Source organism: Streptomyces smyrnaeus (assembly GCF_017676345.1).
Taxonomy (GTDB): domain Bacteria; phylum Actinomycetota; class Actinomycetes; order Streptomycetales; family Streptomycetaceae; genus Streptomyces; species Streptomyces smyrnaeus.
On sequence record NZ_JAFFZM010000007.1, the window covers coordinates 1 to 56,211 of the forward strand.

Genomic DNA, 56,211 nt, shown 5'->3' on the forward strand with positions numbered 1-56,211 from the left:
AACCGTCTGCCCCGCCAGGTCTGACCGCCTGACCGCACCGGGAACCCACGGCACCGTACGACCAGAACATCACCGGCTCACAGCCCAGCAAGCCGTCGTTCCTTTCGACACCCAACCCGCTGTCACCACCACACCCCCAGCCCGCATCACAGGGAAGATGCTCCAGCGGCTGGTCCCCAACGCGGGCGGGACGGTCGCGTGATGGACCGCGAGCCCGGGGTCAAGCGCCCCGGGCCGGATGCTCGGGCGGATCTTTGCGAGGCAGCCCTTAGCAGCGCGGAGTGTCAGGGTAGGGCTTTGGGTATTTGTCCTGTGCGATCGACCGCATCACCTGCCCGGCGATCAGGTATCTTCCTTTTTCAGCGTCCCACCCCGTCACTGATGCCCCGGGCCGGAGGGGGGGCAGCCGCCGTTGCAGGGGAATCCTGGGTGTATGACGACGAACGTGCCCCTGATCGGCAGGCCGTTGAACGGACGGCAGGTTGCTCTCGATCCTGCCCAGGAGCAGAACGGCAGTTGGGGCGGTTTGCACAGCCCACACGCACCGCCCCGCGATCGGCCCGCCTACCTCCGGGACAGCGCGGGCCGGTGGATCTGGCAGGGCGAGCCCTGGCCCGAGGACACGAACGACACCTGAGAATCGGCCGATGGCGGCCGGCCTCCAGCTGATCAGCCGGTTGGGCCCCGCACCGCCGCATGGAAAGATGCCCGCCCCTCCCTTCGGAAAAGGGGGGGTGCGGGGCAGTTTTGTGCAGTCAGGCGAGGAGGCCGACTTCGCGCGCTTCGCGGGCCTGGTCCGGGGGGTAAGCTTCTGTTTCTTGTGATGGGTCCTGGTGTTGCTGCGGAACACGCTCAAGCGAATACGGTATTCGCGTCCTCCAGCGTCGGAAACAATCTTGGTGTGGTCCCGTGGCACTCGTAGATGTCCCTCTCGGGTTGTGAATTGGCGGGCGGCTGCGAGATTTCCCACCGTGTCGCCCCGACGGGCACCAACGGACCGGCAGGCAGCGCCGCTGTGTCAGCGGGCCGCACACCCAGCGCTGCGAGACGCTGCTGCTGGTCTTCGGTGAGGCTGTGCCAGGCGGCGGGCTGTCGGTCTGGGACCGCGCCGGAGAAGACCGGGCCCTCGCGGAATACCTGACTGGCGGGAGAACTTCAGGGGGTGTCACGAACGGGACCGATGTCCGCCCTGCCGACCCGCATGCCACATGCCTGACCGAAGGACGAGGACGATGACGAACACAGCGCACGCGACGACGACGCCCGAGTGGGTCCTGAAGTTCATGGACGCCATCGACACCCTGGACTTCGATGAGGGTTTCGCGCCGCTCACCGAGGACACCGACATGTTCTTCGGTACCGCTCACGTTCACGGCGTCGAGGCCATCAAGGAGTTCTTCGTCAGGATCGACGAACCGCTGGACATCTCCCACGAGGTCCTGGAGTTCTGGACAGCGGACGGCGGTGTCCGCCTGCTGCGGGGAGAGGCCACCATGGCGAAGAAGACCGCGCCCGACCATGTGGTGCGCGCCCCGTTCATGCACATCTTCCACCTCGCCGACGAGGAGCCGGTCCGCGTCCGGGAACTGCGCATCACCGCAGGGCCGTTGGAGACCGACGCGGTGCTGTGACGTCCTCGTCCAGACCGGCCCTGATGCCCGGCGCCAAGGCGGACGAACCTCCATGTGGTCAGGCGGGGAAGCCGACGCAGGTGGCGTACTCGTACTGGCCCCACTGCGAGCCCAGGTCCGACAGTTCGTTGGGCCACGCGTCCGCGAGAGCTTCGTCGTCCTGGGCGGCCCACGCCCGGACGATCCGGTCCCGCCTGCGGATCCGCAGTCTGCGGAAGCCCACCACATCGGTGGCGACGACACGCTTGCGGCAATCGGCGACCGCGCTTTGGTCCAGCGGCTGGATCTCCACCCGGGTACCGCCCGGGCGGTACCTCCGCGTGCGTTCGGCCGCTGTAGCAGGTGCCGGGTGATGTTGCGGCGCCGGTGGGCCCGGTACGCCGTATCGAGGCGGGCCAGGTTCTGCCGGGTGAGGGCCTGCTTGTTCCGCAGCCGGTGGCGCAGCGTGCCCCGCGCCATCGTGACGACGCCCGCCTCCCGCATCGCCTCGAAGCCGGGGGGCGAGTTCGTCTGCCCCGCAGGGGGGCCGGAGGGGTGGTGCTCGGTGTTCCACCGTGTTTTAGGGGGTGTCGACTTCTCAGTGCCATTTCTGGGGATTGGTGGAGCGGGGACTGCAGGGAGGTCGGCCGCCGGGTCCGAACTGGCCGATTTCGGTGATCAGTGCCGCACCGTCGGCTAGCTCGTCGTCACTGCATCCGGTGATGTCGAGCAGCATCTGAGTTCTGTTCCTGCTCGCGATGGCCTTCGCCGGATACGCCGTCGTCCGCCTCTTCCGCCGTCTCGTCGCCCCCGGCGGGCGGGCCATCGCCTTCGCCGGCGCGACCCGCAACTCCCTCGTCGTCCTCCCTCTCGCCCTGGCCCTGCCCGACGCCCTGGCCGTCGCCGCGGTCATCGTGGTCACCGGATCCTCGTCGAAGTGAGCGGCATGGTCGTCTACGTCCGCACGATGCTGCGTCTGCCCGCGTCCCCCCGCAACTCTGCGCCCGGGGGGGTGAGACGCATCTGGGCTGGTGACAGGCTCCCCGCCAGCAGCAGTGGCCGGCGGAGCGGCCACGCTACCTGGTCAAGAAGCGGAAACTGGATGCTTCTCGCGGACCTCGCAGTCGACGACACCCTCGTTGTTTTTGGCAACCGGGCGGTAGATGCAGGTGTCGTGCCCGTCCCCGCCGAAGACGTAGGAGCCGAGGAACGACGTGAAGGGGTTCGCCCCGGAAAACCCGGGGCCCTTGATGCGGTCGTTCCCAGGCCCGCCGTTGATGACTCCCTGCACGTTTTCGGCCGTGATGAAGTCGTTGTCGGCGTCGCCGTGGATGTGCCCCTCCGCGAGCGTCCGAACTCCGATGCGGTCGAGTCCGTCCCCGCCGCTCACGAAGCCGTGAACGCCGATGTAGTCGGCGGTGATGGTGTCCCCGCCCCCCTCACCGTAGATGTTGGCCTTGTGCTCGTACGACCCGCTGACCTCGCCATGGATGGTGACGTGGTCATAGCCTTCGCCGCCCCAGATCTCCCTCTCATGCAGATCACCGTTGATGGTGATGTCGTCGTCGCCGCCCCACCCGTTGATGTAGTGCACACGATCCAGTCGCGTGCAGCGAATCGTGTCCTTGCCGCCGGTCCCCTGGAGCGTCCCGTGGTCGAGCACGGCGGGCTCCCCGTTGAGAGTGCATTCGGGTGCGGCAGCGGCGGACGGAGCGGCGAGCGTGACAGGCGCCGCCAGGCAAGCGAGAGAAGCGCCCGCGGCAAGAGCGGCCAGGCGGGTACTGAAGCGCATGAGAACTCCAGGGTCGAGATCAACAGATCACTGAACCAACAGCTCCCCGAAATGGGAGGGAACGCCTTTCCACTCATATGGGCGGCCACCACCCGAAACTCTTCACGCTGGTGGTCGTCTGCGCGAGGACTGCATGCCGCCTGTCCGCGTCGGGCCGTTCGGCCTCTTCGCGGAGACCGACGTGGGTGAGGATCGATTCGGTGTTGCTGAGGTTCAGTTCCTCATCCCGTCGTGTTCCGGCGTCTCCGCGTCTGTCCGCGCGTCCATGACGTGCAGGTGCTTGGCAGGTGTTCCGGGGCCTTCTTGGCTGTGTCGATCTGTGCCGGCAGCGCCGGTGCGACGGCGGCCGCTTGGTTGGGGGTGCAGAGCGCGCATGCGGTGTGCAGGCCGGCTTCAGTTGCCTTCGCTGACCGTGCACTTGCGATCGGCAAGGGGATCACTTCTTCCGGGTTGTCCGGTCCGCCGTTGTCCGTCAGCAGGTCGATGCCTCCGCGAGGGTCGCCAGTCGGTCTTCGATCGCCCTGGGTATCGGTCTGGCCTGGTTGGTGCGGATCGCAGTCGTGGCGTCCTGCCCGTGCACTGCTCCCACGAGATTCCGGTGTGCAGACCACGCAGGATGTCTTCGAAGATCGGCCGGTTCGGATGCCGCTTGCGCCCCGGGGGGTTCGGGTTCGTTGCTCGACCTCGGGGGCAAGGGCCCGATCAGCGCCCACAGTTCGTCGTCGACTTTCCACGGCTTGGGCTGCGCCATCCCGCACCCCCGGTTCGTCGGACCCGGAGTGATCCAACCTCCTTGAAGGTCATTTCGTGAGGGGCTCCAAGCCTTGTCCGCCGCGGGGCTGTCAGGTTTCGTGCGCGGTGTGCCCGGCTCGGTCCGCGGGAGGCGCATCTTCTCCAGCAGGGGCTCGGGCTGTGTGCGGTCCGGCCGCTGTCCCGGGGTGACGATCCGGGACAGCGGGCGGCAGCGTCCGTCCATGCTCTGGTCGAGCTTGGTGGTCAATCCACCCCGCGAGCGGTCCAGGCCCCCTCACCTCCCGTGCCGCCTCCACCAGGCGGGTGAGGAGGCTTTGCCAGGCCGTTTCGCCTTGGTGTTGTACCGTTGCGTTCCCCCATTTTGAGGCGGGAGCCGGCGGTGGATCGGTGCGGGCACCGGCCGGGTTCTGATGTGTCCGCACGGTGGTGGAGCCGGCCGAGATGTCCCCAGTCGATCTTCCCCTGGCCACGTCGGCCTCGGCCCGGAACTGCTGGAGTGGGCGCTCCCGGGTTCCGTCGGCCGGCCACAGGCGGTGGCGTTCGTCGACCGTCCTCCCCGGGCCGAACCGTTCGGGCAGGTCACGCCACCGCACGCCGGTCCGCTCCCGGTACAGAATCCCCCGCCGATCGCCCCGCCCCATATCCCTATCAAATGGCATGACAGCGCAGTAATCACATGATCGGCGGGGCAACTCCTCGTGCCGCCCGGGGCCGCCGGTCTCAGCGGAACGCGGTGACGTTGCGGGCGGCCCAGTCGGCGAAGGGGCGCGGGGCGCGGCCGAGGACGCGCTCGATGTCCGGGCTGACGCGCAGCTCGGCCGGGCTGGGGTTGCCGAGGATGTCCAGGGTGTCGTCGGCGAGTTCCGTCGGCATGCTCTGGGTCATGGCGGCTCTGGCCTCGTCGCGGGTCAGCTCGTGGAAGGCCACGGGCGAGCCCAGTGCTGCCGCGAGGGCCTCCGTCTGCCCGCGCGGAGTGATCACCTCGGGGCCGGTCAGCTCGTACGCGCCGCCGGTGTAGCGGTCCTCCAGCAGGCAGGCCGCCGCCACCGCGGCGATGTCCGCCGGGTCGACGACCGGCACTCCGACGTCGCCGAAGGGCGCTGCGACGACCCGTCGTGCGCGGACGGACTCGGCCCACCACAGGGCGTTGGAGGCGAAGCCGCCCGGCCGCAGCACGGCCCACTCCAAGCCGGACTCGCGCACCGTGTCCTCCAGCGCGCGCATCGCGATCCGCGTCGCTCCGAAGGGCCTGGTCACCACGCCGAGCGTGGAGAGCAGGACGATACGGCGGACTCCGCTGCCCGCGGCCTCGCCGATGATGTCGGCGGGGTTGCCACCGACGGCGTGCAGATCACCGGAGAGCAGCAGAAACAGCGATTTCGCCCCGGCCAGTGCGGGCCGCAGACCGACCGGCTCGGCGAGGTCGGCCACCTGGTGACGGACACCGTCCGGCACCGCCGCCGGGCGCCGGGACACCGCTGTCACCTGCTCGCCCGCCTCCGCCAACGCCCGCGTCAGCGGCCGGCCGATATTCCCGGTCGCCCCGGTCACCACGATCATGATCAGCTCCTTGTCGGATGTGCTTCGAGGGCGTTCACGCTAGGAGCGGAAGCTGACTTCTGGTAAGGGCATACCTGAAGGTAAGCTCATGACATGGCGGAAGGTGTGCAGCGCAGACGGGTCGAGACCGGCGAGCGGTATGACGTGTTTCACACCGACTGCCTGGCGCGCGACATGGTCGACCACGTGACCAGCAGGTGGGGCGTGTGGGTGCTGATCTCCCTGCAGCGCAACGACCTCCGCTTCTACGAGCTGCGCGAGAGCATCCAGGGCATCAGCGAGAAGATGCTGGCCCAGACCCTGCGCGTACTGGTCGAGGACGGCCTGGTCTGGCGGAAGGTCGAGCCGACGACACCGCCGCAGGTCACGTACGGGCTGACCGAGTTCGGCCGGGACGTCGGCGAGCCGCTGACGGAGCTGTTCGACCGGATCACCCGACGGCTGTCGGCGCTCGGCACCGCCTAGTGCCCTGAGCCGGGGATTCGTCGGCAGTATGCGGCGACCTTGTCGAGAATCTGATCGGCTGTCTTCGTCCAGACGAACAGCCCGGGGTGCTTGTTCCAGCCGGCGAGCCGGGAGCGGATGTCGCGTTCGAGGGCCCGGACGGAGCGGTGGGTGCCGCGCTTGAGCTTCGCGGCGAAGACGGTGGCGCGGGGTGGCGCGGATGCAGTCGTGGCTGCGGCGTTCGGGGACGCCGGGCACCATCGGCACAACGGGCTGGGCCGGCCTGGGGCCTGGGTCTGCGGTTTCTCGACCACGCACAGCACCAAGGCCTTCATTGGCGGATCGAGATGGAGGCCGACGACGCCGCGGACCTTGTCGATCAACCGCGGGCCGGTGGACAGCAGAGACGTCTGCGACCGGTGTGGCGCCGGTGCGAACGCCTGCCAGATCCGCGAGACCGTCGGGGGCCACATGCCCGTGGCGCCGCCATCGACCTGGCCGACCAGCGGGTGGCGTTCTTCGGCCTCTCCTCGAGCGTCTTGACGACGACCCGCTCGACGTCAGCATCGGTGATCTTGCGTGGGACACCCGGACGCGGGTCGTCGCACAGCCCGTCCAGGCCGCGTTCGAGGAAGCGGCGCCGCCAGGTGCCGACCATGTCCGGGGCGATCCGCAGCCGGCGGGACACTTCCACGACCGAGTGCCCGTACGCGCACTCCAACACGATCCGCGACCGCGGAGCCAGAGCCCGAGCCTGAGCCGTCGTACGGCGAGGCACCCAGCCCTCCCACACGGCCGCTGGACAATCAGTCACCGACAACGGCGGAAGCTTCGAACCCGGACCACTCACACCCGACCACCAGCCAATCTCCGACTCAGAACACCGGAGACGTCGTCCACCCGCTGCTGCAGGTGTGGGCGTCGGTGGCACTGCTCGCCGGCACAGCCGGTGCGCGAGCAGTACCGGGGATCACGGTCAGCCGGCTCTCCCCGCGGCTGGGGCCGCTGATGACGCGCGAAGCCGAGCAGTTGCTGCTCGGCGGCTGCACCGAGGTGGAGCTGTCCGCCTGCCACGAGCCGGACTCCAACCGCGACCGGGAGGCTGCCGGCCGCGGCACACAGGTCTCCGGCGACCTGATCAACGAGGGCCAGGACCTGATCGCCTCCGCCGGCTTCCTGGCCGGTGCCGTCATCCTCACCGGCGTCGCTGATGACGGCTCACTCATCGAGCATCCCGCCGAGGACGGCGGTTTCAAGCCGCAGCACGGACACTGCCCGGAGCAGCACCAGCCCTGCGTGCGCGTCACTCAGGACGGCTACGGCCACTGACTCCACCCGCCAGCTGCGCACAGCATGCATCATGTGCAAGGCGCGGTAGCGGCCTATGCGGTAGTTGTGCGGAATCGCGCCCGATACGCCGACGGAGGCGCCCCGAGCAGGCGCAGGAACACCCGGCGCATCGACTCGTCGCTGCCGAAACCGCACATGCGCGCGATGGTGTCCACGCCCGCGTCGCTGGACTCGAGCATGGCCTGCGCCGCCTCTAGGCGGACACGTTCCACGTACTGCCCGGGGGTGCTGCCGACCTCACGGCGGAAGAGGCGGGTGAGGTGGCGCTCGCTGACGGCGAGACGCTCCGCCATGGCGGCCAGGGTGTGACTTCCGCCGGGGTCGGCCACCACGGCGTCCAGCACTTGCCGCAGCCCGGCACTGCGGGGCGGGGGCACCGTGCTGCGCACACTGAACTGCGACTGGCCGCCGGGGCGTTGCAGGAACACGACGAGGTATTTGGCCGCGGTACGCGCCACCTGGGGGCCGTGGTCCTCCTCGACCAGCGCAAGCGCCAGGTCGATGCCCGCCGTCACTCCGGCGGAGGTGATGACGGGGCCGTCGCGTACGTAAATGGCGTCGGGCTGCACCCGCACCCGCGGGAAGCTCCTCGCCAGCTTCGCACATTCGGCCCAGTGCGTCGTGGCCCGCCGGCCGTCGAGCAGCCCGGCCTCGGCCAGCAGATACGCGCCGGTGCAGGCCGACGTCGTACGCCGCGCGCCCGTACCGAGGCGGCGCACGTGGGCGATCAGCTCCGGCGGATGCCGGTGGCCGTTGACCGTCGGGTAGCCAGGCACCAGCACCGTGTCGACAGCGGTCTCGGGAACATCCTCCACCGCCAGTTCGGCCCCCAGGGGGATCCCGGTGTCGCTCACCACCGCACGCCCGCCGGGCGAGGCGAGCCGGACCCGGTAGCCGGCTGCGTGCAGCACCTGTACCGGACCGGCCACGTCGAGCAGCACCACACCGTCGCCTACGACCACGATCACATCGCCCTCGGTCTTCACGCTCCTGAGTCTCTACCTCCGGGTGACAGGTCCTCAAGGACCGGCAGCCCACACATCCGGACATCCCCTTCCCTCCGCCTGCGGCCCGAAGGGACAGTCATCCGGTGCGCGTTCCGGGTCCCGGAGCCGGCGCACCCGTGACGACGACCAGCTCGGTGCGTCACGCCACAGCCCCCGACCGGCCAACAGGAGCACACACCATGCAACGCCGACACGTTCTTCGTACGGGCGCCGCGGCTACGGCCGCGACCGCGCTGAGCCTGGGCACCTCCTCCCCCACCGCTTCTGCCACCGCCCCCGCCGCCGAACGCAAGCGCGACCGCATCCGCGAACTGCGCGTCCACACCGTCTTGTTCGACGCCGTCGAGGAGCAGGACTTCGCAGGCCCCATCGAGGTGCTGGGCATCCTCGCGGACGCCGGCAAGCGCCCGATCACGCAGCGCTTCGTCACCGCCGATGGCCCCCGGACCATACGGACGTCATCCGGCATGCACATCGACGTACGCGACCCCTGGGCCCCCCAGGACGCGGACGTCCTGCTCGTACCGGGCGGAGGCTACGGCAAGGGATCCGGAGTCGATGACGAGATCAAGCGCGGCGTCCTGCCACGCGCGCTGGCCAAAGCCGAACGGCCCGGACTGATCATGGGCGGGGTATGCACCGGCGTCATGGTCTTGTCGGCAGCGAAGATCACCCGCGGCCGGCCGTGCACGACCCACTTCGCCGCCCGCGACGACCTCGCTGAGCAAGGCGGAAAGCTCACCTACGCACGCGTGGTCGACGACGGCGACCTGATCACCTGTGGCGGTGTCACCTCGGGCCTGGATCTGGCCCTCTGGCTCGCCGAGCGTCTCTACGGACCGCAGGACGCGCTGCGCGCCGAGATGATCCTGGAGTACGAACGACGAGGCACCGTCTGGCACACGAACAGCTGACCGCAACCACCCGGCCTTCCCAGACCGGACCCCTGCCACCAGCCCCCACCCGAGCCCCGCGCCCGGACCACCGCGAGGGGAACGAGCCACCCGACCAGCAGCCCCACAGACCACGCCCACAGCCACGACCTGGAAAGCAAACCACTGCCCGGCGGTGGCCCGTCCGGCCCGTCCTGCGGCACATCCAGTACCCCAGCCACCTCATGGACGGCTGCCTCGCCCAGACCGGCCTGACGATCGGCTCCGCCTGAGTTTCGGTTCTGCCCGAAACACGGTGCGTGGCTGCCGGGCAGAGCCGTGCCAGGAAGGTGTCAGAAGCTGATTGCGAATCTCATCTGCGCACGTCGGCAGCGCGCGGTGCAAGGCGTCAAAACGGGGACGCCGTTCGCGAAGCCGTTGCCCGTTCCGCCTGAGCCGAGACGGGCCGCAAGCCGATAGCCGACCACCGAGGCCGAATCGTGCGCCGTCAGTGGGCTGAAGACCTCCGCTGCCGCTCCGTCAGGCTCGAACCCCGCCCCTGCCCTCCTTGCCCGGCTCAAGCCCACATGACAGTGCCCGGTGCCTGATCGACCGGAGGTACCAGGAAGTGACTTTCCGACCACCTCTCGCAGTCATGCTGACGAGCCCTTGCGCCACCGTTTCCGGGGGAAAAGTATGAGAAGTGGTCGGGCTGCCCGGACAGCGAGTCCGTCAAGAGAAGTGGGCAGGAGCATGACCGGCTCATGTGGCGCATACGGGCCGGGCCACGCTGCGGCGGGTCGGCGGCGCCGGTTCGATGCCCCCCCGGGAGAACGGCACGGAGAGCGCTTCCCGGCACATCGGAACGCCTGCCAGGCTGGCGATCGCAAACCGAGCGCGCGACGCGCGCCTGTGCATGCGAGAAGAGAAACCGGAAAACACCACGCCGCCAAGCAGCCGCCCCGATACCCGCGGCGTTCGCATCGCTCCCGAGCCACGGCAGCACCGGCCCCCGTGACTCAGCGGCGGTACGTGGCTGTCGCGATCTCGATGAAGGACCGGATCAACGGGTTGGTGTCACCTTGTTCCACACCGCCACCGCTCGGCTCGGCGCCATATCGATCAGCGGCACCGCGACCAACTCCGTGGGCAGATCGTGTCCGAGCGGGGCCAGGCCGACCGTGCCGTTCCACAGCACGGCCTGCAGACATTCCTGGACGGCGCGGACCACGGGGCCCTCGCGCGGCCTGCCGCCGTTCCAGCACGACTGCCACAGGGGGTCGGCTCCCGGCGGGAACTGAAACCAGCGTCGGCCGCTCAACTCGTCCAGCCGCAGATGGTCGCGGCGGGCCAGTGGATCATCGGCGCGCAGGACGACGCCGACAGGATCGGTCCGCAGCGCGCGCACCGTCAGGGCGGTCTCGTCGAACGGTGCACGTGTCAAGGCGACGTCGACCAGGCCGGTGCGCAACCCGCACGTGGGGTCGGTCAGATCGGTCTCGCGGACGCGGATGTCGATGCCAGGGTGGCGCCGACGGTAGGCGGCGGCCAGCCTGGTCACTCCCGGGTCGGTGCCGTCCCCCAGGATGCCGACAGTGAGGGCCGCGGCGCCGGCCGCCGCGCTCACGCGTACCCGGACGCGGTCGGCATGATCCAGCAGCGCCCGTGCCTCGTCGAGCAGCACCGCACCCACCGGCGTGAGCGCGACTCCCGCAGCCGAGCGGGTGAACAGCCGGGCCCCGACCTCGGCCTCCAACTGCTTGATCGCCCGGCTCAGCGGCGGCTGACTCATATGCAGCCGGGTGGCGGCCCGCCCGAAATGGAGTTCCTCGGCGACCGCCACGAAATAGCGCAAGGTCCGTAGCTCCACGCAGCAACGATACCCACCAGGTATCAGCATCGCGGAACAGGTCTTGGACACCGGCAACACCCCCGCGGTGCACTCGTGAGCATGACCGAAGAAGCCAAGCCCAGCCGGCAGCAGGCCGAACCCGCCGTATCGGTGGTGGGTCCCGGCGACGGCGAGATGATCGTCCTGGGCACCACGCGCATGCGCGTCCTGGAAGACGGCAGCCACACCGGGCACCGCCTCGCGATCGCCGAGTCCGTCCTCGCCCCGCACGCCCAGGGACCGCCCCAACACCGCCACGCCCGCCACGACGAGGGCTTCTACATCCTCTCCGGCACCGTGCGATTCACCGTCGGGGACGAGGACCACGACGCCACCGCGGGCACGCTCGTGATGGTTCCGCCCGGTACCCCGCACACTTTCGCCAACCTGACCGACCAACCCGCCGTCATGCTCAGCACCTTCACCCCCGACCTGTACGTGCAGTACTTCCGCGACCTCCAAGCCGAACTCGCCGACGGCCGACCGCTGACGCCGCAAGCCAACATCGACGCGATGAGCCGCTACGCGACCGAGCCCGCCACCCACCCCGCCTGAAGCCGAGGGCCCGGCCCGGCACAGCCCCTTCCTTGTATCCGGCGGAGGCCAGTCCGCTCCCGCCTCCCGGGCCGGGCTTCTTGGGGGCGCCCGGCCGGGCCCCGAGTTCTTCCGGTATTCGACGCAATCGACGGGCCCCGAAACGGGTGGCCCGAGAACGGGAACCATGAACACCGCCTACTGGATCGTCGCGGGACTTCTCGCCCTCTTCTACCTCTACTCGGGCGCGATGAAGGTGAGCCGCAACCGTGACCAACTCCGGCCGATGATGGCCTGGGTCGACCGCATTGCGCTGCCCGCCGTAAGGGCGCTGGGGACGGTCGAGATACTCGGCGCGCTAGGACTGATCCTGCCGCCGCTGACAGGCATCGCTCCAGTGCTGGCCACAGCGGCCGCCATCGGCTTCGTTCTCCTGCAAGCCGGTGCGATCGCCGTCCACCTGACCGGCGAGGACCGCCAGATCACACTCAACCTCGGACTCATCGCCACCGCAGCCGCAACCACCTGGCTGGCCACCGGACTGTGACCGAGCTCGTTCGGCCAGGTCGTCGGGCAGACGGCGCACACCTCCTCACCACAACGCTGCGGCCGGACCGCGCCGCCTTGGCGCGCCGGACCTGCACCTCGGTGCCGCGACCTGCAGCTCGGCCCCTTCGGCCTCGACGTAGGCGAACACGTCGGCCATGCGGCCACGGTGAGCACAGCCGCCCTCCGCACTGGCGCCGATCACAGCGGCCACCGCCCGTGATGTCGTCCGTTCCGGGCAGGCGACGACGACCGTGGTGGGCGGCGCGTCGACCAGCGGCACGCACGCCACGTCGGGCCAGGCGCGCCGGCGCACCGACTCGGGCCAGACCGCGACCAGTTGGCCCGGTGCAACCAGTTGCATCACCTGCGAGATGTCACTGCACCTCGGGCGGACGGCCATCGGTGGCGTCCACATCTCACGGCCGTCGGGGCAACTGTTCGCCGGTCAGGTCGGCGAGCGTCAAGGCGGCCCGGTCGGCGAGACGGTGGGTCCGGGGAGCACGGCCAGCTGGTCCTGGGTCAGCAGGATTGTGCCGGTAGTGCCGCAGGATCGACTCCAGCAGCCCCGCATCCCCGTTGGGCTTCCTCGCCAGCGTGAGCTGCGGATCGGTCCGTCCCGCCCGTTGCGCGCGCCGGACCGACGCCGTGACCGCGTCCAGCGCCTTGCGGCTCTCGGCCAGGGAAGACCTGGCCGGCGCCGGTGAGGTTCGCCGATCGGCTGGTGCGTCCAGCAGTCGCACGCCCATGCGTCGCTCCAGGTGGGCGATGGCGCGAAACAGCGGTGGCTGTGCCATACCCAGGCGCTGTGCGGCGCGGGCGAGGGGCACGCCGCCTCGCTCGGCGCAGTGCGCGGAAGAGGGTGCGGATGTCCGCGACCAGCAGGTCAGGGGCCTGGAGGGAGGCGAAATGGCCTCCGGTGTCGAACTGGGACCAGTGGGTGATGTGGTTCGACAGCGATGCCGGGCCCTGGATCGCCCGGTCACCGAGAACTTGGCCACCCCGGTGGGCACGCCCGAGAGGGCCGGGCGTCCCCAGCCGTCGGCGCCGCACTGTAGAGCCGTGCGGCCGAGCCGGCGGTGGAGGTGAGCCAGAAGACGGTGACATGGGTGAGGACGGCGCCCCGGAGCAGGGCCATTTCGTCTAAGTCGGCGGGTGTCGAGGCGTTGACCAGCGCGTTGACGTGGACGCCGACGCCATGGTCGGGGGCGGTGCGCCCGAGCTCCGGGGAGATCATGGAGGCGAAGTCCCCGCCCTGAGCCCCGTAGCGTGGGTAGCCCAGACGTCGCATCAGTTCGGCCCAGGCGCGGGCGATACGCCTGGTTCCCCAGCTCCTGTCCCTGGTGGGCCGGGAGAACCCGGATCCCGGGACCGAGGGGGCGACGACGTGGAACGCGTCGGACGGGTCGCCGCCGTAGGAACGCAGTCGTACTCGTCGGCCCGATAGCCGACGAGGGCCTTGAGGTAGGGAAGAGCGACACCGTACTCCCAGCCCACGCCGGGAGCTCATCCGGCCACCGGGTCCGGCGCAACCGTTCTCGCAGGTCGTCGATGCCGCATCCGTGGAGGCGCACGTGCCTGGCCGGCTCACACCAGAAGCGGTTGAGGTCCGCCAGTGTCCGAAACGACCCTCAGGATGCGCCCTTGTGGCTCATCTGGCGCAGCTCGATGTCGGCGAAGCAGCCGGGGGTGGTGGCCGGCTGGGCGGGACCTGCCACAGTGCCTGGATTGCGCCAGCGTCCGGGCCTGGAGCCGACCGCCCGGACCACCGGCATTCCCCGACCACCGCACAAGGCCGGGGCGCCCCAGCCGACCCGGCGTACCGGACCGGCTGAGGCCACAACCGACGCCGGGAACGCTCCGTGCCCAGGGCCCGGACACGACGGCGCACGCGTCGGCCTCCGATCACAGCGCTCAGGATCGCAGGTGCGGGACTTCGCCAGCACGCTCCGAGCCGGAGCGCTCTGAGCAGCACAGGCACCGGACCGCGACCGGAGTCACCCGGCGGTGGCCCGACTCGGTTCGAAGTAGTGCCCCTGGTCGAGATCCTCGAGCAGACCGGCCTCGGCCGGAGCCCAGCCGGTCACCTCCCGGGTGATGGCACTGGAGACGGGACTGTCCGGCGTGAGGAACATCCCGAGGAAGCCGAAGTGCTCGTCGACCCGGTCCATCGGCACCGACCGTGTCGGGAGGCCGAGGTGGCGCCCGATGGCAGCGGCGATCTCACGGACCGCGATACCCTCCTCGGCCACGGCGTGCAGATACCCCGTCGGTGCGGCCTCGATCGCCAGCCGGAAGAGCCGAGCGGTGTCCCGGACGTGCACCGCGGGCCAGCGCGACGACCCGTCGCCCGGATAGCCCGAGAAGCCGGCCCGGCGGGCGGTCGCGATGAGGTGCGGGACGAAGCCGTTGTCTCCCTTGCCGTGGTTGGTCGGCGCGAGACGCAGGACAGTGGGCCGCAGCCCCCGCTCGGCGAGCGCGAGGGCGGCGTCGTCCGAGAGCTGTCGCGTGGCAACCAGCGCGTCGGGCGAGGGACGATCGTGCTCAGTGGCAGGCACCCCGTTTTGCGACAGTCCCACAGTCCCGGACGCGACAGCGATCGCCCCACCGGAGGGGAGCCCCTCGCCGAGCGCCTGGATGGTCGTGACGTCGGAGGCGACGGCCTCGGCCATTCCACCGCTCAAGGACCGCTCAACCGGAAACGCGAGGTGGACCACGGCGTCCGCGCGGGCGGCGGCGTCGCGCAGCACATCGAGGTCCTCGACGGTGCCGCGGACGCTCGCTGCGCCGGCGGCCTCGACAACGGCTGCCGACGCCTCCGAGCGGGCGAGCCCGGTGACATGGTGACCGGCTGCGAGGAGCTCGGGTACGACGGCCGAGCCGACCCAGCCGGATGCGCCGGTGACAAGAACACGCACGAGAACAACCTTCCTGTAGTGAATCGTGGCCTCCCACCACGGTCGGGACGCAGGTCGCAGATGATGCTCCAGATGACCACCGTTTCCACCCTGCCGTCCCGCCCCGGCTTGTGGCCCGATGGACGCCCTCACCCACTGGTCCATTTGGGCAAAGGCCTCTCTCGTGAGGCGGGGCGTCCGGGCAGCGCGGCGGTGGGAGACGTTTCGACATCAGCGTCGCGGGCACGTGCGGTGACAACCACGGTGCGCCGGTCGTCGGACTCACAGACCGTGGCTGGCGCGCCGTGGCCGTCCGACACTGAAGGAACCCGAGGGCCGAACCGTTCCGCCCGGATCGGCGGCGGAGCCTTTTGGTCAACGTCTCGTTCCACCTGCATCCTGGAGTAACACAGCGATGACCGACCGTGCTGAACTTGGCCGCTTCCTGCGGGCTCGCCGAGAGGCCCTGCGGCCGGCCGACGTCGGACTGGTGCCGGGCGGTCGCCGGCGTACGCCCGGCCTGCGCCGCGAAGAGGTGGCGATGCTCGCGAGCATGTCCACCGACTACTACGAGCGGCTCGAGCAGGCCCGAGGCGTCAATCCGTCGGAAACCCTGCTCGCCGCGCTCGCCAGGGCACTGCGCCTGTCGACCGACGAACGCGATCACCTCTACGCGGTCGCCGGGTATCAGCCGCCCCAGGGGCTGTCGCACGACGGCTACGCCGACCCCGGACTGATGCACATCCTCGACTCCCTCAAGGACACTCCGGCCCAGATCGTCGACGGCCTCGGCACGGTCGTCATCCAGAATCCGATGGCCATCGCGCTGCTCGGCCCGCTGGTCGACCGCCCCGGCCACGAGGACAACGGCGCCTGGCTCTGGTTCATGCGGCCCGCACTTCGCGGCGTCTACGCCGAGGAGGAGCACGAGGCGATCGGCCGCACCATCGTCGCTGACCTGCGTGCCTCCGTCTTCCGCCACGGGCACCACCCGTGCGGGCAGGCCCTCGTCGACGAACTGTGCAACGGGAGCAAGGAGTTCGCCGCGCTGTGGGATCTCGGCGAGGTCGCCACCGTCCGCTCCACCCGCAAGTCCGTCCTGCACCCCCAGGCGGGCCGGCTGGATCTGCAGTGCGACGTCGTCCTCAGTCCGGTCACCAGCAAGCGCCTCTTCCTCTACCGGCCGCAGCCCGGCACCGAAACGGCCGAACGCCTGGAGTTCCTCCGTGTCCTCGGCACCCAGTCCTTCGCGAGCTGACCGAGCCGGAGCCGGCACAGGGCCCTGACCGCTGCCCTGGTCACCCCATGCCCGTCAGCGATCCACCCGCCCTGCGAACCGCCCACGCCTTTCCCCGCGCCTCTCCCCGGGCCGGTCCCGTGGCCGAGCCGACCGGTTTCGTGACCGCTCAGCCACGGCGACGGGCCCGATGAAGGCACGGTCACGATGCTGACGACACGCAGCAGCCACACCCCAGCCCGCCGCGTCACCAACCTCCCGAACAACACACCTGAGCGTTGTCCCGTAAATGATCTACGGCATGTTAGTTGACCAGCGTCGTTGCCCGCTCATTCGGCCAGCGTGAGGTTGTGCAGGCGGGCGATGCCGAGCATGGCGTGGTGGACGCCGTCGCCCTTGAGGCGGCAGTCCCGGAGGATCTTCCAGGTCTTCATCCGAGCGAAGGCGTGCTCGACGCGAGCGCGGACCACACGGTGCGAGGTGTTGTGTTCCTCCTTCCAGGCGGGGAGTTCGGCTTGGCCGGATTCACGGCGGTGCGGGATGGCCAGGCCGGTGCCCCCCGGTAGCCGCCGTCCGCGATGACTGTGGTCTGGCCGACGGCGGACTTCGCACCGGACAGCTCCCATGCCTTGCAGTCGTTGCGGTTGCCTGCGACTGGTCGGCCGACCGCGACAACGAGCCGGGAGTCGGCGTCGATGACGACCTGGTGGCTGGTGGAGCACCGGTAGTTCTTCGCCTGCTCGGCAACGCTGTGGTCGCGGGTGGGGACCAGGGTGCCGTCCACGATCAGCACGGTGTCCTTGCGGAACCGTTTGCGCTGCTGGAGCGCAAGCGCGGGCCCGAGATGGTCAACTATGCGGTCGGCCGCCGATGCAGGTCGAGAACATCGACGTCCCAGCCGACGTCGGCCAGAGCCGCACGGGCAGGGTCGACCACCGCGCCGGTGAGTGAATCCGAACCGGGGTGGGCGACGACCAGAAGAGCGCGTCCGGACCCGGGGGCGCTTGAAGCGCTCGCTGCGAGGGGATCCGTCATGCTCATCAAGCGTCCCGGTCGACGAGGCGGACCAGCATCTTGCCGGTGTTGGCGCCCTGCAGGACCCCCAAGAACGCCTCAGTGGCTCGCTCCAGACCATCGACGACGGTCGACTCGGTGCGCAGCGAGCCGTCGGCGAGCCAGCGCGCCGCGGTTGCGACCCACTCCGGGAACAGGTCCAGGTGGTGGTTGACCAGCATCCCGCGCAGCGTCACCTGCCGGGCGGCGGACCGGAACAGGTTGTGCGGACCGGGCATCGGCGCGGTGGCGTTGTAGGTGCTGATGGCGCCGACCATGGCGATGCGGCCGTCCAACCGCATCGCGTCCAGCGCGGCCACCAGGTGGTCTCCGGCCACGGAGTCGAGGTAGACGTCGATGCCGTCGGGGGCGTGCTTCGCGAGCTGCCCGGCCAGATCGCCCTGCCGGTAGTCGATGGCGGCGTCGAAGCCGAATACCTCCACCAGCTTTCTTGTCTTGTCGGGTCCGCCGGCCGAACCGATCACCCGGGCGGCGCCGAGCTTGCGGGCCAGCTGGCCGGCCACACTGCCGACTGCTCCGGCGGCTGCCGAGATGAACACCGTCTCACCGGCCCGCACCGGGGCGGTGCGGGTCAGTGCCGCATACGCGCTCAGTCCGGTGGTGCCCAACGGCCCCAGGTAAGCCTCGGCGGGGGCCAGTTGGGTATCGACGACGGTGGCCGCACCGGCATCGAGCAGCGCGTACTCCCGCCAGCCCAGAAAGTGCGAAACGGTCGCGCCGACCGGGATGGCGGCGGAGCGAGAAGCCACCACGGTGCCGACCGCGGAACCTTCCATGGCGGCGTCCAGCTGGAACGGCGGAATGTAGGACGGAACGTCGTTCATCCGGCCGCGCATATAGGGGTCGACTGACATCCAGGTGTTGCGCACCAGGATCTGTTCCTCAGCGGGAGCGGGGACCTCCGCCAGGACCGACGCGAAGTGCTCCGGTCCGGGTTGGCCCGACGGACGGGCGACGAGGCGGATTTCGCGGGACCGTACGGAAGGGGCAGGCAAGGGCGTTCTCCTTGGCGTTCGGGTATCGGGCGTGGACGGCCCAGGTGCGGCTCGGCCGGGTCCTGGTCGGCCGGGTGTGGTCGAGTGCGCGGTCCTGGGGAATGCAGGAGGCCAGGCAGTGTCGCCCTGCCCCGGAGTTCAGGGCGCGGTGCGGAGATAGTGCTCAGCGATCTCGTCGCTGGTGGTCAGCCATACCCCCGGGTGCTCGGCGAGGTAGGACAGCGCCTGGTCGAGGTACCCGGCGCGGAAGGCCTGGCCGATGACGAAGGGGTGCAGCGCCAAAGCCATGACCCGTCCGCCGGCGGCGGAGTCGGCGTACAGTCGGTCGAACTGGTCGGTGACCACACGCACGAAGTCCGGCCCGGACATCCCCTGCATCATGAACATGCCGAGATCATTGAGCTCCACCGAGTACGGCACGCTGAGCATCCCCGGCACATTCAGGCGGAAGGGCTGGTCGTCGCACGTCCAGTCCAGGACGTAGCTCAGCCCGAGATCGGCGAGCAGCGACGGGGTGTGCAGTGTCTCGGTCAAAGCCGGGCCCAGCCAGCCGCGCGGACGGCGGCCGGTGGCCTGTTCGATGGTCTCGACGACCTCGGTCAGGTACCGGAGCTCGTCCTGCTCGGACATGTCGGCCTGGAGGGTGGAGTTGTCGCGGCCGTGCGCCAGCCACGCCCAGTCCCGGTCCCGGCCGGCCTTGATGATGTGCGGGTACTGGTGGCAGACGGCCGAGTTGAGCAGCACGCTGGGACGGATGCCGTGCCGATCGAGGATCTCGATGATCCGCCAGATGCCCACCCGCGGGCCGTAGTCGCGCCAGCCGTGGTTGAGCGGATCGGGCAGCAGACCCGCGGTCGCCTCGTTCAGACTGGTGGACGCCACACCGAGTTGGAAGTGCTCGACGTTCAGCCCGATGTAGAAGGCCACACGTGCGCCGCCGGGCCAGCGGATCGGCTCCCGCTCGGCAATGGGACTGTAGTCGTACAGCATGTTGTCCATCGGATGCATACCTTCCGTACACAGGTTGACGGTGACCGCACCGCGCCATCCGGCGCGGACGGCAGGACTGAAGCGCTCACCCAGAGCCGCGTCGGCGACACGCGCCGCGCAGCCCTTGAAGGCCGGCTGCACGCCTGCTCCTCAACATCACCTACAAGGGCTCCATCACTCTCACCCAGGCCCGGACCTGGAACAATGGCGTTCCGAGGAAGAGCGGATTAGCTGAACTAATGAACGGGGGGGCATGGAGCGGCACGAGATCGAAGTCTTCTTGACCTTGGCGGAGGAGTTGCATTTCGGCCGCACCGCCGATCGCCTCGGCCTGACCCAGGGCCGGGTGAGCCAGACCGTCAAGAAGCTGGAGCGCCGCTTCGGCGCCGACCTGTTCGAGCGCACCAGTCGCCGCGTCGCCCTGACCCGGCTCGGCAAGCAACTGCGCGACGGTATTGAACCGCCCTACCAGCGCATCCAGGAGGAGATCGCCGCGGTCGCCGCAGCCGGCCGCGGTGTCACCGGCACGTTGCGCGTCGGTTTCTCCGGCGCGTTCACCGGACACCTGCTGCAGCACATCACCGAGCAATACGCGCGGCGCCACCCCGGTGTGGAGGTCCGCCTTCAGCAGATCCAGCTGTTCGATCCGTTCGGCCCGCTGCGAGCGGGCCAGGTCGATGTCCAGGTGACGGAGCGGCCGGTGAACGAACCCGACCTGACCCTCGGTCCGGTGCTGGTCCGCGAACCGCGGGCCCTGCTCGTGGCAAACGCCCATCCGTTCGCCCTGCGTGAGTCGGTGAGCATCGAGGACTGGGCCGATTGCAGGCTGCTGTCGGTGGGAGGGGCGAGCGCCCCGCAGTACTGGCTCGAGCACCTGTTTCCGACCCGGACACCGTCCGGACGGCCCATCCCCCGGGGGCCGGCCGTTCTGTACTGGGAGGACGCCATGACTGTGATCCGCGCCAACCAGGCCGTCTGCCCGCTCTCGCTGGCCGCGTCGCGGTACTACACCCACACCGGCCTGGCCTACCTCCCGGTGCCGGATGCACCACCGCTGGAGTACGGCCTGGTGTGGCAGACGGCCCGTTCGACCAAGCTCGCACTGGCGTTCATCCAGGCTGCCGAGGCCGCGGTGAACGCCAGGGGCGGACCGGATCGAGCCCTGGCCACTCTGCACGACAGCACCCGCGAGACCACATGAGGGCAATCAGGCCCATGCCGATACGCGGATTACGAAGTGAGACCCCGACCCTGGCCATGTATCCGACGAGCGTTGGGGTTCCGGCCGTCGGCGCAGGCGGCCGAGTAACGGCTGACGGAGTGGAGGGCAACGCAGGTATGCCCGGTTGAGCTGGTCGAGGACCGGCAGCGGGAGGCCCCTGCTCGTCAGTGCCGCGTCGAGCCGAAGAAGGACAGGCTGCCCTGACGCTCCTGCGCCTGGACACGGAAACCATCCCCCTGTGTGGAGCGTACCGACGCCAACCTCGCGGCACCTCACCCGCAGGACATGGACCACTCCCCCACTGATCACACCGTTGAGGACGGACGAGCTGCCGCCGGTTGCCCAGTAATCCCACGTCGCCGCAATTGACGGCACCGAGAGGCTGCACGCGTTGACCCGTACCACGTACACCGGCGTGCTCGATGCCGCTGAAACCTGTTCTCCGGCAGACCTGTTTCCACCAGGGGCTTCACGCAGCCTGATGTCACATCAGGCCGGGCGCGAGACTGCTCTACTGATCGGTCACCTGCGAGCCGCAGCATCCTTCTGTCCTGCGGTGCGTTCTCCAGTAGTCAGGAAGATCCCGGACCTGTCGGACGGGCGGCACGAGCCAATACTCTGAGCCCCGTTCGCACTATCTGGGAGAGTCATGACAAGTAGGTTCACCGAGTTGGCCGTTGACTGCCACGATCCGGAGAGGCTCGCGGCCTTCTGGTGCGAAGTCCTGGACTTCAAAGTGATCGACCGGAGCGAGAGCAAGGTCGAGATCGGCTCCTGGGTGCCGACCGTCGAGGATGTCCGGGCCCGCCAAATGCCACCCACCCTGCTGTTCGTCCAGGTGCCCGAGGGCAAGATCGTGAAGAATCGGCTCCACCTCGACGTCAGCCCGATCGATGGCAGCACCGACGACGAGGTGGCCAGACTGATCGGCCTCGGCGCCACCAAGACGGACGTGGGCCAAGGCTCAGACCGAAACTGGGTGGTCATGGCCGACCCCGAGGGCAACGAGTTCGACGTCCTACGCACCCTGGCACCGCAGAACTAGTACTCCAGTGCTGAGCTGGTTCTTCTTCGGTAGTGGCAGCGGCGGGCGAGGGCTTGGTGTCGTCAGCGCCAGAGGGACCGGTTCAGGGCGCGGGTGACTGGTCCGTGGTGGGGTGTGGGTCGGGGCAGCAGAGCGTCCAGGAGTCTGCGGGCTTCTGCCACGGTGAAGCGGATGGTGCTGGTGGGGTCGTTTCTGCTGGCCCCCTTTCGGTGGTCCGGACTGCGATGGTGGTCAGGAACGCGTAGGCGAGCATGGCCAGGGTGATATGCCGGTGCCAGCCCGGATAGCGACGGACTTCATACTGGTCGAGGCCGCATTTGTTCTTTGCGGCCTGGCATGCTTCCTCGATCGCCCACCGCGAGCCGGCGACCCGGACCAGGTCAGCGGCCCTCGTGCCGTTGGGCGCATAGGCAAGGTAGTAGGCGATCTCGACGGGGACGGACACGCTGCGGCGGGCCAGTACCCATCCTGATGGGTGGGCCGGTCGCCGTCGAAGGCACCGATCGCCGGCAGGCGTGCGGCGGCCCAGTCGTAGAGGCGCGGGCCTTTGGCACCGTCTCCGCAGGAACGTCGTTGGCGCTTCCCCTTTGGTTGCGAACCCGCGACTGTCAGGAACTCTCGCCGCTCGGCACCGGTCCTCGTCCGCGGTCCAGGACTGGGACAGATACAGTTCCCGGTCCACCAGCGCTCTGCCCCTTGACGTGGCGTAGGCGGCGAAGACTCCGATCTGGCAGTTCTCCGTGCGACCGGCCGTGCCGGAGTACTGCCGCTGCACGCCGGCGGATGTGATGCCCTTCTTGAGGAAGCCGGTGCCGTCCACGATCAGGACCCCGCCCGGGGGGCCAAGTCCCGCTCGGCGACGTCCTGCTGCACGTCGTCCCGGACCGCGTCAGCGAGCCAGGCCGCACCGTTCAAAAGATGCTCGAAGTCGGCCGGGCCACGGTGACCTGCATACTCGGTGAGCTGCCAGCCGTTCTTCCGCTCCACCGGAGCCAGTAGACCATGACCAGCCAGCACTACGAATCCGACCAGCTCAAGCAACGATTTCTGACTGGAGTACTAGGGCGTTTCGTTTGGATCATCGGGCGGTGCGTAACATCGCTCGTCGGAGCCAGGGGAGGCGCAAGGCATGGGAATGTTCAGCAAGGACCACACTGAGCAGCGGGTACCTTCGCCCGCGTTGGTTGACGAGGCGAAGGCCAATCCAGGGGGTTGGGTGTACGAGATCGACAGAGGCATGGTCGATGATCCCTGTGGGGCTGTGCCCCCTGAGGCCATCATCGGGGCTTGGAAGGTAGATGCAAGCGGGAAGCTCTCTGGCGACTATCAGGCGAATCCGAACTACCGGCCTCGGGCGACAGGGCAGTAGTCCGTTTCGAACGAAGCGGCTCGGATGTTTCGTTTCAATCAGCGGCTCGTTGGTCCAGGCGTGCCGTTGACTGATGTGCAGTGGGCCCGGATTGAGCCGTTGCTCCCGGACCGGACGCCGAAGCGGGGTGGCCGCTGGAGGGACCACCGGGAGATGATCGATGCGATCGCCTTCAAGTTCCACAGCGGAACCCAGTGGGTGCACCTGCCGGAGAAGTACGGCAACTGGCGGGGCGTCTACAACCGGCTGCGGATGTGGGCCATCGACGGCACCTGGGAGCGGGTGTTCACCGCGCTGGTCGCGCAGGCCGATGCGGATGAAGACCTGGAATGGGCCGTCTCGGTGGACTCCACGATCGTGCGCGCCCACCAGCACGCCGCCGGGGCCCGCAAAAAGGGGCTCCGGCAGGCGAGCCAGCCAACCACGCCATCGGACGCTCCCGCGGCGGTCTGACAACGAAGATCCACCTCGCCGCCGACAGCGCCTGCCGGCCGCTGGCATTCGTCCTGACCGCAGGTCAGGCCTGTGACGCACCCGCCTTCACAGCCGTGATGGACCGCCTGCGCGTTCCCCGGCCCCGGGGACGCCCCCGCACCAGGCCGGACGTCGTCCTGGCCGACAAGGCGTATTCCTCACGCGCGATCCGCGGGCATCTGCGCACACGCGGTATCCGGGCCGTGATTCCCATCCCGGCGGACCAGCAGCGTCACCGCTTGCGCCGGGGCAGTCATGGCGGCCGACCACCCGCCTTCGACCGTGAAGTCTACAAACAGCGCAATACCGTCGAGCGATGTATCAACCGCCTCAAGCAATGGCGAGGCATCGCCACCCGCTACGAGAAGACCGCGACCATCTACCTGGCCGCACTCCACATCACAGGCATCTTCATCTGGTCCGCCCGGTGATCTAAACGAAACCGCCTAGGAGTCAGTGCAGTTCGGCGCTGGCCTTGCGGTCGGTCACCGAGACGAGGTGGTGGAGCGCGGTCTCCGAGGGTGAGCCCGGTTCGGCGACCAGGAGTTCCATTTCGCTCAGGTCGGCGTCGCCGGGCAGCAGGACCGTCTCGCCGCTGAGTTCGAGGCGGCCCACGACCGGGTGTGTGAAGGCGTAGTCGCGGCTGCTCCACAGGGCCACGCTCTGCTCGCCCCACAGCCGCTGGAAGTCGGCGCTGGTGTCCCGCATCGCTTCGACGTGGGCTGCGAGGGCGGAGTCGCCCGGGCTGCGGGCCAGGAGCACCCGCAGATACGACACGTGTGCCCGGGAGAAGCCCGGCCAGCCGTCACCGAGCATCTGCCGGAACTCCTGGTTGCAGAACACCTGGTGCGACCAGGTGCGCTGCTCGGGCGGTGAAGAGGCGAGATCGACCAGGGCGGCGGCGGGGCGGTTCCACGCGACGATGTCCGTGTGGTGGCCGAGGACGAACACCGGATGGTGGGTCATGGAGTCCAGCAACCGCTGGAGCCCGGGCCGGAGGCGGACCGGGCTCTGCCGTTTTGGTGTCTGCGGTGGGTGGGCGAGCCGGTGGAGGTAGAGCCGCTCGTCCTCGTCGAGCCGCAAGGCCCCGGCGATGGCGTCGAGGACGGTGGGGGACACATTGTCTGTCTTTCCCTGTTCGAGCCGCGTGTAGTGGGCGACGCTGACGCCGGCGTACAGGGCGAGTTCCTCGCGCCGCAGCCCGGGGACGCGCCGCTGCCCCTGGTACCGGGGCAGTCCGACGTCCTCGGGCCGCAGCCGCGCACGCCGCGATTTCAAAAACTCGCTCAACTCGCCCCGTACGTCCATGCGCAGGGACTTTAGCAACCGGACGTGGCCCGCCGGTGGAGAGCACGGTTGTCCCGTGCCATGTGGGCTCCCCCGCGCCCCGCGCACACTGCCCGCTCAGTCGGTGCTGTGCAGCTGTGCCGGGCCGCGGGCGGGCACCGGCTGGGGGCGGTTGTCGCGCGCGGTGATCCGGGGCCGAGGCCGTGGCAGCTTCAGCGCGACCGGGACGGCCAGCAGCATGACGGCGCCCAGGGTGAGGACGGCGGTGCGCATGCCCTCGGCGGAGGCGGCACGCAGGGCTGTTCCGCTCAGGCCCGTGAGGTCGTGGTTGGCGACGGCGACGAGCAGCGCGAGCCCGGCCGCCGTGCCGACCTGCAGTGCGGTGGAGGCCACCCCGGAGGCGAGGCCCTGCTCGTGCTCGGCCACCCCGGTACCGGCGGCGTTCCACATCGCTGTGTAGGTGGCGCCCATGCCCAGGCCGACGACGATGACCCCGGCCAGCGTGGTCAGTGCCGATCCGTCGACGCGCAGGCCGGGGGCGAGGAGTCCGGCGCCCGCGGCGTTGACGACGATGCCGGTCAGCAGCGTGCCACGGGTGCCCAGGCGCTGGATCAGCCGCTCGCTGAGGAAGCTGCCTGCCGTGATGGACAGGGTCGAGGCGAGGAAGGCCAGGCCGGTCTCCAAGGCGCTGAAGCCGAGCACGTCCTGGTAGTAGAGGGTCAGGAAGTACGGGACGGCGTTCATCGTCAGTCCGAAGACCAGGATGACGACGACGGCACCGCTGAGCGACCGGTTGTGGAAGAGCTGCAGTGGCATCAGCGGGTTCCGGCCGCGGGCCTGGATGCGGACGAAGACGGCCAGCAGGAGGACCGCGAGCGCGGCGGCGGCCAGCACCTCGGTCTGCGTCCAGCCGGTCTCGGAGCCGTGCGCGACCGCGTAGATGAGCAGGGTGACGCCGCCGGTGCCGGTCAGCGTGCCGGGGACGTCGATGCTGCCCCGGGTGACGCGGCCGTCGGCGGACAGCAGCGCGAAGGCACCGACGACTCCCGCCAAGGCCAGTGGGACGTTGACGTAGAAAACGGCCTGCCAGCCCAGCGTCTGGGTGAGGACTCCGCCGGCCAGTGACCCTGCGGTGAGTCCTCCGGCACCGGCCATGGCCCAGATGGTGAGCGCGCGATTGCGTTGGGGGCCCTCGGCGAAGGTGGTGTTGACCAGGGCCAGCACCGCTGGGAACAGGACCGCTCCGGCCAGGCCCTGCAGGCCGCGGGCGGCGAGCAGTACGCCCGGTGTGGTGGCGAGGCCGCCCAGCAGGGAGGCGACACCGTACAGCGCCATACCGAGTACGAACATCCGTCTGCGCCCAAAAAGATCGCAGAGCCGTCCGCCGAGGAGTAGGAAGCCGCCGTAGAGGACGGCGTACGCGGTGACCACCCACTGCAGGGTGTGCGCGGTGAAGCCGACGTCGGCGGCGATGTCGGGCAGCGCCACGTAGATGATGGTGAAGTCGAGACTGATGATCAGGTGGCCGAGCGCCAGCAGCGCCAGGCTCCACCCCGGCCGCCGACCGCCGGGGTGAGGTGAGGGCTGTGGGGAGAGCATGGGTGTGCCGTTTCCTTCGTCGGGTGGGTGCGCTCACGTGTGCGGGCGGTGTCCGCCTCACGCCGCGCTCTGCGGAGGGAGCAGTTCGAACAGGCTGGAGAAGCCCTGGTCGCCGTGGCCGTCCGCGATGCGGCGGTCCATCAGCCTTTTGACCTCCCGCATCCGGACGGCTTCCACGCCCATGGACTCGCGGTGGCCGATCAGGTCGTCCATCAGTGCCGCCTGGACGTCGAGCGAGCCGAGGTCCGGCCCGTACCTACCGGTCTCGACCGCTTGGGCCATCGAGCCCAGTAGCGCCGGAAAGACGGCCAGGGAGGCGCCGAACCGCTCGGTGAACCCGGCCAGGTCGACGCCTTCTTCGCGGAGCAGCCGCAGGGTGTGCAGGTAGCCGATGAGCAGCTCGTAGGAGGTGGCGAGACCTGGGCCATGAACTCCACGGCGGCGGCGCCGGGTTCCTCGCCGTGGTAGGTGACGGTGCCCAGCTCGCGGAGGGTCGTCTCGTGGGCGGCGAAGGCGGTGTCGGAGCCGCTGAACGGGAAGAGGATGTCCGGGGTGCCCACGTAGGGCGGGTCTCCCATGATCTTGCCGTCGAGGTATCCGGCGGCGCCGTGTTCGCGGGCCCAGCGTTCGTTGGCGCGAGCCTGGGAGGGGGAGCCGCTGGTGAGGTTGACCAGCGTGCGGCCGCTGACCGCGGTGCCGACGGAGGCCAGCACCTCCTCGACCGCCGCGCTGTCGAGGAGCGCGACCACTACGAGTGGGCTTGCCGCGACAGCCTCAGCGGCTGTCGGGGCCGCCGTGGCTCCGGCGTCAGCCAGCGGGGCGGTCTTGGCGGCGGTGCGGTTCCAGACGGTGGTGGGGTGACCGTGGTCCAGGAATGTCCTGGCGATCGCCGAGCCCATGGCGCCGAGGCCGAGCACGGTGACCGGGCCCGCTTCAGCGGCCGGGCGGGTGGTGGTGTCCGATGCGATGGTCATGGGGATCCTCCTGGATCAAGGCGAAGAAACAGACGTAGAAGTTGCCGTGGCGGGGCAGCGGAAGAACTCGGCACCCTTGCTCGGCGCGCCGATGCCGGCGAGTGCGGCCCCGTCGAAGTGACCTTCACGGGGTCGGCGGGCCGAAGAGGGGATGGCGGGGCTGTTGGCCGGTCAGGCTGTGGTGGTCAGGCCGCGGAGCAGGGCGGCGGCGGTCTCGACGGCGCGGCGGGCCTGGAATTCGACGGCGGCGAGGTTGGCCTCGGCCACGTTGTCGGGATTGTTGTCGGAGATGCTGCTGGCGCCGTAGGGGTTGCCGTTGGCCGGGTCGAGCTGGACGGGGTCGGCGAAGCCGGGCGGGACGATGATCGAGCCCCAGTGGTAGAAGGTGTTGTTGAGCGCCAGCAGCGTGCTCTCCTGACCGCCGTGGCAGGCGGAGGTGGAGGTGAACGAGGAGACGACCTTGTTCACCAGCTTGCCCTCCGCCCACAGGCCGCCGGTGGTGTCGATGAACTGCTTGAGCTGCGCAGCGGGCAGCCCGAAGCGGGTCGGGGTACCGAAGAGGATGAGGTCGGCCCACTCCACGTCGGCCACGCTCGCCTCAGGGACCTCGACAGTGGCGGAAGCGTGCCGGGCCCAGTCGGGGTTGCTCTCGACGGCCGCAGCGGGGGCCAGTTCGGCGGCCCGCCGCAGGCGCACCTCCTCGGCGCCCGCCTTCTCGGCGGCCTGTGCGGCGGCCTTGCCATGCTGTGAACGTTGCCGGTGGAGGAGTAGTAGATGACGGCCACATTGGTCATGACAAGTACTCTCCTTGTGCAGTGAAGGGCGGGAAGGGAAGAAGGGGAATGGAAGGAGGGGCTCAGACGAAGAAGCTGTCGTGGCGCACGAAGAACTCCGCGCGCTCTTCCTCGCTGAGCCCGGCCAGCTCGGTGACGCCCTCGAAGTACTCCTCACGGGGCGCGCCCGGGGCGAAGAGCATCAGCATGGAGGCGGGTTCGCCGGACTCGTTGCGGAAGGCGTGCAGCCCGCCCACGGGTACGTACAGGTAGTCGCCCGCGGTGGCGTCCACCCAGCGCCGACCGTCGAAAAGCCGCATGGTGCCGGACAGGATGAAGAACGACTCCGACATCGCCTTGTGGAAGTGCGTGCTCGGCCCGCTCGTCTCCGGTCCCATGTCCACGCGGTACAGGCCGTACTCGCCGCCGGTCGAGACGGTGGTGGACAAGTAGTGGTACGCGGTGCCGGTCGCGTTGGCCGGGGCGTGGGGACGCGGCTTGGCGACGAAGTCGGGCGCGGTGGTCGCGGGCCGGAAGGCGGCGCTGACCTCGCCGTGCTCACTGCAGTAGCGAGGGTCGGGATAGGACACGGGGACTCCTTTCGGGAGACGCTGCGCCGACCGGGCCGGCGACTGCGAACAGCTTCCGGCCGGCTGTGGTGGCCAGCCAGTCCCGAGGGCTGCGTACTCAACTCCTGAGCACCCTGAGCCGCTGCTGGCCCGCACGGCGCTCGTCGGCTGAAGACCTCGCCAGCAGCGCCAACGCCGTGACCTGGAACGACGCCGATTCGCTGAAGTAGCGTGCCGTGCGGCTAGACGATCGGAACAGACGAGGGTGTATGGAGCGGCAGGAGTTGGAGACATTGCGTTCCTAGCACTGGCCGAGGAACTGCACTGACGTACTGCCCGCCGCCTCGGGCTGTCAGCCGGGCGGGTCAGCCAGGTCATCCACACACTGGAGCGCCGGGTCGGAGTGCCACTGGTCGATGATCGTCATTTTTGTGCCACCGAAGTTTGAGGGGTGGGGGTGCTGATCGTCATGGGTGGCAGTGGGGGGACTCGCTGGTGCATCCGCGGATCCTGGCCTTGGAGCGTTTGACCTGGGGTTCTTGGAGGGGTTGCTCTCAGGCTCGTAACAGCCCGACCAATCCGAGCGGGCAGGCGGGTTCTATGATCCGCGCATGTCGAACATCTGGGGACGGGCTGTCCTACTGGCGGTGCTGACAGGAGTCACCGGCTTGGGCATCGCGCGGCTCCTGGTCGTGGAATGCGTGCGAGTGCCTGCTGGAGGGGGCAGCCGGTGCGGCGCGTTCGTCCATGCGTACGACTACCTGGCCATCGTCGCGTTTATCGGCGGTTGGGCTTGCGTCCAAGTCCTTCTTCGGAGCAAGCACTACCGGGCCGACTGGCGTCCTGCCCTGGGCGTGACCGCCGGCGCGCTCATCAGCGCGGGCGTCATCATGGCGGTCGCCCCCTCGGCCGCCGCAGGAGTGATGCTCGTTCTCGGACTCGTCGCACCGCAGTTGGCTCGTCGGTACGGGCGCGAACCACAGCCTGAGAACCATCGCCGCCGAATGGAGCCAAGCAACGAGTAGCCGGGCACCAACTGCCGCACGCGAGCCAATACCCCGGACTCCCGTCTCCTTCGTGATGCCAGCCGCCCGCCAATAGAGACACGGCCTGAAAGAGCGTTTCATCCCGGCAGGGTTGATTGGTGGCGTTTCGCGAGCCGACCCGGTACGGGACGGGACCTTTGGGGCAGACGTGTCTGGCGGGAGGTGTGGGATTCGCCATGATCGACCTCATAAGCCGCAGACTCACCCGGGACTCCACCCCAAACTGGCGCGACACATGACGCACAACCTGGCCGCGCGCCGCGTCACTTCTGCGTGTTGGTGCTTTCGTGGGCGGCAGTCGCGTCCAGTACATGTGGAACGACCACAATCTGTACGTCGTCCTCGTAGATGACCCGCCCCGGGTCTGCGGAACGCAGAGCCCGACAGTCGACGCCGTGCGCGGACAGGATCTCCAGATAACCGGAGACCCGAGCGAGGAGTTGAGTGGCTGACGGCTTGAACCATGCCGCCGCGCCAGGGTTGACCTCGTCGTCGTAGACGTGGGGGTCAACGGTCGAGGGGTCGGTGTACGCGGCGTCGTACCAACTGTTGTTGCAGCGGCGGAAGTTCTCCTGCTCGTCCGAGAGCTTTCCCTCCCTCGCCAGATTATTGACGAGCCCGAAAACGCCGGTGAAGTGGCCTCGGCTGTTCCGGTGAGGCGATTGGAACCGTACGTACTGGACGGCCTCACTGTCGCTATCGATCACGCCCATCAGCACATCTTGCCACTGTCCCTCTCATGGTCCAATAGCGTCCCGCATTGAGAGCATACGCACGAATGGGAATGAAACGCTCTTTCAAGCGATCAGGTCGGCATCGGCGGTGATCTCGGCACCGTTGAACGTGGCCCGCTGTGGCAGTCAGCAGGCTGCATGCGGGCGCGAAAGTCGTCACGGGGGCCGTATGCGGCCTTGTAGAGCTAGGCCGTGTTCTAGGTTCGGTTTTCTGTGCACGCCCTGCATGCTGATGATCAAGGTGTGGGGCGAGGGGATCTTTCTGATGAGCAGTGGTCGGTGCTGGAGTCGTTGCTGCCTGCGGTGGGCACAAGTCGCAGGTGGCCTGGCTGTCGGCGCCTGGTAGACGGTGCGGTGGCGGGTTCGGAACGGAGTTCCATGGCGGGACCTGCCGTTCGAGTACGGACCGTGGCAGACGGTGTATGGACTGTTCCGGGGATGGCAGCGTCGGGGTGTGTGGGTCCGGCTGCTGACGTTGTTGCAGGCGAGGGCTGATGCGGCCGGGCTGATCTTCTGGGAGGTCAATGTCGACTCCACCATCTGCCGGGCACACCAGCATGCTGCCGATGCCCGCCGGCGCGGTGCTGTGCAGAAGGAACCCGCCGGGCGGAGTGAGCGCCGAACCTGAAGACCATGGACTGGTCAGGTCGCGAGGCGGGTTCACCACGAAGATTCATCTGGCGTGTGAGCAGGGACAGAAGCCGTTGTCGCTGCTGATCACCGCCGGGCAGCGCGGTGACAGTCCTCAGTTCGAGCCGGTCCTGAACGCGATCGGGGTGCCCCGGCCTGGTGTCGGCCGGCCGAGAAGCGGCCCGCTGCGGTTGCGAGGCGATAAGGCGCACTCTTCACGCGCGAATCGCGCCTACCTGCGCAGTCGTGCGTCAGGTGCACGATTCCTGAGCCGGTCGATCAGGTCCGCAACCGCAGGCGCCGCGGACGTGGCGGTGGCCGTCCGCCCTTCTTCGACCGCGAGGACTACAAGGCCCGGTACGCGGTCGAATGCGGGATCAACCGTCTCAAGCAGCACCGGGCCGTGGCGACCCGGTTCGACAAACTTGCGATTCGGTTCGAGGCGACGGTTCAGGTCGCGGCGATTCATCAGTGGCTGTGAACCCTCAGCCTGCCGTCTTGCGGATGCCCCAGCAGGAAAGGACGGCCCTGCGCTCATTACGGAGGAAGGGCGCATTTCCTGGCATTGGCGCGGGGCGGTGCGGATGGGGTTGCACCTTCCGTAGCGGCATGTGGTCCGGTGGACTTACGTCCCGATCCCTTTGAGGAAAGATCCCTGCTCATGCATTCGTCCTTCATGCCACCTCGCCAGGTCAAGATCGGTGACGCGGCGGCCTTCGCCGGCACCACGCCGCGGGCGATCCGTCATTACCACGAGATCGGCCTGCTCCCCGAGCCTGAGCGGGGCGGCGATGACCGCCGCCGCTACGGCTACGAAGACATGATCCGGCTGCTGTGGATTCGCAAGATGACCGACGCCGGGATCGCCCTGGACGACATCCGTGACGCCTTTACCACCGGCACGGCTTCCGCCGGTGCGGACAGCGGAGACGGTATCGCGGGCATCCTGGAGCGGTTGGAGGAAACCCTCGCCGAGCAGGAAGCAGAAGCGCGGCGGCAGCGGACCGCCGTGCAGCGGATGCGCACCGAAGGCAGCCGGATGGGTCTGCTCTCCGACTTCGTCACCGAACGCCTCAAGAGCCTGCCCGAGGGCTCCCTGCGTCAGGCGGACCTGGACAGCCTGCTGGTCACTGAGCGGATCTTCGGCCCGCTCGGCGCGGCCGTCCAGGCCACCCGCTTCGTCGTCCTGGCCACGCACCCCGCTCTGCGGGAGGACTCCGACCGCATCGATGACGCCGAGGAGGCACTCGATGACAGCGTCGCCGTCGATGATCCGCGCGTGGCCCAGGTGGCCGCCGAACGGCACGCCTTCGAAAGCGCCCTGCACGCCGCCATCGAGAAGTCCGGTCTGGAAAAGGACGACGATGCCCTCTTCGATGCCTGGGACGCTTTGCACCCTGCTCCCGCCCAAGAGGGCGAGGACGAGGCCGACCTCAGCTCCGGCGGGCGGGAGACTGACTCCATGAGCGTGTTCGAAGCCATCGGCAAGATGCCCTACGACTTCTCCCCAGCCCGCCTGCGCTGTATGGAACTGGCCGTGGAACTCTCCGCCCAAGACTCACCCGCTACCTAAAACACACCCTAGGCGGCGACATCGGCCACCATGTACGGGTCCGGCAGGGACAGGAGGCGGTCGAGGGTGAACGCGTCGGGGTCTTCGCGGGCGGTGTCGGCCAGGGGTGTGAAGGCGAACCCAATGGGAGTGCGGGCGCATACCTGGTACCAGGCCGCGGCGATCAGGAGCCGGGCGAAATCTTCCTCTTCCTCGTGCGTGCGGTCGCAGGGCATCGAGCGGTTGTCGAGCTGACGCCGGTGGACGGTCTCGGTGAGACGGGCAGCCGGCTGGTGTGCGACGGTGCGCATCGCCGGACCGGCGGGGCCGGGCCAGTGGCCGGCCTGAGCCATGCCGATCAGCGTGGCGCTATCGAGGGCGATGCGGTGGTAAAGGCGAGGCGCAGGCGCTGGTCGACCGCCGTCCCGACGGTGCCGACCTCGGTGCCGACTCCGGGCGGCGGCAGGAGAACCTGGTCGGTGGCGTGCTGGGCGCGGAAGCTCTCGCGTAACGGCTTCGGCCCAGCGCCCAGTTCACGGTCCAGGAAGCGGCGCAGTGGAGTACGAGGACAGTGGAGTCCAGACGTCAAGCTCATCCAGGTCACCAACGTCAAGCGGGCGCCTGCGGCGCGGCGGATCGGTCACCGCAGGACGCTAGACAGCCGCAAGCATCTGGTCCCGCCGGAGACGGACTCACTCGTCGAGCTGAACGAGCGTCTGGCTGCGATCGACGCGGCCGAGGATGCCCAGCACATCCACAGCCGTGCGACCTCGATCGGCTTCGATTTCGAGCAGGAACGGCTCTTGCTGGGGCCGCTTCCCCAGGACGGGTACGATACGGGAATCGATCTGACGCTGGTGGTCCACCGCAACGGGCCGATCACGGTCATGCAGTGCTACTGCTCGGCGCCGGGCCCGGTTCAGCGGCACGAAAGTGCGGGCGAAGCTGAAATCGAACGAGGTGCTCATCAATGACGGCTGCATCGTTGTCGCCGGGCACCCGCGACTGATCCACCGCTACACCTACCACGACATCCTCGACCACTACCCCGTGGACCTGCTGCTCAAGCCCGGCACTTTCGCCGGCGCCGCGGCGCTGACCCAGGAACGGGCCGAGGGCGGCTGCACCAAGACGCAAGCGTTCTGGGCCGCGGCCAAGGCCGAAGTCGGCCCGGTGGAAGGCACCCGGATGCTGATTCGAGGTGCTGTACTGCCTGCCGCCCGCCGCCGTCATCGCAGGCGTGACCGGAGTGTTGACGGCTCGTCGACCCACCAGCGTTCTTCTTCGATGGGCTGCGGGATGTCCTCCCACAGCCAGGACTGACGCAGGAGGTTCCGCGCCCGGCGCGCCAGCAATACCCGAGGGGCGTAGTTCCAGTGGGAGGAAGCGGCGGGTGCGGTCAGAAATCGTTGGAACCGGATGATGCTCGGCCTGGTGGCCTGCTGCAGTGAGTTGACCGTCTGCTCGACATAGCGCTCACGGGTGCGGTTCAGTTCCGACGCCGCCTGGGAGACAGGGAAGAGCTGAGCGTACAGCCGCAGGGTGTTGAAGGAGCCCTCGCGCACGTCCTGCTCGTAGCTGCGGAGGTCGTCCGAGATCTCTGCGAGCACCTGCATGCCTTCTACCAGCTGCATGAAGTCCTCGCTGACCGGCCTGCCGAGCAGCTTACAGGCGACGCGGAGGACGATGCGAAGGTCGGCGGATCGGAGGCGCAGCAGTGCAGCCACCTCCGCGGGCGACGGGCGCCCCGTGGGAGTCATGACCCGGCTCTCCCTCTCGAAGAAGAGGGCAAGGTCATCCAAAGCGCCCCTGGTCTCCTGGTCGAGTACCCCGTGCAAACTCAGGACGCACTCGACGCCTTGGCGCCAGTGAGTTTCCAATTCAGAGGATGTGCGCTGCCCCTCTTCGATTGTGAGATCGCCCCGGTATGTCATTGCGAGCAGATGTTGGAGGATGGGTTGGATTGCGCCGTACTCTGCCGGTGAACAGTCCAGCAGGGCGTGCAGTCGCGGTTCCGAACGCAACACCCTGCTGACCTTGAGGCAGTGCAGGTATGTAATGGAAGTGCTGGTCAAGTCCGTTGTAACCGCTTGGGGCAACCGGCTCACCAGCTGACGGTTGAGTTCTCGATAGCTCTCTGCCTGCTGCGTTGTGCGCTTCACTGCCATACGCAGGTTCTCCCGTCACTCTGCGCGCGATTTCAGTGGCGTTCCCAGTGAATGAGCGTCCCGCCGAATGACGCACTGAATGGAATTTTAGGTGCCCTGCCCCGGGAAAGGGACACTCGATTGAGCGGTTTGCAACTGTGCGAAGGCTCCATCAGCACCGACCTGGTCGCCATCGAGCCCCGCGAAGCCCTGGAAGGTGCCCAGGACGACCAGGCCCACGACGTCCCCGAACCCGCTGGGCAGCCAGAGGAAAACGACCCCTTCAGCCGCGAGGCCGTGACGGTGGCAGGACAAGGGGCGAAGGTGATCTCGCTGCATGCCCGGCGCCTGCCGGCCGACTCCCGCCCGCGCCTGCCTGACATGACCAAGTACGACCGGCTGCCGCGGCTTCCTGTACGGGCGGGCGTGGACGCACGCCGAGGGGCCTGTGGCGCTGTTCAACCACGCGGTGATGTGGCTGCGGAAGAACCGGGTGCTGCTGCCAGGCGTCTCGGTGCTGGCCCGGCAGGTGCCGGAGGCCCGTACAGCGGCCGAGCGGCGCCTGTACAAGGCGGTGGCCAGGGCGACGGTCCGGACAGGTGCGGCGCTCGCGCCGGCCTTGGCGGAGCTGCTGGTGGTGCCGGAGGGCAGGCGGGTCCCGGAGCTGGAGCGGCTGCGTGCACCTCCGGTGAAGTCGACGGGCACGGCGATGGAGCGGGTGGAGGAGATCTCCGCGTTCGCGCTGGGGCGGGTGAATGTGTCGCGGGTGCCGATGAACCGGCTGTCGGCGCTGGTCCGGTACGGGCAGCTGAGCAAGGAGCAGACGATCGAGCGGGCACCGGAGCCGCGGCGGACCGCGCTGCTGACGGCTGTGGTGCGCCAGCTGGAGGCGCAGGCGGTCGACGACGCGCTGGATCGGTTCGCGGTGCTGATGGCGAACCGGCTGATCAGCCCGGCCTGGCGGGCGTCGGACCGGGAGCGTTTGGCGATGCTGCCGCAGAGGGAGAAGGCGGCCCGGATCCTGGCGAAGGCGTCGAAGATCCTCATCGAGGAGCTGGACATGGTCGCCGAGCACGAGGCGAACCTGGACGTCGCCGCACTGTGGGCGGCGGTCGAGGAGGCCGTGCCGCGTACGGCGGTGGCCGGGTGGTCGCGACCGTCGAGACTCTGGTGCCCGAGGACGACGGCTCGGCCGAAGCCGCGATGCGCGAGAAGCTGGCCCTGCGCTACAACACCGTGCGCCCGTTCCTGTCCCTGCTCGGCTAATCAGACGGGCTGGGCGGCGCCCCGGCCGGGCGGCGCATCCTCAAGGCGGTGCGACGCCTGCCCGCGCTCTCCCGGCGCCTGGCCAAGCACCGGCCGCTGCTGCCCCGCGAGGTCGACGCCGAGCTGGTCCCGGCGATGTGGAAACGCGCGGTGTTCTACAACACCAAGCTGCCGCAGGGCGCGGTCGACCGCGCCGCGTACGTGGTGTGCGTCCGGGAGCAGCTGCACGGCGCCCTGAACCGGCGCGACGTGTTCGCCGCCCCGTCCAACCGGTGGGCGGACCCGCGCGCGAGACTGGACGGGCCGCAGTGGGAGGCGCTGTGCGCGGACTTGCTCGCGGGCCTGTCCCTGACCGAGGACGCCGGGGAGCACCTGGCCCAGCTCGCCCGGGGCCTGGACGCGGCATGGCGGCAGATGGCCGACCGCCTGGAGGAGGCCGGTACCGACGCGCAGGTGGAGATCGTCGTCCCCGAGGGCGGTGGACGCGCGCCCGCCTGTCGGCGGACAAGCTCGGCGCGGTCGGCGAGCCGGAGTCGCTGACCTGGCTCGAGGCCACCACGCAGGCGACGCTCCCGAGGATCGACCTGCCGGACCTGCTGTTCGAGGTCCACTCCTGGACTGGCTTCCTCGACGCCTTCGGTCATGTCTCCGAACGGCGCACCCGCATGGAGGGCCTGCTCGTCTCCCTGGTCGCGCTGCTGGTGGCGGAGAGCTGCAACATCGGCCTGGCCCCGGTCATCGACCCGGAGAACAAGGCGCTGACCCGCGCGCGGCTGTCCCACGTTGACCGGAACTACCTGCGCGCCGACACCATCACTGGGGCGAACGCCGCGCTCATCACTGCCCAGTCCCGCATCGAGCCGGCCCAGATGTGGGGCGGCGGGCTGCTCGCGTCCGCCGACGGCCTGCGCTTCGTCGTTCCCGTCAAGAGCATCAACACCGGCCCCTCACCCAAGTACTACGGATACAAACGCGGCGTGACCTGGCTGAATGCAGTCAATGACCAGGTCGCGGGGATCGGCGCGATGGTCGTAGGCGGCACACCGCGCGACAGCCTCTAAACGCTGGACACGCTGCTGAACCTCGACGGCGGGGTGAAGCCGGAGATGGTCGCGGCCGAACATGCTTCGCGTCGCCGGGTCGCTCATCACCAACCAGGTCCGGGCCTGCGACCTGCTCCGGCTGTTCGGCCGCGAGGGCCACCCGGCACCGCTCGGCGCCGCCTTCGCCGAGTACGGGCGGATCGACAAGACCATGCACCTGCTCGCGCTGGTCGACCCGGTCGACGACACCTACCGCCGGCTGATGAACCGGCAGCTGACCGCGCAGGAGTCCCGCCACCGTCCGACCCGCGCGATCTGCCATGGCGGCCGGGGCAGATCCGCCAGGCGTACCGCGATGGCCAGGAGGACCAGCTCGCCGCCCTCGGACTGGTCCTCAACGCCGTGGTCCTGTGGAACACCCGATACCTCGACGCCGCCGTCACCCAGCTCCGCGCCGAGGGCCACGACGTCAAGAAGGACGTCGCCCGACTCTCCCCGCTCAAGGACCGGCACATCAACCATTTGGGCCGCTTCCTGTTCAAATCAAGGCCAGCGGCCCCGGCCAGGGCCTGCGCCCCTTGCGGGACTTGGACGCCGTCGAAAGACGACGCGGACTGACGGCCGGTATTCCTCAAGCTCTGTCGAAACCCGTCAGGGCTGTCAGGGCTGAATGTTCTCCAGGTCCTCAAGGAGGCTGGGGTGCGTCGGCTGCCACCTGAGGGCGTTGCGGGTGTGGGTGCTGGACGCCGACTGGTCCATGGCGAAGATCGGGCCGAACGGGCCGAAGGTCTCCTCCGACACCGCCTCGACCGGCAGACCCAGCCGGCGGCCGACGACCGTAGCGATGTCACGCACCGCGTCACCCTCGTCGGCGACGGCATGCCAGGCCGTCCCCGCCGGCGCGGACTCAAGGGCCAGGCGGAACAAGACCGCTGCGTCGAGCGCGTGCACAGCCGGCCAGCGCTGGGTGCCGTCGCCCGGATAGCCGGCCACCCCGGTGCGGCGCGCCGTGTCGGCCAGCAGGCCGGCGAATCCCCCCTTGCCCTCGTTGTGGACCGTGCGCGGCATACGGACAGCCGTGCTGCGCACACCGCGCGAGGCGAGGTCCAGCAGCGCGTTGACCGAACGGCCCCGACCGCCCACCGGTCCGTCGGTCGGCAGCGGATCGGCCTCGGTGGAGGCCCGCCCCGGCACCCAGGGCGTGCCGGAGACCGTGACGATCGGGCGGTCGCTTCCGATGAGTTCCTGCCCCAGCACGGTGAGAGCGGCGCTCTCCTCGGCGATGGCCTGCGTGAGTGCGTCCGGACTGCTGTAGTCGCGTCCGAACGCCAGACTGATCACGCCGTCGCACTGCGCTGCGCCTGACCGCAGGACGTCGAGGTCCGCGATCTCTCCTCGCAGCACCTTGGCACCAGCGTTCTCGAGGGTCTGCGCGGAGCCGTCCGAGCGAGCCAGTGCGAGAACGGTGTGGCCGTTGCCGAGCAGTTCGGCGACGACGGCGGAGCCGATGGTACCGGTACCGCCGGTGACGAAGACATGCATGAGCTCTCCCTGAAAGTGATGGGACTATTGTCCCGTCACTGACCATACACCGGTGACGGGACAGGTGTCCCATCACCTATCCTGACCTCATGGCTAGATGGCAACCAGGAGCGCAGCAGCGACTCGTCGTCGCGGCCGTCGACCTGTTCACCGAGCAGGGGTACGACGCCACCACCGTGACGCAGATCGCCGAGCGCGCCGGCGTCACCAAGAGCACCTTCTTCCGGCACTTCTCCGACAAACGCGAGATACTGGTCGCCGGCCAGGAGACGCTCAGCAGGCTGCTCGCCGACGGCATCGCAGAGGCGCCTGCGAGCGCCAGCCCGCTCCAGGCGGTAGCAGCCGGTCTCGAACGTGCATCGAGCGCCATGGGGGCGACGAACCGCGAACTCGGCCCCCGCCTCAAAGCAGCCGTGGCAGCCAGCACCGAACTTCAGGAGCGCGACGCCCTCAAGAGCGTCGGTCTCGCAGCCGCCATGACAGCCGCGCTCATCGCCCGCGGCGTCCCCGACCCGACCGCGCACCTCGCGGCCGAGCTGGGAGTCCTCGCGTTCAAACGGGGATACGCCCAGTGGTCCGAAAGTGATCGTGACGACACAGAAGGGCTCGCGCCACACGCACTGGCGGCCCTGGAAGACCTGCGCGCGGCAACTGCATCGCTGGGCTGATCCATGCCGCTCGGCTGTCGGCGCCACGGGCACTGTGGCCCCCGTCGACTGCCTCCGAGACGCCCCGCCCTTCCTGGCAGACCTCCAGGCCGATCGCTGACAGGTGACCTACTGCGCAGACAGTCACCCAGGACCCGCGTGAGCACCCCGAGAGCCGGTCACACCAGCCCTTTGACCTGTGATTTCAAGTTGGCGGAGGCTCCCTGCAGTGCTCCCCGCGCATGCGGGGGTGGCCCCCGGAGGCGGCCGGTCGACTCTCGCCTCTGCGAGTCGAGTCGGACCTGGCAACCGTGCAGGCACGAGCAGCAGCGGCTGAACGATCCGATGATGGAATGCGCTGGCCTGTCGGGGTGAAGGCCGGGAGACTCAGGTGCTGTGGACATGGGGATCTCGAGTTTCAAACCGTCCTTCCTGACGGGGATCGGGGCGATTCAGCGGGCGCACGGATCGCGCCTGGCGGCGCTCACTGGCAGGCAGCTGACGGGGTTCGCCGTGGTGCGCTTTGCCGAGGACGGAGAATGGTTCGCTGATTGCCCGGTGGTGCTGGATTTCAACGGCGTCCAGGTAGCGGTCTGTCATACGAAGTTCGATGAACTCTCGATCGGCTGGGACACGATCGACACCCGCGCGGCTGTCGCCGGGTGGGAGTGGTTCGAGTTCACGCCGCAGTGGTCTTCCAGCGATGAACGCCTTGAGCCGTTCATCGGCCAGGACCTGTGCGAGGTCGCACTCCTCGAGTGGCGGCCACCGGGCCGTGGCCCAGCTGCCGGAACGGTGACGTTGGAGTTCGCCTTCGCTGAGGGCTGTCTGCGGATCGCCAACGGCCTCGATGAGAACCGCATCGAGACCGGTGCCACCCAGCCGCCCCAGCCGGGATGCATCCGGCACAGGCCAGGCTGCTGAGCGCCCCACTGTTCCATCAGTGTCCGGCTGATCTCGATGACAGGCAGCTGACGTACACACCGGGCAACAGTTCAGCTGCCTGCCGTTGGGCGGGTACGGAGCCAAGGCGGCTCCACGCCTCTCCGCCGCTCGCGCAATCGTCGCGCGACTCAGCCCTTCGTCTCCTTCAGCGTGCAGCCGCGGTGCGCCGCGGAACGTTTCGCGAAAGCTTTGAGCGCGGACCGCTGATAGACGGTCTCGGCGCGGGAGAGCCTGTCGGAAAGCTCCGACTCCGGGACTCGGCGGATGATGGTGAAGAAGGCCGGTCCGCCCTCGCCCGGGCAGGAGACAATGCACCAGTATCCGCCCCGGGACAATTCGCCGGCCGACCCCCTTCCGGGAGGCGGGTCCGGTGCCGAGGTGGGATTCCCGCTCGAACGCCGGCCGCTCTCTGGCGTACGTGCCGTAGTAAGCCTTCAGCCGGTAGCGGGCGGGCCAGGGCCGCCACCGCGTCGAGGTGGCGCACCGCCATGGACGGCTCCCCCAGGTCGTCGAAGAGCGCGTCATGGTCCAGGGCCAGCCAGGCCAGGGGGCTCCAGCCGGTCGGGGTCCACATCGGTGGGGCATGCCGCAACCCGGGCGCGGTTTTGGTGAGGTAGGCGCGCGCCAGGTCGGCCGCCCGCCACATCGCCTCGGCCGGCAACGGATTGATCCCGACTGGAATCTCACGGCCCGGTAAACCTTCATGATCATGCCGAACCCGCGGCGGCACGAGGCGTTGATCGACGCCGGTGTCCATCTCGCCCCGGAGCCCTTCGGCGTGCAGACCGCTATCCGTCGAACGTTGTGAACGGCCAGCACGATGCGGGCCCCGGGTTCGAAACGGTCCAGGTGCCACAGGGCCGACTCGGCCGTGTAGATGTCGCGGGCCGAGGTGTCGGCGAACAGGTTCGGCAACGAGCCGACCTCGGCGGCCCCCCGATCACCACGTTTTCCACACGCGCGTGAGCCACCTCGATCAGCTCATCACCGAACCACGCCGCTCGCCGCGCAAACCCGCAGCTCATGGCCGGCCTCAACACCACCGAAGGCCGACACTCGTAACCCGAAGCCGCCCAAGTGAACCGTCCACGGCTGCCGGGACTGCCGCGCTCAGCTCCGCAGGGCCTTGCCTGCCTGTTCGCAGGCCGCCAGAGCGTTCACAAGTGCGCAACCGTTCAACATGTTCACGCTTCTCTCGTCCTCCAAGGGTGGTGCCCCCGGGAGGCCGTGCGCTGCGGTGGAGGAGGCAACGGCCGCATGACCCGGACCGCGGAAGGCAGGAGGTGCGCCGTGTCCCACTACGTGTTCGACAACAGTGCGGAGGAGACCGGCAGCCGCTTCAACGCCCTTGAGGCGACTTATGATCCTGCCTCCCGCGCTGCCCTGGCCAGAACGGGAGTTGGCGCCGGCTGGACGTGCCTGGAGATCGGTGGTGGGGGAGGTTCTCTCGGGCGCTGGCTGGCCGAGACGGTGGGCCCGACCGGACAGGTGAGCGTCACCGACGTCGAACCGCAGTGGATGGACTCTCGTGAACAGCCGGAGAATGTGCAGCTGCTGCAGCACGACATCGCCCACGACTCTCTCCCGGAACGCGAGTTCGATCTCATTCATGCCCGTCTGGTGCTGGTGCATGTGCCCGAGCGTCGCCAGGTACTCCCCCGTCTTGTGCAGGCACTGCGCCCGGGAGGCTGGCTCGTTCTGGAGGAGTTCGACTGCGGGTGGATTCCGGTACTGACCGCTCCCAGCTCCGCCGCGACGGACCTGTTCACGCGGGTGCACGCCGGACTCATGCGCCTCATGGAGTCGGCCGGAGGCGATCCGCTGTGGGGACGCAAGGTCGTCCAGGCGATGGCGGACGCCGGGCTGGAACAGATGAGCACCACCGTCTTTGCGCAGGCGTGGTCCGGTCAGAGCGCCGGTATCGACCTGCACCGGGCCAACACCGAGCAGCTGAGGGACGAACTGCTCGCCGGCGGCCTGAGCGAGCAGGAGCTCTGCGCCTTCTGGGACCTGCTGCAGAACCCCGCCTTCGCGGTCACCTCCTATCCCTTGCTGAGCGCAGCCGGAAAGCGAGCCGCGGCCTGAGGTGCCCCATCCCTTTCATCTCTGTCTTTCATCCAATGTCCTGAGGCTTGACGGAGCGTGCCGTCGTGCCGGTACAGGACCGTTGTTACGGGAGCTACGCAGCACATGAACGCTTTGATCGGGAAGCTGGAACCTGTCGCCATCATCGGCATGGGCTGCCGGTTCGCTGCCGGGATCGACTCTCCCCAGGCGTACTGGGCGTTCCTGCGGGAGGGCCGTGAGGCGGTCCGGGAGATTCCCCCCGAGCGGTGGCAAGGGTATGACGACCGCGGCACGGATCACGCCGTGGTACTGCGGCGGACCACCAGCCGGGGCTCGTTCATGGAGGACATCGCCGGATTCGATGCCGCCTTCTTCGGCATCTCCGCGCGCGAGGCACGGCTCATGGACCCCCAGCAGCGCATGGCGCTGGAGGTGTGCTGGGAGGCGCTGGAAGACGCCGGCGTACCGCCACTGGACCTGGAGGGCAGCGACACGGGTGTCTTCATCGGCGTCGGCTCCGACGACTACGGCCGCCGCCTCCTGGAGGACCTGCCACGCATCGAAGCCTGGACGGGCGTGGGCAGTTCGCCGTGCGCGGTGGCCAACCGGGTCTCCCACGTTCTGGACCTGCGCGGCCCGAGCCTTTCCGTGGACACTGCGTGCTCCTCGTCGCTGGTGGCCATCCATCAGGCGTGCCAGGCGCTGCGAGCAGGGGAGACGCCGCTGGCTCTCGCCGGCGGCGTCATGCTGGTCGCGGGGCCGGGGCTGTCCGTGGTCCTCGACAAGGCCGGTGCCACCTCTCCCGACGGGCGCTCGAAGGCGTTCGACGAATCCGCCGACGGGTACGGGCGAGGCGAGGGCTGCGGCATCGTCGCCCTCAAACTGCTCAGCGCCGCCGTCGAGGACGGTGATGAGGTGCTGGCCGTCATCCGGGGCTCCGCGGTCCATCAGGACGGACGTACCAAAGGCATCATGAGCCCCAGCCAGGAGGCCCAGGAGCATCTGCTGCGGCGCGCTTATGAGGCCGCCGGTGTGGATCCCCGCGACGTGGACTACATCGAGGCGCACGGGACCGGTACCCCGACGGGCGACCCGGTGGAAGCGGGCGCGCTGAGCACCGTGCTGGGACGGCATCGCTCGGCTTCTGCCCCGTGCCTCATCGGATCGGCCAAGACGAACATCGGGCACCTGGAGGCGGGAGCGGGCGTCGCCGGGATCATCAAGACGGTGCTCGCGCTCCAGCATGAGCTGATCCCCGCCTCGCGGCTGTCCACCGCCCCCGACCCGCGCATCCCGTGGGGGGAGAACGGCCTGCGCCTCGCCACAGCGAACACCCCATGGCCCGCCGGACCCCGGCCGCGCCGGGCCGGGGTGGCCAGCTACGGATACGGCGGGACAATCGCTCACACCGTCCTGGAGGAAGCTCCGCGACCGCACCGGGACCCCGTCGCAGCCGCCCCTCCAGCCGCGGCGGACAACCGCCACGGCGAGTTCCCGTTGCTTATCAGCGGCGGCACCGCCGCCGGGATGCGCGCGTACGCAGAGAAGCTCGCCGTGCACCTGGCGCGGCATCCGGGGGCGGACGTTACCGCGCTGGGCGCGGCCCTCTCCTGCAGGCGCAGCCATCTCAGCGAGCGGGCGGCCGTGCTGGTCGCTGACGCAGCGGAAGCCGTACCGGCGCTGCAGGATCTGGCGAGGGAGGAAGAGCACCCCAAAGCCGTCACCGGAAGGGTGCCGAGGACACAGGCGCCCGCGAATCCGGTGTGGGTCTTCTCCGGCCATGGCTCCCAATGGGCGGGCATGGGCAGGGACCTGCTGGAGGAGGAGCCGCCCTTCTTGCAGACGATCGAGGAGCTGGAGCCGGTCTATCGCAAGGAGGCTGGATATTCGCTGCTCTCGCTGCTCGCCGACGGTGTCCCGGACGACACCGTTCGCATCCAGGCGGCTCTCTATGCCGTGCAGACGGGGCTGCAGGCTGTATGGCGCAGTTGGGGGGTGCACCCTGCGGCCGTCATCGGGCACTCGGTCGGTGAGATCGCCGCAGCTGTGGCGGCCGGTGTCCTCGATGCCCGGGACGGTGCACGGCTGGTGTGCCGGCGCTCCGCCCTGCTGGAGCAGGTCGTCGGCCGGGGCGCGATGGCCATGGTGAGCTTGCCGTTCGAGGAGGTGGCTCGGCGTCTGAAGGGGCAGCGGGACGTCGAAGCGGCGGTGGCGGCGTCGAAGACCTCCAGCGTCATCTCCGGCACGACCGCCGCTGTTTCCGCCCTGCTCCGGGAATGGCAGGAAGAGCAGCTCCAGGTGCGGCGCGTCGACTCCGATGTCGCCTTCCACAGCCCGCACATGGAAGCGTTGTGCACCCGCCTTGCCGCGAGCGTCACCGACCTCGAGGCCGCACCGCCCAGCGTGCCGCTCTACAGCACCGCCTTGGACACCCCGCGTACGACGGCCCGGCGCGATGGCCGGTACTGGGCTGCGAACCTGCGCAACCCCGTCCGCTTCCAGCAGGCCGTCGAGGCTGCCATCGAGGACGGGCACCGGCATTTCCTGGAAGTCTCCCCCCACCCGGTCGTCACGCACTCCATCGACGAGGCGCTGGCGGACTCGGGCGCCGAGAACGCGTATGTCGCCCATACCCTCCGCCGCGACCGCAGCGCCCGCTCCACCGCACTGCTCAACTTGGCCGCACTGCACTGCCACGGCGCCGCGGTCGACTGGAGCGCCTTCTACCCTGGCCGGCCCGCACGCGACCTTCCCACCACCGCATGGCAGCACCAGCACTTGTGGGCGGAGCCTGCTCCCCACGAGTCCGCTGGGGCAGGACACGACCCCGACTCCCACACCCTGCTCGGCGACCGCACCTGCGTACGCGGAACCACCCGCACGCTGTTGTGGCGCACTCGGCTGAATGAGGACTCCCGCCCCTTTCCCGGCCGCCACCCGGTGCAGGGGACCGAGATCGTACCGGCCGCGGTGCTACTGGTCACCTTCCTCTCCGCGGGCGCCGCCGCCCTGGAGCGCCCCACGTGGCCGCTACTGCGCAACATGGTCCTGCACACACCGGTGCCGACCGGCGGGGACCGCGAGGTTCAGGTGGTGCACCAGGACACCACCCTCAGCCTCAGCACCCGCCTCCTTGAGGAGGACGGCAGCGCGCCCAGCGGCTGGGTGACACACGCCAGCGCCGTCACCAAGCACGCCACAGGGCACGGGGAGACGCGTTCACCGAAGCAGAAAGACCCGGAGGGTTGCCCCGAGGTGTCGGCGGACGCGTCCGCACACGAAGTGCTTCCACCGGACCACGTCAGCTCCCGTCTGGCCGAACTCCAGGTGGCGGAGATGGGCTTCCCCTGGCGCATCGAGGAACTGCGGCGCGGAGACGGCATCCTGACCGCCGAGGTCACCGCGGACCCGGAGGCGTCACTGCCCACTCCCAGCTGGGCATCCGTGCTGGACGCCGCGCTGTCCACAGCCTCGGTCCTCTTCCCCGGAGAACCGGTTCTGCGCATGCCCGCCCGCATCGAGGAGGCCAAGGTGTGCGGGCCGCCGCCCGCTCGTGCCACGATCCGGGCACACCTTCTCCAGCCTCCCGGCCCCGACGGCTCCGGGATGGTCGAGGTCACCCTGGACGGCCACGGTGTGGACAGCACCCCCTCGCACGACGCCCAGGACGGCCGGGAACGCAGCCGTGCCCGGCTGTCCGGACTCACCTACCGCCCGCTGGAAGCCTCCGGTCGCTCCGTGACCCCGGCGCGGCTGCTGCACGAGGTGTGCTGGAGTCCCTGCCCCACCCCGTCCGGCCCGCCGCAGACGATCTCCTCCCTCCACGTCGCCGCCCCCAAGACCCCCGGCACCCAGGACCTCCTCGAACGCCTGGGCTCGGTCTGCGCGCAGAAGGAAATCGCCCTCACCACCGGCGACCCTGGACTGCCCGACAGCGCGGCACTGCCCGACGCCCTCCTTCTGCTGTCTCCGCCGGCCGATCCCGGCGAGGACGCCGACGCTCCCGACCGCGCCGCACTCGACCTCATCGAAACCGTTCAGCAACTGGCAGACCGGGACAGCGGCGCGAGTACCCGCATCTGGTGCCTGACCTTCGGCGTACGCGAGGCGGCACGGCGACCGGCATTGACACAGGCACCGCTGTGGGGAATCGGACGCGTCTGCTCAACCGAACACCCCGAACTGTGGGGCGGCGTCATCGACTTGCCGACGACGCCCGAGAACACCGATCTCACCGCGATCCTGCCCCTGCTGCAGCACCCCGGCGCCGAAGAAGTGGTCTGCGTCCGCGAGGGACGCCAGGAGACCGTCCGTCTGCGCGCCGCGCACGCCGCGTCAGCGGAGGGAGCAGAACCGGACACCCGATCCGCCCCACAGCCGGTGACGGACACCGGACCGGAGATCACCTGCTCGCCCGACGGCACCTATCTGGTGACCGGCGGCCTCGGGGCACTGGGCCTTCGTGTCGCCCACTGGCTCGCCGAGCGCGGGGCACGCCGCCTGCTGCTGCTCTCCCGCCGCGGACTACCGCCCCGCGAGCACTGGGACGACCTCAGCAAGGACAGCGACGTCCAGGCCGTGGAGTCCATCCGGGACCTGGAAGCAACCGGTGTGACAGTGCGGATACTTGCCGCCGACGTCACCGACCGCAAAGAGCTCTCGGCGCAACTCGCCCCGCACCGGCTCCAGATGCCGCCCGTACGCGGAATCGTCCACGCCGCGGGCGTGACCGACAACCGCTGGCTGCGCGACTGCGACGAGGAGTCCCTGCGGGCGGTCACCCGGCCGAAGGTGCTCGGGGGCCTTGTGCTGCACGAGCTCTTCCCGCCCGGTTCCCTCGACTTCTTCGTCCTCTTCTCCTCCGCCGGACAGCTGCTGAACCTGCCCGGCCAGACCCTCTACGCCGCAGCCAACGCCTTTCTCGACGCGCTCGCCCACCACCGCAGGGCAGCCGGAGCGAATGACACGGCCAGCATGGCGTGGACCAGCTGGCGCGGACTGGGCATGTCCACATCCTCCGAGGCGATCGACGCCGAACTCGAGGCACGCGGAACCGCGGACATCACACCCGAGGACGCCCTCGCCGCCTGGAACATGGCCTCGGGCAACGCCGCACCGCACATGGCGGTGCTACGCCTGCTGCCCGGTTCCACCATGAAGGACCGGCCCGCCGTCCTGCGGGAAGTACAGGCCCCCGCCCCCGAGGGGGAGGAGGCGAACGGCGGGTCCGGCTCGCAAGAGCAGTGGGGGCAGATGTGTGCGCAGGAGCTGCCCGCAGTCTTGCTTGACCACATCAGCTCCGCGCTGGCCGCTGTCCTGGGCACTCCGGACGCGGGCATCGACCCCCACCGCCCCCTCAGCGAGATGGGCGTGGACTCCATCATGACCGTGTCGCTGCGCAGGCGGCTCCAGCAGCTCACAGGGATTCCCCTGCCACCGACCCTGCTGTGGAACCAGCCGACCGCGACCGCCATCGCAGACTTCCTCGCCGAACGGCTCGCCCAGCAGGCCGACACCACATCCGAGAACAGGGCCGAGACAGCCGACAGGACCGACGCCGGCGCCCGGAGCGGTACGTAGCTCCCGGCACGACCTGCTCCACCAAGTCGGAACCTCTGCCCGCACCTGCACGGTCCAGCTGCGCCGAAACCCTGAGCAGCCGGCCCTGGAGATCGCCTGGCTCCAAGACGGCGTCCCACGACCCGTACGGCGTCGTGAAGACGACCAGGCGCACCGGACAGCGGCTGTCACAGCGCCGCGCGTGTGCCCCACGGCGTGCCGGCGTCGGGCACCTCGATGGATGTCTGTACCTACTAGTATGTACAATCTCGGCATGGAGACTCGAAAGCGCTTGATCACCGCAGCTCAGAAATTGCTGTGGGAGCGTGGCCATGCGCGGACCAGCCCGAAGGACATTCAGGCGGCAGCCTCGGCCGGGCAGGGCAGCATGTACCACCACTTCCACAGCAAGGAAGACTTGTCCGTCGCGGTACTTGAGGTGGCCGCACGGGCAATGCGGCACGATGCTGAGGCTTCGTTCTCCGGCCCAGGGACCGCGTTGGAAAAGCTGGAAGGTTACCTGCGTCGCCGGCGGGACGGTCATCATGGTTGCCGGATACGGCAGATGACCTGCTTCGTCGGCGCGCTTGCTTCGCCGGCGTTGATGGCACCTGTGACGACGACGCGGAACTGGCTGCTGGAAGCCGTCGCCGATGCTGCTCGTCGAAGCATCGAGAACGGTGAACTGCGCGACGACATCGATCCGACAACTCTGGCTTGTAACGCCGCCACGGTCGTCCGGGGCGGCTGCCCTCTCGCGAGGGCTCACGGCAATCCCTCGCAATTCGGTGCAGCGGTGGACGGTGCTGTCAGCACACTGGAACGGGTTGCAGCGTGAGTCTTCCGGAACAAGCCACGTTCACCGGCCATGTCAATGCAAAGGTGCTGCGCATCGCGGACGACGATTCCAGGTTGGTGGCCTACGAGGTCACGTTCGCCCCGGAGGCACGTACGCACTGGCACTCGCATCCTCACGGGCAACTGCTCCTCGTGACTTCTGGGGCCGCTCGCATCCAGCTCGAAGGGCATCCTGTCGCGGAGATCGACGCCGGAGACTCCCTGTGGATTCCGCCCGCTGCCCGGCACTGGCACGGAGCCGCACCAGCGGGACCGATGACACATATCGCCATGCAGGAAGCAGCGGCCGACGGCAGCACCGTGATCTGGAGCGGGCCCGTCTCGGACGCCGCCTACAACGACAACCGACCAACGCCTTCGAAAGGGGCCCCTTGATGTATGCCATGCAATACTCCGTCCCGCTGCCCGCCGACTACGACATGCGGATCATTCGTGATCGCGTCGCCCGGACCGGTCATCTCCTTGACGGTTTCTCGGGCCTGAATTTCAAGGCCTATCTGATCCGCGAGAGGTCGAACGGGGCTGCGGTCAACGAGTACGCCCCGTTCTACGTCTGGAACGACATCGACGGGATGAGGGCGTTCTGCTGGGGTGAGCCCGGCTACTCCACGATCGTGCGCGACTTCGGCCGACGGCCGATCCAGGACTGGACCCTTATCAACCTCGCTGAAGGGCACCGCAGTCTTGACCAGGCCCGCTCGATGTCGATCACAACTCAGCCACTGCCTGCAGGCGCCGCCCCCGTCGATGTGATCGAAGACCTCACCGAGGACTTCCTTGCCTCGGTCGGCCCGTCGACCATACGCAAAGTGGCCGCAGTCGACGTCACATCCTGGACTCTGCTGCTGGCCGAACTCAACGCCGATCAGCCGACGGCGGACCATGAGGCCATCAGCTACAGAGTTTTGCACGTCTCACCGGGACCCCGGGGCTGAGCCGAAATACTCCACCGATCCGCGCCAGGTCAGTCGAACGGGAATGGTCCGAAGCGCCCCCAAGCCACGAAGATCATCCCGGCGAGGAAGAGCAGGTCGCCGAGGATTTCCTTGTACTCGGCTCGCCGGATTCGCTCGGTGACGGCACCGGCCATGTACAGGGCCATCCCCGAGGCGGCCACCGGCACGAGAACTGGCGCGATGTTCAGCAGTCCGGGTAGGAGCAGGCCGAGTCCGCCGAGAAGCTCGACGGTCCCCATGAACTTCACGTTGCCGGGAGTGAAGTCCTCTGGCCAGTGCGCCTTCGCGGCGTACTTCCCGTACGGCGAGACCAGCTTGACGATGCCGCCGGCAATGAAGCCGATGGCGAAGATGCCGGCGACGATCCAGAGTGCGACGTTCATGGTTCTGCTCCTGCTTGCGATGGCGCTTTCGAAGGGACGAGATGGCCCCCGCCGGTGTGACATCGCATAGGCTGCGGACCGCCATCTCGCAGCTCGAAGCGCTGCGTCGTCACATGTCGAACGGTGTCGTGAGACGAAGGGGACGCAGCGGTGGCACGACAGATCGCACGCGCCAAGGAGCGGTTGGCCGAGTTCGAGGAGTTGCGCCCGACCCTCTTCGCGGTGGCTACCAGATCCTCGGAAGCGTCGCCGAGGCGGAGGACGCGGTTCAGGAGACCTGGTTGCGCTACGCAACAACGACGGTCGAGCCGGACTCGCTGCGGGCGTACCCGAGCACCTTCGGCACACGCCTTTCCATCGATGTGCTTCACTCGGCGCGAGCGCGCCGGGAGGCGTATGTGGGGCCGCGGTTCCCCGAACTCTCCCGACCGATACCCGCGACAGCCCATCGTGGGGCGCGGCCCCGGCCATTGATCCGGTGCAGGCAGCAGAGCTTGCCGGCTCGGTGTCAATGGCCGTGCTGGTGCTGCTCGAACGGTTCAGTCCGTTGGAGCGGGCTGTGTTCATGTTGCACGCTGTCTTCGGCTTCAGCTACACCCGGATCGCTACGATCGTGGGCCGGTCCGAGAGCGGAGCGCGTGTCGTCAGCTCCTGTCCCGGGCTCATCGGCACGTCGAGGCCGGGCGTCCGCGCTTCGAGGCCGACCGCCGCAAGCGGTCCGAGCTCGCTGACCGGTTCTTCGCTGCGCTCCACGACGGCGAAGTCGAGGCGCTCGAGACTTTCCTGGCGGCCGACGTCGCGGCAATCAACGACGGCGGCGGCATGGCCGGCGGCGCCGGGGGCACATGTTCGGCCCGTCACGGAGCAAGACGCGTTCGGCAGCAGCGAACAACTGCTGCTCTGCAGGCGACAGTGACGCCCGCAGGCGCCCTCCCGGAGGGCAGGTCGACCTCTTCGCGCGTCTGCCGGAGCACCAACTGCAGGGCCGGATCGCGGCGCATCGTCTCGGCGAGCGCCAGGTCGATCGCCGCCGGGTCGGTGCGTGGACTCCCGGACGCCCGCCCTCTTTCCGCTCGGACCGGCAACCCCAAGCCACAAAAGCCAAAAATTTGCTTTAGCTGCGAGTAGACCCTACGGTGCTTAAAGCTAAGTAATTGCGTTTGCACTCGGGAGGGTCCCATGCCCAGCGTCCTGTCCGATCCGCCCGCGCTACCCGAACCACCCGCGCGCCGCTCCCCCATGTCCGCCACGCCCCGTGCGGAGGACGAGGCGGGAGCGGGAAGCCGTGCGAGAAGTCGCGGGGCTGCCTTCGCGCTCGATACGTCGATCCTGACGGCGCTCCTGGCCGCGTCCAGCGCCCCGACGCCGCTGTACCCCCTCTACCAGGACCGATGGGGCATCTCCGCGCTCGTCGTCACGGTGATCTTCAGCGCCTACGCCCTTTCTCTGCTGCTCGCCCTGCTCACCACCGCAGCGCTCTCCGACCATCTGGGGCGGCGCCCGGTGCTGGTGGGTGCCCTGCTCGTCGAGGCCGCCGCCATGGTCGTCCTTGCATCGGCGGACGGTGCTGCCCCCCTGATAGCCGCCCGGGTCCTGCAAGGGGTGGCCACAGGCGTAGCCACCAGTGCCGCGGGTGCGGTGCTCCTCGACCTGGCGGACCCTCGTCGCCCAGGCCGGTCGGCACTGACCAACAGCATCGCCCCGGTCGCAGGAATGGCAACCGGCGTCCTCGTCGCCACCCTCCTCGTCACCTTCGCCCCCGCCCCCACCGTCACCGTGTACGTACTGCTGGCCGCCCTGTTCATCACCCAGGCGCTCGCGGTCACGTTCACCGAGGAGACGGCCCCCCGCCGTACGGGGGCGCTGCGGTCGCTGCGTCCACGGCTCCGCGTCCCGGCCACGGCCCGCCCCGCCCTGCTGGCCGTCGGCACCGGGGTCGTCGCCATCTGGGCGCTGGGCGGCTTCTACTCCTCTCTCGGACCCGCCCTGGTACGCCTGGTGGCGCCCGAGGCGCCGCAGGCGGCTCATGGCATGGTCTTCTTCGCTCTCAGCGCCAGCGCCGCGCTCACCGTGTGGACGCTGCGGCATACGGCGCCCTCCACCGCGGCGATCGGCGGCTGCGTGACCGTGCTGCCCGCCACCGCGCTGACCATCGCCGGCCTGCACGGTGCCGGACTGCCCGCCGTCTACGGCGGCGCGGCCCTCGCCGGCATGGCCTTCGGCGCCGTCTCCCAGGGGGCGCTGCGGATGATCCTCGCCTCGCTCGACGAGGCCGACCGCGCCACGACCCTGGCCGCCTACTACATCCTCAGCTACCTCTCGATGAGCCTGCCCGCCGTCGCCGCGGGCGGCGCCACCCAGCTGTACGGACTCGCGACCGCCTCCCACACGTATGCCGTCATCGGCGCCCTCCTCGCCCTGGCAGCCCTGGCGGCTCTTGCCGCACTCGACGGTCCACGGCGCAGGGCAGCACCCATCCAGCAGCCGGCCACCTCAACGGACAACACCTGCGCCGGCATCGCCCCCGCGCCAGTCCAAGACATCGCGCCGTGAGCCGCTCAGCGCCACAGGCGCCCGCCTGAGCAGTCCGCGACTCCGAGGCCGGAGGCCGGCCCACCGGCCGAACGGACAGTCTCACTCGCTGAACGGGCGGTTCGAACGGGTGGTTGACTCACCGCCCCGCTTCGGTGAATTCGACCAACACATGTTCGCCGCGGCCCGCGCACTTCCGTCCGGTGTGGTCCTCCCCGGCAGCAGACCGCGCAGTCCGTCGCGGGCGAGGTCGGCGAAATCGGCGTATCCACCGACCGCAGCTTCGTCTGCCCTGAGCTGACCGATACTGCTCCGCACCACGCCAGTTGTGCCGTACGGGCAGCGCGCGGACGGCCTCGATAGTCTCCACCGGCCGCGCGGACGCGCACGCCTCCCGGCCACGCTGCACCAAGCCCGCCGCACCTTCGCGACCGAGTAGGACACCGCAATCGAACCCCTCGGGGCAGTCGGTCGTGCGAGAAGGTGTAAAGGCGTATCTGGCGGCGATCGAGACAGCTGTGGCCCAGCGAGCACTTTCACGACCACGGCCATACCGTTCCTCTCCAGCACGCTGGTGGCCGCACCGTCCTGATGGACGAGCAGCACTTCCGGGCGTTCGGCGTACAGGTGGCACAGGCCAGCCCGGTTCCGCTTGCCCGTACGGCGCCGGCCGGACTCCCACGCGCTCATCAGGCTCGCGTCCGTCGCACCACCGGTGATCGCGTTCAAGGCGTCGGCGGCTTCTTCCAGCGTCATATTCAGCGCGGGCCGGGCTCGCTTGACACCCACTCCTCCCTCGACACGCTGCTCGGGCCGCCCCAGGAGCGGTACTACGCTCGCGGTTTCACCCATGACGAGCACCGGCTGGGCCACGTGCGGGTGGACCTCGCCCGATTGCGTGCCGACGCCGAGGTCACCTCCTGGCGCGAGCCGGGGGCTCCTGTGGACTGCGCGGGCATCGACGGGTCGCGCCGACCGGTCCCCTCGCTGATCGACTGCTTCGTCACCAACCTCCAGTTGGCACAGGTGCTCATGTACGAGCTGGACGGCGTGGCCCGGTCCGAGAGCAACACGCTGTGGATGCTGCGTACCGTCCTCGACGCCGCCCCGGAACCCTCCCCGCCGGCGGCCTGCACCACGGCGGCCCGCTCCTTCCCGGTGCACACCAGGGTCACCGGCAAACATCTGCTGCCGCTGCACGGCGGCACCTGGCGCAACGTCGAGATCGCCGGCGAGTTCGCCGGGGTCTCGCTCCGTTGCTCGCTCGCCCACGAACTTCCCGCGGCCGCCGCGGCACGGGTCGCCTGAACCGAGGAGACACCCCTATGAAACTGGCAGTGTCCGGCACCTACTCGGCCGGCAAGACCCTGACCGTCATGGCCCTCTCGCACTACACCGGCATACCCCGCACCCTGGCCCGGACCATCCGGGAGATCCTGCCCCACGCCGTGCCGGGAAAGTCGCTGGCCGAGTGCACCCCTGCCGAGTACCTGCAACTGGCGATGCGCCGCCATGTGGGGCGCGCGGTGGAGGAGGCCCGGCACCCGGACGGGTTCCTCTCCGACGGCTCCTCCCTCCAGGAGTGGGCTTACGGCGCGATGCGCGTCAAGTACGGCATGGACCCGAACACCACTCGGGAGCTGGCGCAGGTGCCCCACTCGGCGCTCTCCGCGGAGATGCTGTTCTTCGAGGCGGTGGTGGAGCAGTTCGGCCGCGCCTTCCGTCAACACGTCAAGGAATCCTTCGACGCGTATGTGCACCTGGCCAACGAGCTGCCGCTGTCGGCGGACGGGCACCGCCCCATGCACGAGGGCTTCCGGGCGGCGTGCGACGAGATGCTGCTGCGCACGCTGGACGAGTTGAAGATTCCCTACCACATCGTCGGCGGCAGCCTCGAAGAGCGGCTGATCAGGATCGCGGAACTGTTCAGCTTCCCGACGGTCACGAGCACCGAGGATGCCATCGCACGGGCTCACAAGGAGTACGCACGGATCGACAAGCATCTGGAGACAGCACGTGACCGGGCACATGCGGCCTGAGACCGCGCCGGGCGGCCGGACGGCAGCGTTCTTCGACGTGGAGAGCACGCTGTTGTCGAGCGCGGAGCAGTCCGGCTACGCCGACCGCGGATTCGCCGGCTGGGAGACGGAGATGGCCTTGCGGCACGTCCGCGACTGGTTCCGGCAGCACCGCAACGGGGGCGGCCTGTTCGACGGCCGCGTCCTGACGGCACTACGTGGGCACGCCCGGCAGGGTGCGCTCATCGTGCTCGTCTCCTCGGCGGCCATCACCTGGCTCACCCCGCTCGCCGAGTACGTGGGCGCCGATCTGGCTCTCGGTTCCCTGCCCGAGGTCCGCGCCAACCGCTACACCGGAGGCCTCGCAGCCACGCTGACGGGGCGCCACAAGGCGGACGCCGTGCGGCGCACCGCGCACACCCACGGGCTGGACCTGGCGCGCTGTCATGCATACTCGGGCCGACTCCCCAATCTGCCGTTTCTGCGCAGCGTGGGTCGTCCTCGCGTCGTGGGAGCCGAGCCGGGGCTGGTCCGGCAGGCGCGGCGCGAGGGATGGCCGTGCTGGCCGAGCGGCTCGGTACGCCGCCGCGAGGGGCTCGGCGGGCTGAGCGACAGGGAAATGGAGGTGCTGCGGCTGCTGGCCGAGGGACGCTCCAACACCGGCATCAGCCAAGCGCTCTGTTTGAGCGGCAAGACCGTGGAGGCCCACGTCCGCAGCCTCTACAACAAGCTCGGCCTGGTGCCCAGCGTCGGGGAGCACAGGCGAGTGAGGGCGGTGCTGGCCTATCACGGGCTGCGGCCGGACGCCCGCCCCCAGCCGGAGGCTCCGGCGCCCGTCTCCGGGTTGCCGCTCAGCCCGCTGCGACCCTCTCGTGCCCCCACTCATCGGACGGTTGCGCGGCTGCCCGTCCCGCTGGCGCCGTCGCCGGACTCCGAGTCGGCCAACTTCCCTTCCCCACCGTCCGCGGAACAACGTTTAGGAGGTCGCAGATGACAACGGCAACGGATTCGCCCTCACAGCACCAGGATGTCGGGCGGTTCACCACGGTGGACTCCGCCGACCGGTCGGCGTGGTTCATCGAGTTCATGGACTTGGCCAACGGACTTCCCGAGTACCGCCGGATGCGGGGCGAGTTGGCCGCTTCGCTGGGTGAACTGTCCGGAAAGCGGGTGCTCGAGGTCGGTTCCGGCACCGGGGACGACGCCCGCGAACTGGCCGCCCTCAGGAGGACGGACAAGTCTTGCCGTCGCCTTCGTGACGCTCCTCATCATCGGCACCGACCTGTTCGTCATCTCTCCGCTGCTGCCGGACATCTCGCGGGAATACGGGGTCTCCGCCGCCACGGCCGGCAACTCCGTCACGGTCTTCTCACTGGCCTACATGGCGGGCGCACCGCTGGCCGGATCCCTCGCCGACCGGCT

48 protein-coding genes and 13 pseudogenes (1 of these 61 only partly in view) are annotated in these 56,211 nt (G+C 69.1%); 33 read left to right on the forward strand and 28 right to left on the reverse strand.

The annotated features are described in order from the left end of the window. The 3 genes from JW613_RS13025 to JW613_RS13035 all read left to right on the forward strand — a co-directional run. On the forward strand, nt 1-202 hold a 202-nt coding region (locus JW613_RS13025; RefSeq protein WP_209210971.1), incomplete at its 5' end, for a hypothetical protein. Between the two features lie 231 nt (nt 203-433). After that, nucleotides 434-637, forward strand: coding sequence for a hypothetical protein (locus JW613_RS13030; protein ID WP_245225566.1), 204 nt, complete (start codon nt 434-436; stop codon nt 635-637). Between the two features lie 595 nt (nt 638-1,232). Beyond that, nucleotides 1,233-1,631 carry a nuclear transport factor 2 family protein gene (locus JW613_RS13035; protein WP_209210972.1) on the forward strand — a complete coding sequence of 133 codons (399 nt, stop codon included), beginning with the start codon at nt 1,233-1,235 and terminating at the stop codon, nt 1,629-1,631. A gap of 58 nt (nt 1,632-1,689) precedes the next feature. Here JW613_RS13035 and JW613_RS13040 read toward each other — a convergent pair whose 3' ends face one another. Together JW613_RS13040 and JW613_RS13045 are read right to left on the reverse strand one after the other, a co-directional pair. Beyond that, on the reverse strand, nt 1,690-1,923 hold the full coding sequence (locus JW613_RS13040) for a hypothetical protein (RefSeq protein ID WP_209210973.1): 234 nt from the start codon (nt 1,921-1,923) through the stop codon (nt 1,690-1,692). Nucleotides 1,924-2,208: 285 nt separating this feature from the next. Continuing rightward, nucleotides 2,209-2,346, reverse strand: a complete 138-nt coding sequence (locus JW613_RS13045) for a hypothetical protein (RefSeq protein ID WP_209210974.1) — start codon at nt 2,344-2,346, stop codon at nt 2,209-2,211. 4 nt (nt 2,347-2,350) lie between these two features. Here JW613_RS13045 and JW613_RS13050 point away from each other — a divergent pair. Continuing rightward, nucleotides 2,351-2,589: pseudogene (locus JW613_RS13050) on the forward strand (arsenic resistance protein); the annotation flags it as partial. A gap of 105 nt (nt 2,590-2,694) precedes the next feature. Here JW613_RS13050 and JW613_RS13055 read toward each other — a convergent pair. The 3 genes from JW613_RS13055 to JW613_RS13065 all read right to left on the reverse strand — a co-directional run bounded on the left by JW613_RS13055 (nt 2,695) and on the right by JW613_RS13065 (nt 5,715). Then, the gene (locus JW613_RS13055) at nt 2,695-3,273 is read right to left on the reverse strand and encodes a hypothetical protein (protein WP_209210975.1); all 579 of its coding nucleotides are present in this window, start codon (nt 3,271-3,273) and stop codon (nt 2,695-2,697) included. 971 nt (nt 3,274-4,244) lie between these two features. Further along, entirely contained in the window at nt 4,245-4,814 is a 570-nt protein-coding gene (locus JW613_RS36760; protein WP_372447942.1) for a transposase, read from the reverse strand. Nucleotides 4,815-4,875: 61 nt separating this feature from the next. Continuing rightward, the gene (locus JW613_RS13065) at nt 4,876-5,715 is read right to left on the reverse strand and encodes an SDR family oxidoreductase (protein WP_209210977.1); all 840 of its coding nucleotides are present in this window, start codon (nt 5,713-5,715) and stop codon (nt 4,876-4,878) included. Nucleotides 5,716-5,808: 93 nt separating this feature from the next. Between JW613_RS13065 and JW613_RS13070 the strand changes: the two genes are divergently transcribed. Continuing rightward, nucleotides 5,809-6,180 (forward strand): winged helix-turn-helix transcriptional regulator, encoded by a 372-nt coding sequence (locus JW613_RS13070; RefSeq protein WP_209210978.1) that lies wholly within the window; start codon nt 5,809-5,811, stop codon nt 6,178-6,180. Here the strand turns inward: JW613_RS13070 and JW613_RS13075 are convergent. Continuing rightward, nucleotides 6,177-6,979: pseudogene (locus tag JW613_RS13075) on the reverse strand (helix-turn-helix domain-containing protein). The gene JW613_RS13070 and the pseudogene JW613_RS13075 sit on opposite strands and share 4 nt — an antisense overlap. A 62-nt stretch (nt 6,980-7,041) precedes the next feature. Here JW613_RS13075 and JW613_RS13080 point away from each other — a divergent pair. Next, nucleotides 7,042-7,365: pseudogene (locus tag JW613_RS13080) on the forward strand (ABC transporter ATP-binding protein); the annotation flags it as partial. A gap of 176 nt (nt 7,366-7,541) precedes the next feature. Here the strand turns inward: JW613_RS13080 and JW613_RS13085 are convergent. Continuing rightward, a complete protein-coding gene (locus JW613_RS13085) occupies nt 7,542-8,495 on the reverse strand; it encodes a GlxA family transcriptional regulator (RefSeq protein ID WP_209210979.1) in 954 nt (317 codons plus the stop codon). Between the two features lie 200 nt (nt 8,496-8,695). Here JW613_RS13085 and JW613_RS13090 point away from each other — a divergent pair, with 200 nt between their 5' ends. Further along, nucleotides 8,696-9,430: a DJ-1/PfpI family protein gene (locus JW613_RS13090; protein WP_209210980.1), complete on the forward strand. Its 735-nt coding sequence runs from the start codon at nt 8,696-8,698 to the stop codon at nt 9,428-9,430. Between the two features lie 161 nt (nt 9,431-9,591). After that, nucleotides 9,592-9,681 (forward strand): annotated as a pseudogene (locus JW613_RS37020) (transposase); the annotation flags it as partial. A 726-nt stretch (nt 9,682-10,407) separates the two neighbouring features. Here JW613_RS37020 and JW613_RS13095 read toward each other — a convergent pair. After that, nucleotides 10,408-11,258, reverse strand: a pseudogene (locus tag JW613_RS13095) (LysR family transcriptional regulator). An 81-nt stretch (nt 11,259-11,339) separates the two neighbouring features. Between JW613_RS13095 and JW613_RS13100 the strand changes: the two are divergent. Next, on the forward strand, nt 11,340-11,834 hold the full coding sequence (locus tag JW613_RS13100) for a cupin domain-containing protein (protein WP_209210981.1): 495 nt from the start codon (nt 11,340-11,342) through the stop codon (nt 11,832-11,834). Nucleotides 11,835-12,000: 166 nt separating this feature from the next. After that, nucleotides 12,001-12,360, forward strand: a complete 360-nt coding sequence (locus tag JW613_RS13105) for a DoxX family protein (RefSeq protein ID WP_209210982.1) — start codon at nt 12,001-12,003, stop codon at nt 12,358-12,360. Nucleotides 12,361-12,405: 45 nt separating this feature from the next. Here the strand turns inward: JW613_RS13105 and JW613_RS13110 are convergent, their stop codons facing one another. The 3 genes from JW613_RS13110 to JW613_RS13120 all read right to left on the reverse strand — a co-directional run bounded on the left by JW613_RS13110 (nt 12,406) and on the right by JW613_RS13120 (nt 15,277). Further along, on the reverse strand, nt 12,406-12,777 hold the full coding sequence (locus JW613_RS13110) for a type 2 periplasmic-binding domain-containing protein (protein WP_307865877.1): 372 nt from the start codon (nt 12,775-12,777) through the stop codon (nt 12,406-12,408). Nucleotide 12,778: 1 nt separating this feature from the next. Further along, nucleotides 12,779-13,156, reverse strand: coding sequence for a LysR family transcriptional regulator (locus JW613_RS36765; RefSeq protein ID WP_209210984.1), 378 nt, complete (start codon nt 13,154-13,156; stop codon nt 12,779-12,781). A gap of 1,200 nt (nt 13,157-14,356) precedes the next feature. After that, nucleotides 14,357-15,277 (reverse strand): NAD-dependent epimerase/dehydratase family protein, encoded by a 921-nt coding sequence (locus JW613_RS13120; protein ID WP_209210985.1) that lies wholly within the window; start codon nt 15,275-15,277, stop codon nt 14,357-14,359. 394 nt (nt 15,278-15,671) lie between these two features. Here JW613_RS13120 and JW613_RS13125 point away from each other — a divergent pair, with 394 nt between their 5' ends. Then, nucleotides 15,672-16,514, forward strand: coding sequence for a helix-turn-helix transcriptional regulator (locus JW613_RS13125; protein ID WP_209210986.1), 843 nt, complete (start codon nt 15,672-15,674; stop codon nt 16,512-16,514). 308 nt (nt 16,515-16,822) lie between these two features. On the opposite strand, the pseudogene JW613_RS13130 reads toward JW613_RS13125, so the two are convergent. The 3 genes and pseudogenes from JW613_RS13130 to JW613_RS13140 all read right to left on the reverse strand — a co-directional run. Next, nucleotides 16,823-17,364 (reverse strand): annotated as a pseudogene (locus JW613_RS13130) (transposase); the annotation flags it as partial. 169 nt (nt 17,365-17,533) lie between these two features. Beyond that, nucleotides 17,534-18,562 (reverse strand): NADP-dependent oxidoreductase, encoded by a 1,029-nt coding sequence (locus tag JW613_RS13135; protein WP_209210987.1) that lies wholly within the window; start codon nt 18,560-18,562, stop codon nt 17,534-17,536. A gap of 138 nt (nt 18,563-18,700) precedes the next feature. After that, nucleotides 18,701-19,693, reverse strand: coding sequence for a polysaccharide deacetylase family protein (locus tag JW613_RS13140; protein WP_307865879.1), 993 nt, complete (start codon nt 19,691-19,693; stop codon nt 18,701-18,703). Nucleotides 19,694-19,805: 112 nt separating this feature from the next. On the opposite strand from JW613_RS13140, the gene JW613_RS13145 reads away from it, so the two are divergent. Then, the gene (locus tag JW613_RS13145; protein ID WP_209210988.1) at nt 19,806-20,753 is read left to right on the forward strand and encodes a LysR family transcriptional regulator; all 948 of its coding nucleotides are present in this window, start codon (nt 19,806-19,808) and stop codon (nt 20,751-20,753) included. Between the two features lie 670 nt (nt 20,754-21,423). Beyond that, the gene (locus JW613_RS13150; RefSeq protein ID WP_209210989.1) at nt 21,424-21,819 is read left to right on the forward strand and encodes a VOC family protein; all 396 of its coding nucleotides are present in this window, start codon (nt 21,424-21,426) and stop codon (nt 21,817-21,819) included. 82 nt (nt 21,820-21,901) lie between these two features. Here the strand turns inward: JW613_RS13150 and JW613_RS13155 are convergent. Next, nucleotides 21,902-22,821, reverse strand: a pseudogene (locus JW613_RS13155) (IS701 family transposase); the annotation flags it as partial. 391 nt (nt 22,822-23,212) lie between these two features. On the opposite strand from JW613_RS13155, the gene JW613_RS13160 reads away from it, so the two are divergent. After that, nucleotides 23,213-24,093, forward strand: a protein-coding gene (locus JW613_RS13160) for an IS5 family transposase (RefSeq protein WP_372447940.1) whose coding sequence is annotated in 2 segments (ribosomal slippage) — nt 23,213-23,591 and nt 23,591-24,093 — 882 coding nt in all. Because the reading frame shifts where the segments join, the coding sequence is not laid out codon by codon here. Nucleotides 24,094-24,115: 22 nt separating this feature from the next. Here JW613_RS13160 and JW613_RS13165 read toward each other — a convergent pair. The 6 genes and pseudogenes from JW613_RS13165 to JW613_RS13190 form a co-directional block, all read right to left on the reverse strand. Beyond that, nucleotides 24,116-24,970, reverse strand: coding sequence for a helix-turn-helix domain-containing protein (locus tag JW613_RS13165; RefSeq protein WP_209210990.1), 855 nt, complete (start codon nt 24,968-24,970; stop codon nt 24,116-24,118). 96 nt (nt 24,971-25,066) lie between these two features. Beyond that, nucleotides 25,067-26,548: an MFS transporter gene (locus JW613_RS13170; RefSeq protein WP_209210991.1), complete on the reverse strand. Its 1,482-nt coding sequence runs from the start codon at nt 26,546-26,548 to the stop codon at nt 25,067-25,069. A gap of 57 nt (nt 26,549-26,605) precedes the next feature. Further along, complete coding sequence (locus JW613_RS36770; protein ID WP_372447943.1) at nt 26,606-26,947, reverse strand: imine reductase family protein; 342 nt, start codon at nt 26,945-26,947, stop codon at nt 26,606-26,608. 77 nt (nt 26,948-27,024) lie between these two features. Continuing rightward, nucleotides 27,025-27,522: pseudogene (locus tag JW613_RS13180) on the reverse strand (NAD(P)-binding domain-containing protein); the annotation flags it as partial. Nucleotides 27,523-27,693: 171 nt separating this feature from the next. After that, nucleotides 27,694-28,316, reverse strand: a pseudogene (gene wrbA, locus JW613_RS13185) (NAD(P)H:quinone oxidoreductase). Between the two features lie 62 nt (nt 28,317-28,378). After that, nucleotides 28,379-28,885: a cupin domain-containing protein gene (locus JW613_RS13190; protein ID WP_209210994.1), complete on the reverse strand. Its 507-nt coding sequence runs from the start codon at nt 28,883-28,885 to the stop codon at nt 28,379-28,381. 319 nt (nt 28,886-29,204) lie between these two features. Here JW613_RS13190 and JW613_RS36775 point away from each other — a divergent pair. Beyond that, a pseudogene (locus tag JW613_RS36775) lies at nt 29,205-29,312 on the forward strand (helix-turn-helix domain-containing protein); the annotation flags it as partial. A gap of 163 nt (nt 29,313-29,475) precedes the next feature. After that, nucleotides 29,476-29,889 carry a hypothetical protein gene (locus JW613_RS13200; RefSeq protein ID WP_209210995.1) on the forward strand — a complete coding sequence of 138 codons (414 nt, stop codon included), beginning with the start codon at nt 29,476-29,478 and terminating at the stop codon, nt 29,887-29,889. Nucleotides 29,890-30,173: 284 nt separating this feature from the next. Here the strand turns inward: JW613_RS13200 and JW613_RS13205 are convergent, their stop codons facing one another. Further along, complete coding sequence (locus JW613_RS13205) at nt 30,174-30,623, reverse strand: hypothetical protein (RefSeq protein WP_209210996.1); 450 nt, start codon at nt 30,621-30,623, stop codon at nt 30,174-30,176. Nucleotides 30,624-30,887: 264 nt separating this feature from the next. Here JW613_RS13205 and JW613_RS13210 point away from each other — a divergent pair. Continuing rightward, nucleotides 30,888-31,752, forward strand: a pseudogene (locus JW613_RS13210) (IS5 family transposase); the annotation flags it as partial. 183 nt (nt 31,753-31,935) lie between these two features. Next, complete coding sequence (locus JW613_RS13215) at nt 31,936-32,847, forward strand: MerR family transcriptional regulator (protein ID WP_209211225.1); 912 nt, start codon at nt 31,936-31,938, stop codon at nt 32,845-32,847. Between the two features lie 8 nt (nt 32,848-32,855). Here JW613_RS13215 and JW613_RS13220 read toward each other — a convergent pair whose 3' ends face one another. From JW613_RS13220 to JW613_RS13230, 3 genes are all read right to left on the reverse strand, one after another. Further along, nucleotides 32,856-33,179 carry a hypothetical protein gene (locus JW613_RS13220; protein ID WP_209210997.1) on the reverse strand — a complete coding sequence of 108 codons (324 nt, stop codon included), beginning with the start codon at nt 33,177-33,179 and terminating at the stop codon, nt 32,856-32,858. Between the two features lie 5 nt (nt 33,180-33,184). Next, nucleotides 33,185-33,421, reverse strand: coding sequence for a hypothetical protein (locus JW613_RS13225; protein ID WP_209210998.1), 237 nt, complete (start codon nt 33,419-33,421; stop codon nt 33,185-33,187). Nucleotides 33,422-33,518: 97 nt separating this feature from the next. Beyond that, the gene (locus JW613_RS13230; RefSeq protein WP_209210999.1) at nt 33,519-33,794 is read right to left on the reverse strand and encodes a hypothetical protein; all 276 of its coding nucleotides are present in this window, start codon (nt 33,792-33,794) and stop codon (nt 33,519-33,521) included. Between JW613_RS13230 and JW613_RS13235 the strand changes: the two genes are divergently transcribed. Next, nucleotides 33,760-34,149 (forward strand): hypothetical protein, encoded by a 390-nt coding sequence (locus tag JW613_RS13235; RefSeq protein ID WP_209211000.1) that lies wholly within the window; start codon nt 33,760-33,762, stop codon nt 34,147-34,149. The genes JW613_RS13230 and JW613_RS13235 overlap by 35 nt on opposite strands. Here JW613_RS13235 and JW613_RS13240 read toward each other — a convergent pair. After that, entirely contained in the window at nt 34,056-34,994 is a 939-nt protein-coding gene (locus JW613_RS13240) for a hypothetical protein (RefSeq protein ID WP_209211001.1), read from the reverse strand. The genes JW613_RS13235 and JW613_RS13240 overlap by 94 nt on opposite strands. Nucleotides 34,995-35,376: 382 nt before the next feature. Here JW613_RS13240 and JW613_RS36780 point away from each other — a divergent pair. Then, nucleotides 35,377-37,884 (forward strand): annotated as a pseudogene (locus JW613_RS36780) (Tn3 family transposase); the annotation flags it as partial. Between the two features lie 58 nt (nt 37,885-37,942). Here the strand turns inward: JW613_RS36780 and JW613_RS13260 are convergent. Beyond that, nucleotides 37,943-38,824, reverse strand: a complete 882-nt coding sequence (locus tag JW613_RS13260) for an SDR family oxidoreductase (protein ID WP_209211005.1) — start codon at nt 38,822-38,824, stop codon at nt 37,943-37,945. Nucleotides 38,825-38,913: 89 nt separating this feature from the next. Here JW613_RS13260 and JW613_RS13265 point away from each other — a divergent pair, with 89 nt between their 5' ends. The 7 genes from JW613_RS13265 to JW613_RS13295 all read left to right on the forward strand — a co-directional run bounded on the left by JW613_RS13265 (nt 38,914) and on the right by JW613_RS13295 (nt 49,835). Further along, nucleotides 38,914-39,492, forward strand: a complete 579-nt coding sequence (locus JW613_RS13265) for a TetR/AcrR family transcriptional regulator (protein WP_209211006.1) — start codon at nt 38,914-38,916, stop codon at nt 39,490-39,492. Between the two features lie 381 nt (nt 39,493-39,873). After that, nucleotides 39,874-40,395, forward strand: coding sequence for a hypothetical protein (locus JW613_RS13270; protein ID WP_245225567.1), 522 nt, complete (start codon nt 39,874-39,876; stop codon nt 40,393-40,395). A gap of 1,311 nt (nt 40,396-41,706) precedes the next feature. Further along, nucleotides 41,707-42,501, forward strand: a complete 795-nt coding sequence (locus JW613_RS13275; RefSeq protein ID WP_209211008.1) for a class I SAM-dependent methyltransferase — start codon at nt 41,707-41,709, stop codon at nt 42,499-42,501. Nucleotides 42,502-42,606: 105 nt separating this feature from the next. Further along, entirely contained in the window at nt 42,607-48,063 is a 5,457-nt protein-coding gene (locus JW613_RS13280; protein WP_209211009.1) for a type I polyketide synthase, read from the forward strand. Nucleotides 48,064-48,316: 253 nt separating this feature from the next. Continuing rightward, complete coding sequence (locus JW613_RS13285; protein ID WP_209211010.1) at nt 48,317-48,880, forward strand: TetR/AcrR family transcriptional regulator; 564 nt, start codon at nt 48,317-48,319, stop codon at nt 48,878-48,880. Next, nucleotides 48,877-49,275, forward strand: coding sequence for a (R)-mandelonitrile lyase (locus JW613_RS13290; RefSeq protein ID WP_209211011.1), 399 nt, complete (start codon nt 48,877-48,879; stop codon nt 49,273-49,275). The genes JW613_RS13285 and JW613_RS13290 overlap by 4 nt, the downstream gene beginning before the upstream one ends. Next, nucleotides 49,275-49,835: a DUF4865 family protein gene (locus JW613_RS13295; RefSeq protein WP_209211012.1), complete on the forward strand. Its 561-nt coding sequence runs from the start codon at nt 49,275-49,277 to the stop codon at nt 49,833-49,835. The genes JW613_RS13290 and JW613_RS13295 overlap by 1 nt, the downstream gene beginning before the upstream one ends. Nucleotides 49,836-49,864: 29 nt before the next feature. Here the strand turns inward: JW613_RS13295 and JW613_RS13300 are convergent, their stop codons facing one another. Continuing rightward, the gene (locus JW613_RS13300; protein WP_209211013.1) at nt 49,865-50,239 is read right to left on the reverse strand and encodes a DoxX family protein; all 375 of its coding nucleotides are present in this window, start codon (nt 50,237-50,239) and stop codon (nt 49,865-49,867) included. A 162-nt stretch (nt 50,240-50,401) separates the two neighbouring features. Between JW613_RS13300 and JW613_RS13305 the strand changes: the two are divergent. The 6 genes and pseudogenes from JW613_RS13305 to JW613_RS13330 all read left to right on the forward strand — a co-directional run. Further along, a pseudogene (locus JW613_RS13305) lies at nt 50,402-51,067 on the forward strand (sigma factor-like helix-turn-helix DNA-binding protein); the annotation flags it as partial. A gap of 351 nt (nt 51,068-51,418) precedes the next feature. Next, nucleotides 51,419-52,792, forward strand: coding sequence for an MFS transporter (locus JW613_RS13310; protein ID WP_245225570.1), 1,374 nt, complete (start codon nt 51,419-51,421; stop codon nt 52,790-52,792). Nucleotides 52,793-53,362: 570 nt separating this feature from the next. Next, nucleotides 53,363-54,079, forward strand: coding sequence for an AvrD family protein (locus tag JW613_RS13315; protein WP_209211014.1), 717 nt, complete (start codon nt 53,363-53,365; stop codon nt 54,077-54,079). Nucleotides 54,080-54,096: 17 nt separating this feature from the next. Then, entirely contained in the window at nt 54,097-54,810 is a 714-nt protein-coding gene (locus JW613_RS13320) for an AAA family ATPase (protein WP_209211015.1), read from the forward strand. Next, the gene (locus JW613_RS13325; protein ID WP_209211016.1) at nt 54,788-55,783 is read left to right on the forward strand and encodes a haloacid dehalogenase-like hydrolase; all 996 of its coding nucleotides are present in this window, start codon (nt 54,788-54,790) and stop codon (nt 55,781-55,783) included. Before JW613_RS13320 ends, JW613_RS13325 begins: the two co-directional genes overlap by 23 nt. Before the next feature lie 261 nt (nt 55,784-56,044). Continuing rightward, on the forward strand, nt 56,045-56,211 hold the 5' portion of the coding sequence (locus JW613_RS13330; RefSeq protein ID WP_209211017.1) for an MFS transporter. Its footprint extends 985 nt past the window's final position; only the first 167 of its 1,152 coding nucleotides appear in the window; its start codon is at nt 56,045-56,047; its stop codon lies off the right edge, out of view.

Excerpts from the sequence above, each read along its gene's own strand:
- JW613_RS13265 (WP_209211006.1), top strand. The coding sequence starts at position 38,914 with ATGGCTAGATGGCAACCAGGAGCGCAGCAGCGACTCGTCGTCGCGGCC.
- JW613_RS13145 (WP_209210988.1), top strand. The coding sequence starts at position 19,806 with ATGGAGCGGCACGAGATCGAAGTCTTCTTGACCTTGGCGGAGGAGTTG.
- JW613_RS36765 (WP_209210984.1), bottom strand. The coding sequence starts at position 13,156 with ATGGCACAGCCACCGCTGTTTCGCGCCATCGCCCACCTGGAGCGACGC.
- JW613_RS13315 (WP_209211014.1), top strand. The coding sequence starts at position 53,363 with ATGGACGAGCAGCACTTCCGGGCGTTCGGCGTACAGGTGGCACAGGCC.
- JW613_RS13150 (WP_209210989.1), top strand. The coding sequence starts at position 21,424 with ATGACAAGTAGGTTCACCGAGTTGGCCGTTGACTGCCACGATCCGGAG.
- JW613_RS13260 (WP_209211005.1), bottom strand. The coding sequence starts at position 38,824 with ATGCATGTCTTCGTCACCGGCGGTACCGGTACCATCGGCTCCGCCGTC.
- JW613_RS13035 (WP_209210972.1), top strand. The coding sequence starts at position 1,233 with ATGACGAACACAGCGCACGCGACGACGACGCCCGAGTGGGTCCTGAAG.
- JW613_RS13125 (WP_209210986.1), top strand. The coding sequence starts at position 15,672 with ATGACCGACCGTGCTGAACTTGGCCGCTTCCTGCGGGCTCGCCGAGAG.
- JW613_RS13310 (WP_245225570.1), top strand. The coding sequence starts at position 51,419 with ATGCCCAGCGTCCTGTCCGATCCGCCCGCGCTACCCGAACCACCCGCG.
- JW613_RS13110 (WP_307865877.1), bottom strand. The coding sequence starts at position 12,777 with ATGTGGACGCCACCGATGGCCGTCCGCCCGAGGTGCAGTGACATCTCG.
- JW613_RS13170 (WP_209210991.1), bottom strand. The coding sequence starts at position 26,548 with ATGCTCTCCCCACAGCCCTCACCTCACCCCGGCGGTCGGCGGCCGGGG.
- JW613_RS13285 (WP_209211010.1), top strand. The coding sequence starts at position 48,317 with ATGGAGACTCGAAAGCGCTTGATCACCGCAGCTCAGAAATTGCTGTGG.
- JW613_RS13280 (WP_209211009.1), top strand. The coding sequence starts at position 42,607 with ATGAACGCTTTGATCGGGAAGCTGGAACCTGTCGCCATCATCGGCATG.
- JW613_RS13320 (WP_209211015.1), top strand. The coding sequence starts at position 54,097 with ATGAAACTGGCAGTGTCCGGCACCTACTCGGCCGGCAAGACCCTGACC.
- JW613_RS13225 (WP_209210998.1), bottom strand. The coding sequence starts at position 33,421 with ATGAGCTTGACGTCTGGACTCCACTGTCCTCGTACTCCACTGCGCCGC.
- JW613_RS13300 (WP_209211013.1), bottom strand. The coding sequence starts at position 50,239 with ATGAACGTCGCACTCTGGATCGTCGCCGGCATCTTCGCCATCGGCTTC.
- JW613_RS13065 (WP_209210977.1), bottom strand. The coding sequence starts at position 5,715 with ATGATCGTGGTGACCGGGGCGACCGGGAATATCGGCCGGCCGCTGACG.
- JW613_RS13045 (WP_209210974.1), bottom strand. The coding sequence starts at position 2,346 with ATGCTGCTCGACATCACCGGATGCAGTGACGACGAGCTAGCCGACGGT.
- JW613_RS13270 (WP_245225567.1), top strand. The coding sequence starts at position 39,874 with ATGGGGATCTCGAGTTTCAAACCGTCCTTCCTGACGGGGATCGGGGCG.
- JW613_RS13200 (WP_209210995.1), top strand. The coding sequence starts at position 29,476 with ATGTCGAACATCTGGGGACGGGCTGTCCTACTGGCGGTGCTGACAGGA.
- JW613_RS13090 (WP_209210980.1), top strand. The coding sequence starts at position 8,696 with ATGCAACGCCGACACGTTCTTCGTACGGGCGCCGCGGCTACGGCCGCG.
- JW613_RS13295 (WP_209211012.1), top strand. The coding sequence starts at position 49,275 with ATGTATGCCATGCAATACTCCGTCCCGCTGCCCGCCGACTACGACATG.
- JW613_RS36760 (WP_372447942.1), bottom strand. The coding sequence starts at position 4,814 with ATGCCATTTGATAGGGATATGGGGCGGGGCGATCGGCGGGGGATTCTG.
- JW613_RS13030 (WP_245225566.1), top strand. The coding sequence starts at position 434 with ATGACGACGAACGTGCCCCTGATCGGCAGGCCGTTGAACGGACGGCAG.
- JW613_RS13205 (WP_209210996.1), bottom strand. The coding sequence starts at position 30,623 with ATGGGCGTGATCGATAGCGACAGTGAGGCCGTCCAGTACGTACGGTTC.
- JW613_RS13105 (WP_209210982.1), top strand. The coding sequence starts at position 12,001 with ATGAACACCGCCTACTGGATCGTCGCGGGACTTCTCGCCCTCTTCTAC.
- JW613_RS13230 (WP_209210999.1), bottom strand. The coding sequence starts at position 33,794 with ATGAGCACCTCGTTCGATTTCAGCTTCGCCCGCACTTTCGTGCCGCTG.
- JW613_RS13240 (WP_209211001.1), bottom strand. The coding sequence starts at position 34,994 with ATGGCAGTGAAGCGCACAACGCAGCAGGCAGAGAGCTATCGAGAACTC.
- JW613_RS13070 (WP_209210978.1), top strand. The coding sequence starts at position 5,809 with ATGGCGGAAGGTGTGCAGCGCAGACGGGTCGAGACCGGCGAGCGGTAT.
- JW613_RS13100 (WP_209210981.1), top strand. The coding sequence starts at position 11,340 with ATGACCGAAGAAGCCAAGCCCAGCCGGCAGCAGGCCGAACCCGCCGTA.
- JW613_RS13215 (WP_209211225.1), top strand. The coding sequence starts at position 31,936 with ATGCATTCGTCCTTCATGCCACCTCGCCAGGTCAAGATCGGTGACGCG.
- JW613_RS13165 (WP_209210990.1), bottom strand. The coding sequence starts at position 24,970 with ATGGACGTACGGGGCGAGTTGAGCGAGTTTTTGAAATCGCGGCGTGCG.
- JW613_RS13220 (WP_209210997.1), bottom strand. The coding sequence starts at position 33,179 with ATGGCTCAGGCCGGCCACTGGCCCGGCCCCGCCGGTCCGGCGATGCGC.